The sequence below is a fragment of the Desulfocurvus sp. genome (assembly GCF_023230885.1).
In the GTDB taxonomy this organism is placed as follows: domain Bacteria; phylum Desulfobacterota; class Desulfovibrionia; order Desulfovibrionales; family Desulfovibrionaceae; genus Desulfocurvus.
On sequence record NZ_JALNWM010000002.1, the window covers coordinates 1 to 45,375 of the forward strand.

Here is a 45,375-nt window from a genome sequence, read left to right on the forward strand (position 1 = left end):
GCAGCCCCGGGCGCCCCCGCGCGCCTTCAGCGCACCAGGGCCCGCACCTGGGCCAGCAGGCGCAACACGGCGGCCTGGCCCTCGCGGCCCGGGTCGAAGCGCCGCGCGGCGGCCTCCAGCAGGCCCACTGCCTTGCGCGGTTCGCCCAGGGCCAGGGCCGCGCCGGCGGCGTGCAGGGCGTCGACGGGCGCGGCCCCGGGCAGGGCCAGGCATTTGCCAAAGGCCCGCAGGGCCGCCTCGGGGGCGCCCCCGGCCGCAGCCAGCCGCCCCAGCTTGCGCCAGGGCAGCACATGGTCGGGGGCGGCCTCGCGCCCGGCCTCGTAATGCTCCCGCGCGGCGGCGGCGTCCCCGGCGGCCTCGGCGGCCTCGCCCAGGGCCACGGCGAGCTGCATCCGGCCCCTGGCCCGGGCCCCGGCCAGGGCCGCGTCCAGGCTGCCGTCCGCAGGCAGGGGCAGGGGCTTGTCCAGGATGCGCAGGCGGTTGCGCACATAGCGCACCGGGTCGCGCCGGGCCAGGTCCGTAAGGTGCCCGGCGGCCTCCCGGTCCGGGTCCTGGCGCATGAAGTGCTGCGCCGTGACGCGGGGCACATGCACCGGGGCGCTCAGGGCCGCCATGCGCCGCCACAGGTCCCAGTCCAGCAGCACATCTAGGGACTCGTCCATGCCCCCGGCCTCCTCGAACAGGGCCCGGTCGCTGAGCACGGAAATGCCGTTGATGCAGTTGTATTCGATCAGGTCCGCCAGGGTCGCCGGGCCGCTGTAGAGCAGGGTCCGGCCGACCTCGCGCCAGCCGCCGAGCCCGTCGGGGGCCAGCTCCACATAGTCGGCGTTGGAAAAGGCCATGCGCGCCCCGGGCGCCCCGGCCAGGGCCCCCAGCAGGACGCGGAGATGGTCCGCAAGCCAGACATCGTCGTCGTCCAGATGGGCGATGAAGGCGCCCCGGCTGCGGGCGAAGGCATGGTTCACGGCGTGGCCCTTGCCGCGCGCCTCGCGCTGCTCCACCAGCCGGATGCGCCCGTCGCCCAGCCCGGCCACCACCCCGGCGGGCGACGGCCCGCCGTCGTTGACCAGCACCAGCTCCCAGCGCGGCTCGTCCTGGGCGATCACCGAGGCCAGGGCCCCGGGCAACAGGTCCAGCCTGTCGCGGGTGGCCATGAGCACCGAGACCAGGGGTGCCCGGCCTTCCCCGGGCGCTGAAGCCTTCGGCATGGGAACCTCCCTGCGTTCGCGCGGCTTGGGCCCGACGGTATCCGGCTTGCCCGCCTTCGGCAAGCCGCCGCGCCCTGGACGCCCCGGCCGGGCATGGGCTACAACACGACACCCAGGGGGACTCCGCCCATGCAACCATGCCGCCGCGCGCCCCGGCCCTGTGTCGTGGCGCTCATTCCCGCCCGGGGAGGCTCCAAGGGCCTGCCCGGGAAAAATCTCGCCCCCCTCGGGGGGCGGCCCCTCGTGGCCTGGAGCGTCGAGGCGGCCCTGGCCTGCCCCCTGGTGGACCGCGTGGTGGTCTCCACCGACAGCCCGGAAATCGCCGCCCAGGCGGAGCGCTTCGGGGCCGAGGTGCCCTTCCTGCGGCCCGCCGCCCTGGGCGGCGACACCGTGACCACCGGCGCCGTGGTCCGCCACGCCCTGGACGAGCTGCAACGCGACGGCTACCGGCCCGAGGTGCTGGCCGTGCTGTACCCGACCTCGCCCTTCCGCCCGCCGGGGCTGCTGGACCGGCTGGTCGGCCTGAACCTCGGCGGCCACGCCAGCGTGGTCACGGCCCGGCGCATGGAGCCCTCCCCCGTGGCCTTCCTGCCCGGGCCCGGGGCCGCCCGCCCCGTGGGCACGCCCCCCGGCACGCCCCTGTTCCGCTGCTACGGCCTCTACGAGGGCACAAGCCTCGACCCGGGCCAGCACACCAGCCTCTACCATGAAGTCACCGACCCGGTGCAGCTCATCGACATCGACGGCCAGGCCGACCTGGACCTGGCCCGGGCCGCGCTGGAGGCGGGGCTTGTGCCCTGGGCCGCGCCGGACGCGGGCGGGCCGCGATGATCGCCGTGGTCCCCCTGGCGCCCCGGCCCGGCGAGCCGCTGGCCGCCCGCCCGGAGCTGGCCCTCGGGGCCCTGGGCGCCGTGGGCGCCCTGCGCGGCACCCTGTTCCGCGAGGCCTGGCTGGGCGCCGCCGAGCCACGGCTGCTGGACATGGCCCGGGCCGCCGGGCTGACGCCCCTGCCCCTGCCCCCCGGCACGCCCACGGACCCGCCGCCCCTGCCCCCGGGCAGCGCCGCCTGCGCGCGGGCCCTGCGCGCAGGCGGGGCCCTGGGCCGCGAGGCCCTGGCCCTGGTCGACCCCGCGGCCCTGGGCCTGGGCCCGGAGCTGCTGCGCGCGGCGGCGGACCGCCACCGGGCGGGCGGGCACCCCGCGCTGATGACCGCCGCCCCGCCCCGGGATCACCCCTGCCAGTTCCGCAGGCCCATGCACATCGCCGCCACGGGCGTCCTGGACCCGGCGGGGCGGGCGGCCCCGGCCGCGCCCCAGGCCCTGGCCCCGCGTCTGGCCGGGCGCCCGGGGTCCTGGCGCGTGGCCTTCCCTGCGGGGGGCGCCGTGCCCGCTGGCTGGGAGCTGGAAATCCTGGACCCGGCGGGCGGCGAGCGGGAACTCTGCCCCCGGCTGCCCGGGCCCGGGGCGGCGTCCTTTGCCTGCACCCTGGCCGACCGGGCCCCCGGCCCCCTGGCCTGGACCCTGCTGCGCGACGCCGGAAGCGGCCCGCACGACACGGTCCTGCCCTTCGCCCCGCCGGGGGCCCCCTGGCGCGTCGACCCGCGCTCGGGGGCCGTTTGCGACGCCGGGGGGGCGGCCATCCACGGGCGCCAGGCCTTCCCGCCCGTGCTGGTGCCCGACGGGACGCTGTGCATCCTGGCTCCGGGCCTGGAGCCCGACCACCCCGAGGCCCTGGCCCGGGCCGCGGTGCTGCCCTTCGTCGCCCCGCCGCCGGCCCCGCGCCCCGTACGCGACGCCCTGGGCCTGCTGGCCCACGGCCTGCGCGGCGCGGAGGCGCCATGAGGGCCGCCCTGGCCGCCCGGCTGCGGGCCCTGCTGGACGGCCCGGGCCCGCAGTCCCGGGCCGGGCTCGCGGCCCTTTTGGACGAACTGCGCGACCGGGTGGCCGGGCTGCGCGCCGTGGAGGACGCCCTGGGCACGCGCCCCCTGCGCGAGCTGCCCGGCCCGTTGCATGCGCGGCTGCTGGAGCTGGCCCGCCTGCGCGAGGCTCTCACGGCGCTGTGGCACGAGGGCCGCGAAGCCCTGGACGGCCCCATGCCCCTGCGCCCGGTGTGCGGATTCGGCCACAGCTGCCGGGCCAGGCCGTCCTCGATATGTTTCCACCCCGGGCGCGACAGCCTGCTGGTCACGGATTTCGGCAGGCCGGAGCTGCTGGAGTTCTCCCCGCGCGGCGCGCCCCTGGCCGCCCACGTCCTGGGCCTGCGCGACCCCACGCGCGTGCTGCTCCTGGAAGACGGCCGCCTGGCCCTGTGCGACCGGGGCAACGCCCGGCTGCTGCTGCTCGGCGCGGACCTGCGGCCCCTGCGGGCCCTGCCCTTCCCCCCGGAGCTGGAAGGCCCCGGGCGCAGACCCTACGACATCGCCGCCCTGCCCGGCGGTCTGGCCGTGATGACCAAGAACGCGGCCCACGAGGCGCCGCGCTGGTTTTCGTGCGACCCCGACGCGGCCGCGCCCGCCTTCGCGCCCCTGTCCGGCCCGCAGGACTGCACGCCCATCAACTGCGTCGGGCTGGACGGGCTGCTCCACGTCACGGCCTCGGCGCCCAACGCCCTGCTGCGCCACGACCCGCGCTCCGGGCGGACCGAGGTGCTCCACGCCGAGCCCCTGGGCCTGCGCCCGACCAAGGTCGAGCCCTGCCCGGGCGGGCTCTGGTGCGCCAGCGAAGGACGCCTGGCCCGGCTGGACGCGCACGGCGCGGTGCTCCACGCCGCGCGCGTCGCGACCCTGACGGGCACGGCCCGCTGCGATGCGTCCTGCCTGGGCGCCTTCGTGCGCCACGGGCAGGAGTTCCTGGTCGTCGGGGATATGGCGGGACGCCGCCTGCACCTGCTGGCGGCGCCGGAGGAATGAGACTCAGCGCCCGGCCACGGCGCGGTACAGCTCGGCGTAGGCCCCGGTCATGGCCTCCAGGGAATAGCGGGCGCGCATCTTCTCGCGCGCGGCGCGGCCCAGGGCCCGGGCCCGGGAAGGGTCGTCCAGCAGCCCGGCCACGGCCCCGGCCAGGGCGGCGGGGTCCCCGGCGGGAACCAGCAGCCCGTCGCGGCCCGGCTCCACCAGCTCGGCCGCGCCGTCCACCGCCGTGGCCACCACCGGCGCCCCGGCGGCCATGGCCTCCATGACGGCGTTGGGCTGGCCCTCGAAGCGCGCCGCGTGGACGAACACGTCGGCCGCGGCCAGCAGGGCGCCCACATCGTCGCGCCGCCCCAGGAAACGCACCGCCGCCCCCAGGCCAAGCTCCCCGGCCCGGGCCCGGAGCGCGGCCAACAGGGGCCCGGTTCCGGCCACCAGCAGCACGGTGCCGGGCCGCCTCCGGCGCACCAGGGCCAGGGCCTCCAGCAGCGTGGGGTAATCCTTCTGGGGCCACAGCCGACCCACGGCCACCAGCAGCGGCCCCCCGCCCCCGGGCAGCAGGCTCCGGCGCAGCGCAGCCGCCGCCGTCGGATCGGCATCGGCCACGGCCACCCCGTTGGGGATGACCACCACCTGCCCGGGCCGCACCCCCTCGCGGGCCAGGGCAAAGGGCACCACCGCCGCGCTGTTGAAGACCACCCGGTCGGCCAGCCCGGCGGTCAGCCGGTCCAGCAGGAACTGCCAGCGGCGCTTGTCCACGTTGCGGGCGCGGATGGAGGAGACCACCCGGGCCGGGGTGCAGGCGCGGGCGGCCACGCGGCCCAGGATGTCGGCATGGGGCAGCAGGGTCTGGACCACCTGCGGGGAAAAGCCGCGCAGCGCCAGGGCCAGCCGCGCCAGCCCCCAGCCCGAGGCCAGGGCGGCCTTGCCGATGACGCGCACCTCGACCCCGGATGCCTCGATCCCCGCGCGCACGGCGCCGTCCACCTCGTCGCCCAGGGCCACCACCAGCTGGACGAACCCCCGGCCCGCCAGCCCGCGCGTCAGATGGACCAGGAAGGTCTGGGTGCCCCCGCGCCCGAGGCTGTCCACCACATGGGCCACCCGGAGGGCGCTCACGGCGCCCCCCCGGCCCGCTGGCTGGCCCAGGCCACATAGCACAGCACCGGCCACAGGAAATACTGATGGTCCACGCGCCCGGCCCGGTGGGCGGCCAGCACGCGGGCCACCCCGTCGGGGTCCAGCCCCGCCCCCTCCAGCGCCCCCCGGGAGAGCAGCCGCCCGCGCAGGCCCTCGAGGCCGTCGAACAGCCAGGTGTCCAGGGGCACGCCAAAGCCCATCTTGGGCCGCTCCGCCAGCCCCGGGGGCAGGTGGGCCGCCAGGATGTCGCGCAGCACGGCCTTGGTGCGCCCCCGGGAGAACTTGAGGGCCAGGGGCATGGGCAGGCTGGTGCGCAGCACGGCCTCGTCCAGCAGGGGCACCCGCACCTCCAGGGAGTTGTCCATAGACACCCGGTCGGTCTTGGTCAGGCAGTCGTCGGGCAGGTAGTGCATCTGGTCGGCGAGCATCATGCCCGGCCCAAGGCGCCCCCCGGCCAGGTCCATGCCCCGGCGGTTGGCCTCGGCCAGCCCCGTGGCCCACAGCGCCTCGCGCGGGCCCGCCCCGCACAGCTCGGCCAGCAGGGCGAAGTTTTCGAGCACGAAGTGGGTGTACTGGTCGCGAGGGGCGGGGAAGCCGAGCCCGGCGGCCAGGGCGTGGCCCAGGCGCGAGCGCGGCGCACCGCCAGCCAGGGCCAGGGCCAGCCGGCGCAGCCAGGCCGGGGCCAGGCGCACCAGGGGCTGGATGCCCGCGAGCTGGCGGTAGCGCGCGTAGCCGAAAAACTGCTCGTCGCCCCCGTCGCCGCTCAGGGCGACGGTCACGTCGCGGCGCGCCTCGCGGCAGAGCACATGCAGCGCCAGGGCCGAGGCGTCGCCGAAGGGCTCGTCGAAGGCCCGCACCAGGGCCTGGAAGGTCCGCTCCACGTCGCGGGGGGCCAGGATGTACTCGCTGTGGCGCGTGCCCAGGTGCCGGGCCACGGCCCGGGCGTGGGCCGACTCGTCCCAGCGGGCCTCGCGAAAGCCGATGGAGAAGGTGCGCACCCCGGGGGCCCGCCGCGCGGCAAGGGCCGCCACCAGGCTGGAATCCACCCCCCCGGAGAGGAACACGCCCACGGGCACGTCGGCCACGAGCTGACGTTCCACGGCCTGGTCCAGGGCCGCCTCCAGCTCGGCGCGCCAGTCGCGCCGGGGGGCCCCGGAGTCCGGGCCGGGCCCGGTCCAGCTCCGCTGGGTCCACCAGCGGCGCCGGCTCACGGCCCCGGAGAAGTCCACCCGCACCAGGGCCCCCGGCTCCAGCTTGGCCACGCCCTCATAGATGCTGCGCGGGGCGCAGACGTACTTGGACACCAGCATCTCGAACCGGGCCACGGGATCCACGCGCCCCGGGAAGCCCGGCAGCAGGGTCAGCGGCGCCAGGGTCGAGGAAAAGCAGGTCAGCCCGTCCCGGCTGGTCCAATACAGGGGCTTGATGCCCATCCGGTCGCGCGCGGCCAGGAGCCAGCCCGCGTCCAGGTCGGCGTAGACGAAGGCGAACATGCCCTCCAGGCGCTCCAGGGCGTCCTGCCCCCAGCGCATGAGGGCGCGCAGCAGCACCTCGGTGTCCGAGCGCGTGCGGAAGCGCTCGCCCAGGGCTTCGAGCCGGGCGCGCAGCTCCCGGTGGTTGTATATCTCGCCGTTGAAGACCAGCCAGTGCCGCCCGCCCTCGTCGGTCATGGGCTGGTCGGCCTCGCGGGAGAGGTCGATCACCGCCAGCCGGGTGTGGGCCAACCCCAGCCGCCCGCCGTCGCACTCCACCACGGCCCGGCTGTCCGGACCGCGCCGGGCGTGCAGGGCGTTCATGCGCGCAAGCAGTTCGCGCCCGGGGGCGGGCCCTCCGTGGGCCAGGCAGGCGATTATGCCGCACATGGCCGCCCCCCGCGCGCCAGATTCTGGAAATGGGCCGTGAACGCCTCCGCCATGCGCGCCACGCCGTAGCGCTCCTCCACGCGCTCCCGGCAGCGCGCCCCGCGCGCCGCCAGGGCCTCGGGGCCCTCGTCCAGCAGCCCGGCCAGGGCCGCCCCCAGGGCCCGGAAATCCCCCGGCGGCACCACGGGCCCCAGCCCGCCCAGCATCAGCGCCGCGTCGCCCACGTCCGTGGCCGCGCAGGGCCGCGCGCAGGCCATGCCCTCGCCCAGCACGTTGGGGAACCCCTCGCCGTAGGCCGAAGACAGGCACAGCACGTCCAGGGCGTTGTAGGCGGCGGGCATGTCGTCCTCGTGGCCGGGCCAGAGCACGGCCCCGGCCAGCCCCAGGCTCCCGGCCAGGGCGGCCAGGGCCCGCCGCGCGGGCTCCGGCCCGCGCCCCAGGCAGACGAAGCGCGCCTCGGGCCACCGGCGGCGCACCAGGGCCGCCGCGCGCAGAAAGGTCGGGTGGCCCTTCATGGGGTCCAGGCGGCCGAACTGGCCGACCAGCGGCACCCCGGGGGCCACGCCCCAGGCCGCGCGCAGCCGGGCCCCGGCGGCCGGGTCGGGCGCGAACCGCGCGGCGTCGATGCCGTTGGGCACCACGCGGATCCTGTGCTCCGGGCAGCCCAGGCGCACGGCCCGGGCCTGCCCGGCCCGGGAGTTGGAAATCACCAGATCCGAGGCGCGGCACAGCAGGGCCCCGGCCCGCCGCCCCAGGGCCGAGGCCGCGCCGCCGTCGCCCCAGGCGCCCATGGTGCAGCGGATGCCCGTGACCACCCGCGCCCCGGACAGCCTTCCGGCCAGCAGGGCGGCCTCGTTGGCCCCGGGCAGCATGGCGCAGACCACGTCCGGACGCAGGGCGCGCGCCAGGCGGACCAGCCGGACCAGGGCCCCGGGCAGGGCCGCGCGCGTCCAGCTCCCGCGCCCGGTCAGGTGGTGGATGCTCACGCCGCGCAGGGCCGCGAAGGCGTCGGCAAAGCCGCCCCCCGAGAACAGCAGGGCCAGGTGCGCCCGCACCAGGGCCGGGTCCAGCCCGGCCAGCAGCGCCCGCATCTGGCGCTCGGTGCCCCCGGCGTCGGGGGCGTGCAGCAGGAAAAGCACCTTCATGGCGGCCTCACGAAAAACTGACGGGGTCCCCGTCCTGCCAGTAGCCCCGCACGCCCAGGCGCTTGAAGAGCCTGATGCGCTCCCCGGAGCCGCCGTTGAGGGCGTCCAGGTTGTCCGCCGCCCGGCGATGGGCGGGCATGAAGCGCAGGGCGTGCTCGAAGCCGTCGCGGGCCTCGCGCGCGCGCCCGGCGGCCAAGTGGCACTCCCCGATGCCGTTCAGGGCCCCGGGGCTGAAGGGTTGCAACTCCAGGGCGCCCTCGAAGGCCCGCATGGCCGCGCCCGTGCGACCCTGGGCCAGCAGCAGCGTGCCCGACAGCACCATAGCCCGGGCCCGGCAGGGCGCGTCCGCGGGCACGAGGTCCAGCTCACGCGCGGCCAGGGCCGGGTCGCCCCCCTCCCAGGCCACCCGCGCCAGGGCCAGGCGCAGGGCCGCAGCCTCGGCCGGGGCCGGAGCGGCGCCCAGCAGGGCCGCAGCCCGCTTGCGCACGGCCCGGGCGTCGGCCGCCCCGCCGTCCCCGGGGGGCGCGTCCTGCCAGAAGCGGCCCTCGAAGGAGTCGGGCAGCTCGTCCAGCAGCTGCGCCAGCAGCGCCCGGGCCCGGGGGCCGTCGGCGCACGACTGCATGCGTTCGAGCAGGGTCTGCTCGTAGCGCGCGTCGTCGCGGCGCCACAGCGGGAAGGCGCACGGCCTGCCATGCGGCCCGGGCAGCACGGCCCCGTCCGCGCCCCGCAGTTCGAAGACCGCCGCCGGGGCGTAAACGTGGCCGATGCGTCCGGCCACGGCGGCCATGTCCCAACCGTCGGCGACCTTCCAGTTGAAAAACAGGATATGCTCCGGGGGCCGCTCGCGCAGGGCCTCGATGATCCACAGCTCGCGGGTGAGGCGCCCGTGGTGGCCGTAGAAGAACATCTCCTTGGCCCGGAAGGAGCGCAGCCGGGCGTAGAGGTAGACGCTGGGCTGGTCGCCCCAGACGCACAGCCGGTCGTCCGGGCGGGCGGCGGCACGGATGGCCTCCCCCGCCGTGCGCGCCAGGTCGAAGACGCGCCCGACCACGGGATGCAGGAACCCGAACCGCAACTCGGCCCCCGGGGCCCACTCCCGACGCAGGACAAGCCCCAGGCGCAGCGCCTCCCAGCCCAGCAGCGCCCCCAGGGCCCAGCCGGCGGGCCCGGAGCCCGGCACCAGGGCCGCCAGCCCCGGCAGGGCCGCCCCGGCAAGGATGGCCACCGGCGCCCAGATGGGGTTGAAATGCGGGGTGTAGTAGTTCTTCTGCATCTGCTGCGCCAGCAGGTGGACCCCGGCCAGGGCCAGGAGCAGCAGCTCGGGCCGGGACAGCCCGGCCACGCCCCAGGCCGCCCGGCCCAGGGCCAGGACCGCCAGCAGGCGCAGGTCCTTCAGGCAGGGCAGCACGTTGGCGCGCAGCAGGTCCAGGTCCCTGCCCCGGGCGTGGTCGTGACGGTTGCCCACATAGTCGGACAGGCCCGCGCCGCCCAGGGCCCCGGGCAGGCGCAGCCCCAGCAGGCGCGCGGCGGCGGCGGACCCGTCGCGCAGGGTCGCGCGCAGGGTGTCGCGGACATAGGCCTGCGTACGCAGGCCCTGGGCGGGCAGCAGCGCCAGGGGCAGCAGTTGCAGGCCCGCGAAGGCCAGCGCATAGACGCCCACGGCCCCCGCCGGAGCGGCGTGGGCCAGCAGCGCCAGGGGCAGCGCCCCGGCGAACAGCAGCCCCGAGGGCTTGAACTGGACCGCGAGCCCGGCGAACAGCCCGGCCCCGGCGCAGGGCGCCAGGGAGCCCTGGTCCAGCCCGGCCAGGGCGCACACAAGGGCCAGGTTGGTCCACAGGATGCTGTAGTGCTCGGCGTAGGAAAGCATGAACAGCGTGTTGCCGCAGCCAAGGGCCACGGCGAAGCAGGCACCCGCCGCCAGGGCCTGGGCCCGGTCGCCCAGGAGCGCGAAGGCCAGGGCGTAGACGCTGGCGGCGGTGAGGGCGTACCAGCAGATCTTGAAGCCCTGCAGGAAGCGGGCGTCGGCCCGGCCCGCAAGGCGCGCGGCAAGGCGCGCGGCCAGGGGCAGGTTGAAATAGCCGAAGGCGCTGTAGGTGCCGTGCATGCGCTCGCCCTGGTCGGCAAGCACCGCCAGGTAGAACCAGTTGCCCTCGTCCTCGGACAGGGGCTTGCGCAGCATGGGCAGGCACAGCCCCAGGGCCAGGGCGGCCACCGCCGCCGCGCATGCGGCGTGCAACGCGAATTCAACCGTCAGGACGGACACATGGACTCCCTGGCCTGCTGCAACGGACGTTCAAGCATTAGCCGCACGCCGCGAGCGCCGTCAACAGCCGCCCCGGGCGGCGGCGCGCGGACGCGGGGCCGGCCCGCGAACCATGCAAACCCCGGGCCGGAACACGGCCCGCTTATTGCATTATCTAAAAAGCCCGGCAGGGATTGCCCCGCCGGATGGACAGGGCAGCGGCGCGGACGTACAATCGCGCGACGATCACCGCACCCGCGCAGGACGCGCGGGCACAGACACCACGGAGGGTGGCGCATGGACAAGGGCGCGCGGGCATGGACGGAGACCGTCCGCGCCGACTCGGGCTGGTTCGACCTCAGGCTGCGCGAGCTGTGGGCCTACCGCGACCTGGTCCTGCTCTTCGTGCGTCGGGATTTCGTCTCCCTGTACAAGCAGACCATCCTCGGCCCGCTGTGGCTCGTGCTCCAGCCCGTGCTGACCACCCTGGCCTTCACCGTGGTCTTCGGCAACTTCGCCGGGCTGTCCACCGACGGCCTGCCGCACATGGCCTTCTACCTCTGCGGGCTGGTGGCCTGGCGCTATTTCGCCGACTGCCTGACCCGCACGGCGGATACCTTCGTCTCCAGCGCGGGGCTGTTCGGCAAGGTCTACTTCCCCCGGCTGGCGGTGCCCGTGTCGCGGGTCGTCTCGGGGCTGTTCACCCTGGGCATCCAGTTCGCCCTTTTCCTGGCGGTGTGCGCCTGGTTCATGGCCAGCGGGGCGCCCATCCGGCCCCGGCCCGAGGCGCTGCTGGCCCCGCTGCTGGTGCTGCTCATGGCCGTGCAGGGCCTGGGCCTGGGCATCATCGTCTCCTCCATGACGACCAAGTACCGCGACCTGCGCTTCCTGATCAGCTTCGGGGTCCAGCTGCTCATGTACCTGACCCCGGTGATCTACCCCGTGTCGCTGGTGCCCGCGCAGTACCGCGAACTGGCCATGCTGAACCCCGTGGCCCCGGTCATCGAGGCCCTGCGCTACGGGTTCCTCGGGCAGGGGGCGTTCTCCCCGGCGCACCTGGGCCTTTCCGCCGCCGTGTCCCTGGCGCTGCTGCTCCTGGGGCTTGTGCTCTTCAACCGGGTCGAGAAAACCTTCATGGACACGGTCTAGGGCCATGACCGCAGCGCATCCCGTCCTCCAGGCCGAGCGGCTGGGCAAGCTCTACCGGCTGGGCTACATCGGCAGCGGCAGCCTGGCCCAGGACCTGTCGCGCTGGTGGGCCCGCCTGCGCGGCCGCCCGGACCCCCTGGCCAAGATCGTCGAGGGCCGGGCCGGGCGCCAGGCCGCCGGGCACCTGTGGGCCCTGCGCGACGTGAGCTTCTCCGTGGACCGCGGCGAAATCCTGGGCATCGTCGGCCAGAACGGGGCGGGCAAGTCCACGCTGCTCAAAATTCTGACGAAGATCACCCGCCCCACCAGCGGGCTCTTCCGCGTGCGGGGCCGGGTGGCCAGCCTGCTGGAGGTCGGCACCGGCTTCCACCCCGAGCTGTCCGGGCGCGAGAACGTGTTCCTCAACGGCGCCATCCTGGGCATGACCCGCGCGGAGGTCGCCCGCAAGTTCGACGAGATCGTGGCCTTCGCCGAGGTCGGCCCCTTCATCGACACCCCGGTCAAGCGCTATTCCAGCGGCATGTACGTCCGGCTGGCCTTCGCCGTGGCCGCGCACCTGGAGCCCGACATCCTCCTGGTGGACGAGGTGCTGGCCGTGGGCGACGCCGCCTTCCAGCGCAAGTGCCTGGGCAAGATGGGCGACGCCGCCGGGCAGGGCCGCACGGTGCTCTTCGTCAGCCACAACATGGCCGCCATGGAGCGCCTGTGCCCGCGCGCCCTGCTCATCGACGAGGGGCGGCTGGTCATGGACGGACCCTGCGCCGAGGTCATCGCGGCCCACCTGCGCACCCTGCGCGACGAGCCCGGCCCGGAGCTGGCCTACGCCGTGAACCTGGCCCTGCTGGACGAACGCGCCCACCCCGACATGCGCATCCGCTCCCTGGAGCTGGCCACCCCGGACGGCGCGCCCCTGCGCGCCCTGGCCACCGGCCAGGGCCTGGAGCTGCGCATCGGCTACGAGGCCCGGCGCCAGTTCGTCTCCCCGGCCTTCGCCGTACACCTGAACGACCACCTCGGGCGCAGGCTGGTGCAGCTCAACACCTCGCCCATCAGCGGCCAGCCCGTGGAGCGCCTGGGCGCCCGGGGCACCATGCGCCTGCGCATCGACGCCCTGCCGCTGACGGCGGGCACCTACACCCTGGACGTGGGCTTCGTGCGCGAACAGAGCGAGTGGGTGGTCAAGCTGGAGCGCGCCGTGACCCTGCGCGTGACCCCGCGCGACGTGTACGGCAGCGGCATGGCCCTGGACCAGTCGCGCGGGGCCATCGTCGTCGGCCACCGCTGGGAGCACGAACCCGGAGGGCCCACGCCGTGAGAGCCCTGCTGGCCCGGCTGGCCGCACGGCTGCGGCCCGGCCCGCCGCCCCTGGGCGGCGACTCCCTGCACCCGTGGTTCCACGGCTTTCGCGACCAGGGGCCGCCCCTGCCCGCGCACCTGCCCGGCACGCCCCTGGCCCAGACCGCAGACAGCGGCGACCAGGACCGGCCCGTATTCTTCCTGGCCCGGGGCCACTCCGGTACCCGCGCCCTGGCCCGCCTGCTGGACCACGCGGGCGTGTTCATGGGCCGGGGGCCGCAAAGCCTGAACGACACCTGGGACGCCCTGCACTGGGCCTACGGCTTCGAGCGCACCCTGGTGCCCCGGCTGTTCCGCCCGGGCCGGGGCTGCCTGGTCCACCGCGAGGCCGTGCTGCGCGTGGGCCGCGAGTGCGCCCGGCGCCACCTGCGCGGGCACCGGGGCGGCCCCTGGGGCGCCAAGACCTGCGCGGCCATGTTCGCCCACCCGCTGTACCGCACCCTCTACCCCCGGGCGCGCTACATCCACATGCTGCGCGACGGGCGCGACGTGACCCTGTCCCACGACGGGCTGCTGAACCTCACCGGGGCCGACCCCGGGCACCCCAACTGGGAGTTCTTCCGGATCATCACCTACGGCATTTCCGACGACATGGCCCTGTCGCCCTTCCCCTTCCCCCGGACGGCGGGACAGTGCGGCCCCCTGCGCGCGCACCGCTACTGGGTGCAGGCCAAGTCGTGGATCGAACATGTCAGGATGATGGAACGCCTGCGCCAGGACGGTGAACTGGCACCGCAGGTGCATACGATCCGCTACGAGGCGCTGTGCGCCGATCCGGTGCCCGTCCTGGAGGGCCTGTTCGCCTTCCTGGAGCTGGAGCTGCCCGCCGCCACCAGGGACTTTGCGCGCGGCCTGTTCCACACGCGCGGCGTGGGCCGCTGGCGCGCGGCCGCCGCGCTGCCCGCCGACGCCGCCGACAGCCCCGGGGCGCTGTGGGCCTTCATGGCCCCGGAACTGCAACTGTGCGGCTACGGCACGAACCCCAACAGCAAGGAGCAGCCATGACCCCGTGTCCCGGCGAGGCCAAGGTCACCCTGATGTCCTTCGGCTTCAAGTACGGCCTGCCCAACGCCAACTACTACTTCGACGTGGGCTTTCTCAAGAATCCCGCCCGCGAGAAGCAGTGGAACTTCTTCGCCAACCCCTCGGACGAGATGCGCGACTTCGTCCTGGCCCAGGGGCAGACCCTGGAGTTCCTCGACAAGGTCGTGCCCCTGCTGGAATACCTGTCCGGCATCGACCAGCACCAGGTCTTCGCCTTCGGGTGCAGCGCGGGGCGCCACAGAAGCTCCATCGTCGTCGACGAGCTTTCACGCATCCTGAACAACAAGGGAATCGCCACCCATGTCGTCCATCGAGATCTGTAGGCCGCTGCCCGGCGACCGCGACGCCGTGTGGGACCGCTGGGGCGACCTCACGCCCCTGAGCCCCCACCCGCAAACCGACCGCCAGCGCGACGTGGCCGCCATCATCGTCAGCCGCAACCGCCCCGACCTGGTGCGCGACACCATCGCCCAGCTCATGGGCATGGGCCGGGGGCTGACCATGGACATCTACACCGTGGAGATGGGCTCCGACCCGGACCAGACCACGGAGCACTGCACCCTGCGCTACGAGGACCCGCGCTTCCTGGGCAAGGCCTACGGCCACAACGTGGGCCTGCGCCTGGCCCGCTCGCGGGGGCGCTACCGCTACTACTGGGTGCTCATGAACGACCTGGTCTTCGAGCCGGGCTGCGACGCCGTGGCCGCCCTGGTGGAGCGGATGCAGGCCCACCCGCGCCTGGCCGTCCTGAGCCCCGGCGAGGGCGAGGGCGCCCACCCCGAGGGCCGCCCCCGGCCCGGGGGCGGCCACCACATCGTGCCCTCCTGCGACTACCTGGCCTGGATGGTCCGCGCCCAGGCGGTGGAGGAGGCCGGTTTCCTGAACCCGGCCTTCAAGTACTGCTGGGGCGCGCCCCAGGAGCTGGGCTTCCGGCTCTACAGCCTGGGCTGGCAGATGGCCTACAGCGACGATGTGAGCATGGTCCATCTGGGCGGCTCGACCTACGGCAAGGCCAGGAACACGCCCTCGCGCGAGGAATACCAGCAAAAGGCCCAGGAGTTCGCGGCCCGCTATTTCGTGGAGACCTACGGCCGCGACTGGGACGACGTGTTCACCCGGGCGCTGCCCGGGGACATCGCCGCGCGCGACCAGTTCCACGCCACCCGGCGCAACTGGGAGCGCGTGCTGGACGAGCGCGAGCGCGAGCTCTACCGCCCGCGCCGCCCGTCGCTTCGCGCGCGCGTGGCGCGGCGCCTGGGCCTCGGGGCCCTGGCCCGGCCCACCCTGCGCGAGCAGATCGAGGCCCTGCACCCCTGGTACTACGACCTGAAGATCGGGCCCGAGCGGGTCACCCCCGGCGTGGGCGCGCGCGAGGGCGCCCAGGAGCTGGCCGGGCGGGTGCGCTACATCCGCCGCCTGCTGGTGAACGAAGCCTCGCACCACTATGATTTCCGGGGGCGGCGCCTGCTCGACCTGGGCGCCAACTGCGGCTACTACAGCGCGCGCTACGCCGAGATGGGCGCCGCGAGCCTGCTGGCCGTGGAGGGCCGCCTGGACCACGTCCGCCAGGGCCGGCTCTACTGGGGCCGGGGCGGCTTCCTGCCCGAGGGGGCCTGGGAGTTCCTGCACGGCAACGTCCTGGACCCCGACATCTGGCGGGCCATCGAGGCCCGGGGGCCCTTCGACTTCACCCTGTGCGCGGGCATCCTCTACCACATCGACGACTACCCCAAGCTGCTGCGGCGCGTGGCCGCCGTGACGCGCCAGGCCGTGCTGGTGGACACCCGCCTGGCCCGGGACCGCCCCGCGGCGGACGAACCCGGGGGCTGGAGCTTCGACGCCATCGCCCAAAGCCGGACCAAGCGCGACCCCGACCCGGAGGTGCTGCGGGCGGTGATGCGCGAGGCGGGCTTCACGGGCCGCGAGCTGGGCTCGCGGGAGCCGGTGCCCCCCGGGCTGCTCGGGGCCGACGACTTCTCCCTGGGCCGCCGGGCGGCCATCCTCTTCCTGCGCGAGGGCGCGGCATGAGCCCGGCCTGCGCGCCCCGGAGGGCCCGGTGACGGCGCTGGGCGCAAGGCTGGGCCGCCTGCTGCGGCGGCCCCGGGCCCGGGCGCTGCCCGTGGCCTCGGTGCAGGTGGAGCTGACCAACCACTGCAACTACGCCTGCCGCCTGTGCCCGCAGTCGCGCCGGGGGCGCGACAACGCCCCCCTGGCGCCCTACGACCGGCCCCGGGGGTTCATGGAGCCCGGGCTGTTCCGCGAGGTGGTGGCCCAGGCGGCGCGCTGCGCCAACGAGATCAACCTGAGCTTCTTCGGCGAGCAGACCCTGCACCCCCGGTTCGAGGAGTACATGCGCGTCCTGGCCGGGCGCCCGGCCAGCCTGCGCGTGGTGCTCAACACCAACCTCTCGCGCCTGACGCGCCACACCTTCGCCCTGTTCCGCGAGATGCGCCTGGACGACCTGCGCCTGTCCATCGACGCGGCCACCTCCCGCACCTACGACCTGGTGCGCCCGGGCGCCCAGGTGCTCGACCTGGACGGCGCCCCGGCCACGGGCGACAGGTTCCGGGCCATCCGCGCCAAGGCCGAATACTGGTTCGCCCTGCCCGGGCACACGCCCACGCGCCACGTCTTCCCCGTGAGCAGCGCCAACCGCCACGAGATGCGCGACTTCGCCGACTTCTGGCTGCCCCGGCTCGGCCCGGGCGACCTGATCCTGTTCAAGAACGTGCTGACCTACGGAGGCAAGGTGGACGACCCCATGATCCAGGACGCACCCTGCAACGCCTGGGACCAGGACATGCTCACCGTGGCCTGGGACGGCCGGGTCACGCCCTGCAATCTGGACACCAACCTCGACCTGGCCATAGGCTCGGTCCTGGAGCGGCCGCTGGAGGAGCTTTTCCGCGGCCCGGAGCGCGCCGCGGCCAGGGCCAGGGCCAGGGACCGCGACGCCCCGCCCTGCTCCACCTGCCGCGACAGCAACAACTGGAGCCGCAACATCGCCCTGCGCCAGGGCGACGCCTGGCGCGAGGAGATCGCCCTGGTCTTCCGCGACCCGCGCTGCGGCGGGCCCGCGCGCCCGGGGGAGGCACCGTGCCCGGGCTGAGGCTGCCCGGCAGGGGCCTTGCGCGGCGCGCGGCCAGGGGCCTGCGGGCCGCCCTGGGCCTGGAGCGCCCCGCCCACGGCTGCATGGCCGTGCGCGACCGCATGGCCGACATCCGCGACCGCGTCCGGACCCCACACCCGCTGATCATAGACGGCGGCGCGCACCGGGGAGCCATGACCAGCGCGTTCCGCCACCTGTTCCCGGGCTCGCGCGTCCAGGCCTTCGAGCCCAACCCCCTGCTCGCCGGGGAGCTGCGCCGGGCCTTCGCCGCCGAGCCGGGCGTCACGGTCCACGAGCTGGCCCTGGGCGCCGAGGAGGGCGGCATCGAGTTCCACATCCTGCGCAACAGCCTGTCCTCCAGCGTGCTGGCGCCCTCGCGGCACATGGCCGCCTTCCACGGGGAGCGGGCCGGGGTGGAAAGGACAGTCACCGTGCGCCAGGCGCGCCTGGACGCCCTGTTCGACGAGGACATCGACATCCTCAAGCTCGACCTCCAGGGCTACGAACTCCAGGCCCTGAAAGGCTGCGGGCGGCTGCTCGAACGCACCGGACTGATCCTGACCGAGGTCGAGTTCATGCCGCTGTACGACGGCCAGGCCCTGTTCGGCGACATCGACGTGTTCCTGCGCGGGCGCGGGTTCGAACTGCTGAATCTCTACGACCTGTTCACGCATCCGGACGGGCGGTTGACCGCAGGCGACGCCATATACATCAACGCCAACCGCCGCTGACCGGCGGCGCACGGACCATACGAAACGACCATGCTGCACCAGCTCAAACGACTCATGCGCGCCGCCCTGCACGGCGACTCCGACCCCGGGGGCGGCTCCGTCGCCGTCACCGACCCCGCCGTCATCGAGGCCTTTGCCCGCGACCAGGACAACCCCTTCCTGGTCAGCTTCCCGCGCACGGGCAGCCACTGGCTGCGCATGCTCATGGAGCTGTACTTCGGGCGGCCCTCCCTGGTGCGCGTGTTCTACCACCCCGAGCGCACCGACTACCTGACCCTGCACACCCACGACCTGGACCTGGATGTCCGGCGGCGCAACGTCGTCTACCTGCACCGCGACCCGGTGGACACGGTGTTCTCCCAGCTCGCCTACCACGGCCAGGCGCCGGACGACGCCGGGCACGTCCGCCACTGGGCCGGGCTCTACGGGCGCCACCTGGACAAATGGCTGCGCACCGAGGACTGCACCACGCACAAGACCGTCCTGACCTACGAGGGCATGCGCGCCGACCTGGAGGGCGAATTCGCCCGGCTCGCGGCGCATTTCGGCCAGGAGCCGGACCCCGGGCGCCTGGAGGCCGCCCGGGAGCGGGTGACCAAGGAGGAGGTCCGGGCGCGCACGGGCCACGACCAGCGGGTGGTCCGCCTGCGCGGCGACTACGCCCGGGAGCGGGCGGCCTTCCGCGCCACCATGGGCGCCCTGGTCCTGGAGGAGGTGCTCTCCGGCAGGCCGGAGCTGGAGCCCCTGCTCTCGCGGCCGGGGGGCGCGGCGTGACCCTGGTACGCATCCTGCGCGACTACGACTTCCCCGACCTGCTGCGCCAGACGCCGGGCGGGCGCGGGGAGTGGGGCGGCATCCGCTTCACCGAGGAGCCCGTGGCCGCCTGCGACGCGGCCGTGGTGCTCAACGCGCCCGGCGCCGCCGTGCGGCTGCGCTGCCCGCCGGGACGGGTCTGGGCCATGATGCAGGAGCCGCCCAACGAGCATTTCGGCCGCTTCCACCACGGGGAGCCCGTCCACGACCGGGTCTACACCACTCGCGCCGACCTCGTCGGGCCGCGCTACCGCCATGTCCAGCCCGCCCTGCCCTGGCACGTCGGGCGCAGCTACGACGAGCTTTCGGCCTGCCCCCCGCCAGCCAAGAGCCGCGGCCTGTCGTGGATCACCAGCAACGCCACGGCCTTTGCCGGACACCGCCGCCGGATGCGCTTCCTGGAAACGGTCCGGGGGCGCCTGGACTTCGACCTGTTCGGGCGCGGGTTCACGCCCGTGGCCGACAAATGGGACGCCCTGGCGCCCTACCGCTTCTCCCTGGCCGTGGAGAACCACGCCGCCGACCACTATTTCACCGAAAAGCTCACCGACTGCCTGCTGGCCTGGACGGTGCCGGTCTACGCGGGCTGCCCCAACGTCGGGGACTATTTCCCCCCCGAGGCCGTCATCGTGTTCGACCCGGACGACCCGCGCGCCCCCGAGGCCATCGCCCAGGCCATGCACGCCGAGCCCTGGGCCCGGCGGCTGGAGGCCCTGGCCGAGGCCCGGCGACTGGTCCTCGACCGGCTCCAGCTCTTCCCGTTCCTGGCCGGAGAGCTCGCGGCCTGCCCGCCCGGGGGCGCCCCCCGCCGGGTGCGCCTGGCCCCGCCCCGGACCGGCCCCGGCCCCCTGCGCCGGGCCGCGCGCGCCGTGGGCGCGCGCCTGCGGGCCCTGGCCGGAGGCAGGCCATGACCGCCCCCCGCCCCCCGCTGTTCACCGTGGCGGTCTGCACCTACAACCGGGCGGCCCTCCTGCGCGACGTGCTCGGGGACCTCTGTGCCCAGACCCTGCCCCGCGAGCACTACGAGATCCTCGTGGTCGACAACAACTCCACCGACGACACCGCCGCCGTGGCCCGCGAATTCGCCGCACGCGGCGTGCGCCGCGTGGCCGAACCGGCCCAGGGGCTGTCCCACGCGCGCAACCGCGCCTGGCGCGAGGCGCGCGGCGAGTATGTGGCCTACTGCGACGACGACTGCCGGATCCCCCCCGGCTGGCTCGAGGCGGCCCGGACCCTGGCCCTGGCCCACCGGCCCGAGGGCATGGGCGGGCCGTATTTCGCCTGCTACGCCTCGCCCCGGCCCGCATGGTTCAAGGACGCCTACGGCTCCCACGACCAGGGCCCGGAGCGCGTCCTGGGGCCGGGAGAGTTCCTGGACGGCGGCAACATGATCCTGCAACGGGCCGTGCTGGAGGCCCTGGGCGGCTTCGACGGGCGGCTGGGCATGCGTGGCCGGGCCCTGGGCTACGGCGAGGAGACCGACCTGCAACTGCGCCTGCGCGCGGCCCGGCCCGGGGCAGCCCTGCGCTATTCGCCGACCCTGTGGGTCCGCCACCTGGTCTCGCCCGGGCGGATGCGCCTGGGCGACATCCTGCGCCAGCGCCTGGCCGACGGCATGAGCATCGAGCGCATCCGCCTGGCCGACGGCCCGCCGCCCCCGGCCCTGCGGGCCGCCGGAGCCCTGGGCAAGGCCGCCGGGCGGGTGGCCCTGGCTCTGGCGGCCCTGCCCCTGCGCGACCGCGAGGCCATGCCCCGGGTGCACAACGGGCTGTGCGAGCTGGTGGGCCCGCGCGTCCTGGGCCTGGGCATGGCCTGGGCCCGCCTGCGGGCCGCCCTGGAGGGGCGGCGCTGATGTGCGGCATCGCCGGAATCCTCGCCCCCGGGCCGGACGGCGCCCTGGCCGTGCGCCGGGCCATGACCGCCATGGCCCACCGGGGGCCCGACGGCTCGGGCCTGCACGATGCCGGGCCCTGCGTGCTCGGCCATGTGCGCCTGGCCATCCTGGACCTCTCGGACCGGGCCGCCCAGCCCATGCCCGGCCCGGGCGCCCGCCACTGGATCGCCTTCAACGGCGAAATCTACAATTACATCGAGCTGCGCCGCGAGCTGGAGGCCGCCGGGGAGCGCTTCCGCAGTTCCTCGGACACGGAGGTCCTGCTGGCGGCCTACGTCCGCTGGGGCCGGGGCTGCCTGCCCCGGCTGCGCGGCATGTTCGCCTTCGCCGTCTGGGACTCCCGCGACAGGACCCTGTTCCTGGCCCGGGACAGGACCGGGGAAAAGCCCCTGTGCTACGCCAGCTCCGGGGGCAGCTTCCTCTTCGCCTCGGAGCTCAAGGGGCTGCTGGCCATGCTCCCCGGTGCGCCGGACCTGGATCCCGCCGCCGTGGACGCCTATCTGCACTACCAGTATGTACCCGAACCGGCCACGCCCCTGCGCGGCGTCCTCAAGCTGCCGGCCGGGCACTGCATGACCCTGGCCCCGGGGCGGCCCCCCGAGCCCGAGCCCTACTGGCGCCCCGAAGACGAACCCCCGGTTCACGGCGACCCGGCCGCCCTGGTCCGCGCCGAACTGGAGCACGCCGTGGAGCTGACCCTGCGCTCGGACGTGCCCGTGGGCCTGGCCCTTTCCGGGGGCGTGGACTCCGGCTCCCTGGCCGCCCTGGCCGCCGCCCGGGCCCCGGGCACCCTGCACGCCTTCAGCGTGGGCTACCCCGGGCGCCCCCACCACGACGAGCGCGACCGCGCCCGGGCCCTGGCCGCGCGCCTGGGCCTGAAATACCACAGCGCGGAGCTGGACACCCGGGACATGCGGGCCTTCTTCCCCCGGCTGGTGCGGATCATGGACGACCCCATCGCCGACATCGCCGCCTTCGGCCACTACAGCGTCATGCGCCTGGCGGCGGACCACGGGGTCAAGGTCCTGTTCACCGGCCTGGGCGGGGACGAGCTGTTCTGGGGCTACCCGTGGGTCGGCCGGGCGGCCCGCCTGACCCGGCGCAAGGGGCGCTGGCTGCGCGGCCCGGCCTGGCTGCGCGGGCTGTGGCCCGCCCTGCGGGCGGCCACCGGCGGCACGCTGCTGCTGCGCGCCGGGCGCAGCGCGCGGGTTCCCGCCCTGCCGCGCGCCCTGGCCGGCTGGCTGCGCGATGTCTCCCTGCTGACCCTGGACCGGCCCGGCCACGCCGTATTCTACGACCTGGCGCCGGATTTCATCGCCGCCCGGGCCGCGCTGCCCGGGCTCTACAGCCCGGACTTCGCGCGCGCCGTGCCGCCCGCCAACGCCTTCGAGCCCTTCCGCATGGCCGGGGACGACTGGGACAACCCGGCCCGGGCCGTGTTCTCCGCCCTGCTGCACACCTGGCTGACCTCCAACTGCCTGGCCCTGGGCGACCGGGTCAGCATGGCCTGTTCCGTGGAGGCGCGCACCCCGCTGCTGGACCACGGCCTGCTCCGCCTGGCCCTGGGCCTGCTCCAGGCCCGCCCCGCCGCGCCCCCCGAGGGCAAGCCCTGGCTCAAGGCGGCCATGCGCGGGCTCCTGCCCGACGAGGTCGCGCGCCAGCCCAAGCTGGGCTTCCAGCCGCCCCCCCAGGCCTGGATCCAGGCCGTGCTCGACGACCGGCTGGACCGGCTGCGCGCCGGGCAGCTCGTGGAACGGGGGGTGCTGGCCCCGGCGGGGCTGGAGGCCCTGGCCGCGCGCTGGAGGGCCTCGGGCCGCGACGGGTTCCTGCTCTTCAAGCTGGTGCTGCTGGAAACCTGGCTGGACACCGTGGCCCGCGTCGGGCAGGGGGCGGCGGAATGACCGGCCCCTGCGCGCCCGTGGCCCTGTTCGCCTACAACCGGCCCCGGCACCTGGCCCGGACCCTCCGGGCCCTGGCCGCCAACCCCCTGGCCGCGCGGACCCCGGTGGTGGCCTATGCCGACGGGCCGCGCGGCCCGGCCGACGAGGCCGCCGTGGGCGAGGTCCGCGCCGTGCTGGCCCGCGCGCGGGGCTTCGCCTCCCTGCGCGTGGTCCCGTGCGAGGCGAACCTCGGCCTGGCGCGCAACATCATCGCCGGAGTAGGCGAAACCCTGGCCGCCCACGGCCGGGTCATCGTCCTGGAAGACGACCTGCTGACCACGCCGGGCTTCCTGGAATTCATGAACCGCGCCCTGGACGCCTACCAGGACGAGGAGCGCGTGGCGGCGGTGCATGGCTACGTCTTGCCCGTGCCCGGGCTGCCCGAGACCTTCATGCTGCGCATGACCGACTGCTGGGGCTGGGGCACCTGGAGCCGGGCCTGGAAACTTTTCGAGCCCGACGGCGCCGGGCTGCTGGCCCGGCTGCGCGCGGCCGGGCTGACCCGGACCTTCGATCTGGACGGCGCCCAGCACTACACGGCCATGCTCGAAGACCAGATCGCCGGGCGCAACGATTCCTGGGCCGTGCGCTGGTACGCCTCCACCTTCCTGGCGGGCAGGCTCGGCCTGTATCCGGGGCGCTCGCTGGTCCGCAATATCGGCCTGGACGGCTCCGGCACCCACGGGGCGGACACGCGCCTGGACGCGGGCCCCTGCGTCGCCCCCGCGCGCTTCGTCATGGCGCAGCCCCGGGAGGACGCCGCCGCCCGCAAGGCCATCGTCCGCCACCTCGGGCGCTCGCGCCCCGGCCTGCTGCGCCGCCTGCGCGCGGCCGCTCGCAGGCTCCTGGCCCCGGAGGCCCGGCCGTGAACGCCCCGCCCGCCAACCCCAACCCCCGCCGGACGCCCCGGCCCGGAGGCCCCAGGCCATGACCCTACGCTCCCTGTTGCGCCAGCTGCTGCCCCCGGCCCTGGCCCGGCTTGCGCCCCGGCGGCGGCGGCGCTACGGCTTCTTCGGCGACTATCCCGACTGGGCCGGGGCCCGGGCGGCGTCCGCCGGATACGACCAGGAGGCCATCCTGGAGCGCGTGCTCGCGGCCATGCGCGAGGTGCGCGACGGCCGCGCCGCCTGCGAGCGCGACTCGTGCCTGTTCGACTCCGTGCAGTACGCCTGGCCCCTGCTGACGGGGCTGCTGTGGGCTGCGGCGCGCAACGGCGGCGCCCTGCGGGTCATGGACTACGGCGGCTCCCTGGGCAGCCTCTACTTCCAGGGCCGGGCCTTCCTGGCCGGTCTGCCCCTGGTGCGCTGGGGCGTGGTGGAGCAGCCCGCCTTCGTGCGCGCCGGGCGCCGCGAGTTCGAAGACGGCACCCTGGCCTTCTTCGAAAACGCGGCCGACTGCGCGGCGGCCCTGGCCCCGAACACGGCGGTCTTCTCCAGCGTGCTGCAATACCTGGAAGATCCGCGCGCGGCCCTGGAACAGGCCCTGGCCCACGGCTGCACGACCCTGCTGCTGGACCGGCTGCCCGTCATCGACGGCCCGCAGGACCGGCTGTGCGTACAGCGGGTGGACCCCGCGCTGATGGCGGCCAGCTACCCCTGCCGCCTGTTCTCCGAGCAGCGCCTGCGCCGGTCCCTGGACGGGCTGCGCATCGTGGCCGAATTCCCGGGGGCGGACCCCAGCCTGGGCCTGGGCAGCCGCTACATGGGCTTCATCATCGACTGCGCCCCGGGCGGCTGAGGCGGCCATGCGCCATTACTGCACCTATTTCGACAGCAACTACCTGGTCCAGGGCGAGCTGCTCATCGCCTCCCTGCGGCGCCACGCCGGGCCGTTCGTCCTGCACGTCCTGGGGCTGGACGAGGCCGTCCGCGCCCATCTGCGCGCCCGGCACCCGGACACGGTGCGCGTAATCGCCCCCGCCGACCTGGAGGACTTCGAGCCCCGCCTGGCCCGGGCCCGGGCCGGGCGCTCGCGCGTCGAATACTACTTCACCTGCTCGCCGCTCCTGCCGCTGTTCGTCCTGGAGCGGACCCCCGGCGCGGCGGACGTGACCTACCTCGACGCGGACACGCTGCTGTTCGCCGCGCCGGACCCGGCCTTCGCCGAGCTGGGCGACGCCTCGGTGGGCATCGTGGAGCACCGCTTCTCCCCGGGGCTGGAATACAAGCTGCGCTTCGGGCGGTTCAACGTCGGCTGGATCAGCCTGCGCAACGACGCGCGCGCAAGGGAGGTGCTGCGCTGGTGGGCCGGGCGCTGCCTGGACTGGTGCCGCGACGTGCCCGAGAACGGCCTGTTCGCGGACCAGAAATACCTGGACCGCTGGCCGGAGCTGTTCGAGGGGGTGCGTGTGCTGACCCACCCGGGGCTGAACGCCGCGCCGTGGAACGCCGCCGGGGCTCCGCCCCAGGCCGGGCCAGACGGGGTGCGCGTCGGCGGTGAGCCGCTGCTGCTGTACCATTTCCACGGCTTCAGGCGGCTGGCCCCGGGGCTATACCGCTCGGGCCTGGCGGGCTACGGGGCCGGGCTGCGGGGCGCCCTGCGGGCGGGGGTCTACGCGCCCTACGCCAGGGCCTTCGAGGGCCTGGCCGCGAACCTGCCGGGCGCGGCGCCGGGCGCCCGCCGGGGGCCGGGGGGCCGGGGGCCCCGGGCCTGGCTTCGCGGCCTTGCCGACGACTGGTGCCTGCTGCTGCTGGGGCCCCTGGCCGTGCCCCTGCGCCTGGGGCCCCTGGCGGCGCCCCTGCGGGCCCTGCGCGGGGCCTGGCGCAGGCTGCGCGGCGGCTAGGCTAGGTCCGGCACTGCCCGGGCCAGTCGGGGCCGAAGGGCAGGACCCCGTCCGAGGCCCAGAAATAGATGTTGTGCCGCTCGGGATACTCGGTCTCGAACACCGTGACATGGGCGAAATGCGGGGCCACCTCCGCCAGCAGCTCCTCCTTGCTGCGGAACTCGCGCTCGTGCAGCGGGAGGCTGGTCGTCTCCCCGCGCTGGACGATGGTGTAGCCGCTGACCACGCCCGACGGCGCCAGCCGCTGGCGGATGGCCTGGAAGACGACCGCGGTCTCCTGCGGGCTGAAATGCTCGATGGCCGCGTCCCAGACGATGTTGTCGAAGCTGCCCCCGGGCAGGGCGGACCGGATGTCGCCCACGAGGAACTCGACGTTGGGCGCCGCGTGCTTGCGCCGGGCGGTGGCGATGATGTGCGGGTCGAAATCCACGCCCACCACGCGCCGACTGCGCAGGCTGAAGAAATTGCGCACGTAGAACCCGTCGCCGCAGCACAGGTCGAGCACGTCCCCGCCCTTGAGGGCCAGCCCGGAGAACACCCCGCGCTCCACCCACATGGCGCTGCGCCGGGCGGGCCACAGGTGGTAGAGGTCGATGTCGTGCTCGAAATTTTCCGCCACCGGGGGGATGCCCCACTGCACGGAAAGCAGGCGGCCGTGGGCCGCGCCCGCCCAGCGGGCGGCCACGGCGCACTCGGCCTGGACCAGCCCCTCCAGCAACGGCTTGGCCGGGCTCAAGGCCCGCCGGGCAAGGCGTTTTCCCCGACGCAACAACTCACGGCATGATGCCCGCATGACTGCCCCCTGGCGATGGTTTCGGCGTTGGTGTGCTCCGGCGTCACGGCGCCGGTGGCCGGGCCGCCCCGCCCGGGCCCATGAGAAAGTCCATATGCCGGTGGAAGCCTTCCACCGTATGCCGCTCCGTGGCGCGGGCGCGGGCGGCGCGGCCCAGGGCGCCGCACCGCTGCGGGTCCGCCAGCAGGCCGCCCAGGGCCTCGGCCAGGGCCGGGGCCTCGCCGGGAACGAGCACCCCGCAGCTCTGGTCCACATAGTCCCGGGTCTGGCCCACGTCGGTGGCCACCACGGCGTTCTCGCTGGCCATGGCCTCCAGCAGGGCCTGGCTGTGGGCGTTGTCCGTGCGCTGCAACGCGGCATACACCGCCGAGCGCCCCAGGACCGCAGGCGGATCCTGGCTGAAACCGATCTCCACCCGGCCCTCCAGGCCCAGGGCCCGCACCCGCTCGCGCAGTCCGGCCTCCAGGGGCCCCCGGCCCAGCATCAGGAACCGGGCCCGCGCGTCGCGCGCCGCCACCAGGGCCGCCGCGTCGAGAAACAGCCCGGGCTGCTTCTCCGGGCTCAGGCGCGCGCAGAACACCGCCAGCGGCTCCTTGGGCCGGACGGCGATCCTGGAATAATCGATGAAGCTGCACGGGTCGGCCAGGATGCGCCAGCCGCGGCCCCGGGCCCGCTCGCGCAGAACCCCGGCCAGCCGTTCGGTGGACGCGGCCACGGTCACCCCCGGGGGCAGGGCGCGCCAGGCCGGGGTGTCCAGGGCGGCGCATTCCGGATCCACGAAGGCCGCGACCTTGCGCCGACAGGGCAGCAGGGGCAGGAACTCCACCCCGCCCACGATGGCATAGGCCGCCGCGTCGCGCGCGCCGGAGAACAGGCGCAGCAGCCCCCGGCGCACCGCCAGCCGCTCCAGCGCGGACCACGCCCGGGCCCCCGGCCCGAAGGCGAAAGGCAGCCTGTCGCGCAGGCCCAGGGGCACCAGGTGCGGCCCCGGACGCAGCAGCCCGGCCCCCACGCAGTGCGCATACACGCCCCGGTTGAGCACGCAAGCCGTCCGCCCGTCCCACCTGCTGCCGATATAATTGAAATAATTTGCGAAACGGCGCTCGGAGCCGCCGATCCCGAAATAGTTCATCACCAGGAAGATGCGCTCCACGTCCTGCCAGGGGCGCCGCGCGCCGGGGGGGGTCACCAGGGCCTCCCGCGGTTGAACAGGAACTCCTCCATGAAGAAGTTGTACGACCGGCGCCAGCGCGGGGTGTCCTCCACGCGGTAGGCGTCCGTGGGCCACGCCGGGCAGGCGCGGCAGATGTCGAACTCGCGGACGGCCCCGTCGAACAGCTCCCCGCGCATGGCGGCGAAGCGCTCCCCGGCCCAGATGGCCTCGAAATCCTCCCGGCGCAGGTCGCCCATGCTCAAGACACCGCGCCAGCCCACCGAGGCCAGCGTCCGGCAGCACACCGAAACCTGGCCCTCGGGAAACACGGCCGCCTGGATCCAGGGCTGGGAGCAGGGGTAGCGCCGGCCGGGGTCGCACAGGCGCCCGTCCACCAGCGGCTCGCCGGTGCGCAGGTCGTAGCGCGTCAGGCCGTAGACCACCACGCCGTCCACGCCCATGCCGCGCCATTTCTCCAGAAAGGCATGGCGCTCCCCGATGGCCTCGGGCTGGAGGATGAAGGCCACGGAGGTCGCGATGCCGCGCGGCCGGGCCAGGCGCAGGAAGGCCGCCACGTTGCGCTCCACCTCCCGCAGGTCCCGGCCGCGGATGGCCCGGTAGGTCTGCGGGGTCGCGGCGTCGAGGCTGAAGCGCACGGAGGTGACCCCGGACGCGGCCAGGGCCCGCGCCTTTGCCGCGTCCAGCAGGGTGGCGTTGGTGGACAGATGGATTTCGCGCACCCCGCGCGCGCGCGCCTGGCGGAAGAAGGCAAAGATGTCCCGGTGCAGCAGGGGCTCCTCGATCTGCCCGAAGAACAGGCCGATGCGGTGCCTGCCCGCGTATTCGGCGATGCGGGCGAAGACCTCGGGGGTCATGCTCCTGGCGCGGGTCAGGTAGTCCGAGGCGTGGTGCGGCGTGTAGTGCGGGGAGTGGTAGGGGCACATGACGCATTGCAGGTTGCACTTGTTGAGCAGGCAGATCTGCAAGGTGCGCGGCGCGGGGTAAAAGCGCGGCGCGCGCCCGACCACGTCGCGGCGCAGGGTCTCGCGGCCCGGGTTCCAGGAGTGCCAGGGGCCGCCCAGCTGGGCCAGCCAGCCGGGGGCCACCTCGGCGGGCGCCGCCCCGGGGGCCGGGCCGGGGCCCGGGGCCAGCGGAAGCAGGCGCGCCCGCGCGGCGCGCACGGCGCCCTCGATGCGCATGCGCAGGCCCAGGCGCAGGCGCAGGAACGGGACGCGCGCCGCGCCCAGAACCGCCCGCAGAACCAGCGCCTGCAAGGGCACGGGCCGGGCGGCGGGCAAAAGGGCCAGGGCCACGGGGGCGGCCCCGAGGCGCCCATTGGGCCTGGGGGCGTAATACAGCCCCTGCCCCCGGGCCAGGGCCTCGGCCACGAAACGGTCCAGCAGGGCCTCGTCGGCGGCATCGTCCTGGGGATAGTCGACGTACAGCAGCGGCCCGCCGCCACGGGCCAGGGCGGACCAGCGGGCCAAAAACCCGACGGACCCCGGCTCGCCCACGGCGCGGCAGGGATAGCCCCGCCGCCGGGCCCAGTCGCGCAGGGCGTCCGCCCCGCGCGGGGTCAGGACGCGCACTGCGCCGGGCGCCGCGCCGTCGGCCCCGGCCATGATCCTCTCTCGTCTCGGTGCCATCCTCTGCTCCAGAAGAGGGGAAAACCTGTTTGCCGCCCAGCGGAATGCATCATCGGTGCCAACGCTCAGGACCAGATGTCCTCCAGGGGCACCAGGGGTACGGACACGGAGGCCGCGCCGGTCTCGTCGGCCGGGTTGCGGACCGTGGCCAGCTCGCGCCCGGCGCACCACAGCCGCAGCCCGCGCCCGGAGCGGTCGTAGACCGTCAGGCCCTGGAAGCGCTCCCGGGGCGCCAGGGCGGGATCGCCGCCGCAAAGCTCCACCTCGCCCGGCCCCAGGCGGCGCAGGCGGACAGAGGCCAGCAGCTCGCCGTAAAGCAGCAGCCGCGCCAGGCCGCAGACCCACAGCCGCCCGGCCTCCCGCTCCCGGGCCAGGAAACGCAGCGGCGCGAGCAGCTCCCGGGCCCGGGCGGCCACGGCCTGCACCCCGCAGGGAACCACGCGCCCCGCCGTCTTCTCCAGCACCCCGGGATGCTGGTAGACCACCACGCAGCCCCGGCGGGCGTAGAGCGCGTCCCAGGGCACCTGGGCCAGCTGCCGCCCCAGGTTGCCCAGGGCCGGGGGCGGCTCCCCGGTGGAGCGGAAGCGGAAGAACCCCCGCACGCGGGTGCCGTCGGCCAGGGCGCAGGGGAAGGACAGCCGCCGGGCGCGGAGCTGGCGCGGCCCCAGGGCGTGGCGCCCCTGGCGGGCCAGGGCCCGCAGCCGCGCCAGGGCTCCGGGCGGCGCCAGCTCGTTGATCATGGAGTCGGCCCACACGAAGCGCACCCCGGCCCCGGGGAACAGGTCCGCGTGGTAGGCGGGATGCCCGGGCGCGTCGCCGCGCTGCCAGGTCCGCCAGGGGGCCTCGGGAGCCACGTTCTGCACGTTGTTGGCCGGGCCGTGGTTGGTGAACACCGGCAGGGTCGCGCCCAGGGCGGCCAGGGTCTCGTAGGCGCGCAGGGCGTGGGCGCGCACGAAGCCCCCCCGGGGGCTGAAGTCCCCGAAGGCGTGGTTGGCGTCGATCCAGCCCGCGCGCAGGTAGTCGTCCAGGCGGTCGGCCTCGGCGCAGCGCGGCGCGTCCGGCCCAAGGCCGCTGAAATAGGAAAAATGTTCCCGCCGCTGGCTGTAGAAGAACAGGCTGGAGGTCGTTTCCAGCCCCAGCCCGGGCCCCAGGGGCGTGGGCCCGCGCGTGTTGAGCAGGCGCATCAGGGCCTCGAAGAAGGCGAACCCCAGGCAATCCGCATCGAAGGACAGGGACAGCGCCCCCCGGAAGGGAAAGGGCAGGGGCCGCACGCCGGCGCGGGCGCGGGCAGGCGCTGGATCACCGCCACAAGGCCCCCGCGCGCCGGGCGCGCGCCGCCCCCGGCGCGCGGCGCGGCGGCGCGGGGGCCCAAAGGGCGGCATGCGGCGTAAGCAGGACCATCGGGGATTCCTCCGGGGGCATGGCGGCCGGGGCAGACGCTGCAAGGCGCGTTCCACGCCGCCGCGCCGGGACTTTCGGTTGCCCTTTGGCCGACTCTTTGCATACCATATCCTGCCACGCGGGGGCAAACCGGCATCGTGCCGCACCCCGCCAGGAACGCCATGCCCGTAATCGATTCGCTGGTCCACGTCACCCCGGACGGATCCTGGTTCGGCACGCGCCACGACGCGAGCCTGGGCCGCCTGTTGGCCGAGATGGACGCCGGCGGGGTGGACAGGGCCGTGGTCGTGGCCCTGGCCGGGCACATCGACAACGGCTTCGTGGCCCGGACCTGCGCCGCCCACGGCGACCGCCTGATTCCCGGCGCGTCCCTGGACCCGTCGCGGGCGCCCAGCCCGGCCCGGGCGGCGGCCATGCGCCGCGAGCTGGACGCCGAGGCCGATTTCGCCGTGCTCAAGCTGCACCCCCGGCTCAACGGCTACGACCCGCTGGACCCGCGCTGCCTTGCGCTGCTGGAAGCCAACGCCCTGTGCGCGCGGCCGCTGCCCGTGTGGCTGGACACCATCTGGCGCGGCCCGGGCGCCGCCCTGTCCAGGGCCCCCGCCGACACCGTCCACGAGCTGGCCGCCCGCTTCCCCGACACGCCCCTGGTGCTGCTGCACGGCGGCGGGCCGGACCTGCTGGCCCTGGCGGACATGGCGGGCAAATTCCCCAACCTGACCCTGGACCTGTCCCTGACCGCCCTCTACTACGCCGGGTCGTCCCTGGACGCCGACATCCGCTTCGCCCTCGGGCGGCGCGACCGGGTCTGCGTGGCGGGCTCGGACTTTCCCGAATACACGCCCCGCGAGTACATCGCCCGGCTGCGGACCCTGGGGCGCGACCTTGAGCCGGACAAGCTGGACAACGTCCTGGGCCGGACCCTGGCCCGGCTGCTCGGCCTGGAGCCCGCATGACCCCGCGCAGCGTGGAAATACTCGAATGCACCCTGCGCGACGGCAGCTACGCGGTGGACTTCCAGTTCACCCCGCGCGACACGGCGACCATCGCCCTGGCCCTGGAGCGCGCGGGGGTCCGGCTGATCGAGGTCGGCCACGGCCTGGGCCTTGGCGCCGCAGCCCGGGGCAAGGGCGAGGCCGCGTCCTCCGACGAGCAGTATCTCGCGGCCGTCGCCGGGGCGCTGACCCGGGCGGCCTGGGGCATGTTCCACATCCCCGGCATCGGCCGCCTCCAGGACCTGGACCTCGCCCGGGCCCACGGGATGCACTTCGTGCGCATCGGCACCAACCCCCCGGACGTGGACCTGGCCGCGCCGCACATCGAGCACGCCAGGAAGCTCGGCCTCGATGTCTGCGCGAACCTGATGAAATCCTACACCCTGGCGCCGCGCGAGCTGGCCGCGCAGGCCCGGCGGCTCGAAGCCTTCGGCGCGGGCATGGTCTGCCTGGTGGACAGCGCGGGGCACATGCTGCCCGAGGACATCCGCGAATACATGGGGCGGCTGACCGACGCCCTGTCCATCCCCGTCGGCCTGCACGGCCACGACAACCTCGCCCTGGGCACGGCCAATATTCTGACGGCGGTGGCCTGCGGCGCCGCCCGGGTGGACACGACCCTCCAGGGCCTGGGGCGCGGCGGCGGCAACGCGGCCACGGAGACCGTGGTCGCCGCCCTGGAGCGCATGGGCGTACGCACCGGGGTGGACCTGCGGCGGATCATGGACGTGGGCCAGGGGCTCATCCGGCCCATGCTGCGCGCCGGAGGCGTCGACCCGCTGCACGTCACCGGCGGCCTGGCCGGTTTCCACTCCGGGTTCACGCCCCTGCTGCGGGCGGCGGCCGAGCGCCACGGGGTGGACCTGCGCGAGCTCATCCTGGCGGTGTGCGAGCGCGACCGGGTCGCCCCGGCCCCGGAGCTGGTGGAGGAGCTGGCCGCGCGGCTGGCCGCACGCCGCCCCCGGCCCGGGCCCCCCGACGACGCCCCGCCCCCCGGCGTGCCCGGCGCCTCGGGGTTCGCCAGCGCCAGCGGCCCCCTGGGCCGGGCCGTGGCGGAAAAATCCCGCGAGATCCGCGCCCAGGCGCGCAAGGCAGGCAAGACGGCGGTGCTCAACGTCGTGGGCCGCCTGGACTCCGGCCCCGGGGCCCGGGTGTCCCATTTCGTCCAGGAGGGCTTCGGGGCGGTCATCGGCAGCGTCGAGGTGGACGGGCTCGCGGCCCTGGACGCCGTGGTGGCCGCCGCAGACGGCATCGTGGACCTGCTGCTGGTGGACGCGGACCAGAAGCCCGGGGCCGGGGCGTCCCTGGCCCACCGGGCGGCGCTGCGCACCCGGCACAGCGAGGTCGCGCCCTATTCCGACCTGCGCACCTGGGCGCACAGCGTGGTCCGCCAGCTGGGCGAGCTGCTGGGCGGCTATCAGGGCCGGACCATCGCCGTGGCCGGGCTGGATGTCCTGTCGCGGCGCTTCATCCTGGCGGCCCTGGAGCGCGGGGCGCGGGTGCGCGTCTGGGGCGCGCCGCCGGAATCCTTCGCCGCCGAGGCCGGGGCCTTCGCGGCCTGGAGCGTCAACGCGGCCCGGCCCGAGGCGGCGCCCACGGCGGCCCGGGCGGCCGGGGGCGCCGACGCCCTGGTGGGCTTCGCGCGCGGCGACGGCGCGGCGGCCATCGGCCCCGAGGCCGTGGAGGCCCTGGGCGCCGGCTTCGTCGTGGACGCGGGCATCGGCGCCGTGTCGCGCCCGGCCCTGGAGGCCGCCGCGCGGCTGGGCATCGCCGTGGTGCGCCCCGACATGCGCGCGGCCCTGGCCGCGGAGCTGGACGCCCTGCTCGGCGCCCGGCGCATCGCCGCCCGCTCCATGGGCCGCGCCGAGCTGGCCGGGGTGCCCGTTGTGGCCGGGGGGCTGGTGGGCCGCCCGGGCGAGGTGGTGGTGGACTGCGTGGCCCGGCCCACGCGGGCCCTCGGGGTCTGCGACGGGGCGGGCCGCGTCGTGCCCGCCGACGCCCCCGAGGACCGGCGGCGGCTCGACGCCGTGGAACGCGAACTGCTGCGGCGCAGCATCATGGGCCAGTAGCATGACCGCCCGGACCCCTGGGGTGATGATCCTCGGCGCGTCGCGCTACTACATCCGCTGCATCCGGGCCGCCCGGCGCCTGGGGCTGCGCGCCGTGGTCCTCGACCGCGACCCCGCGGCCCCCGGGCTGGCCCTGGCCGACACGCCCCTGGCCGTGGACATCACCGACATCCCCGCCGCCGTGGACGCGGCGCGGCGGCTGCGGGTGGACGCGGTGGTGGCCCTCAACGATTTCGGCGTGCCCACGGCGGCGGCCGTGGCCCAGGCCCTGGGGCTGCCGGGGCTGCGGCCCGGCGCGGCGGCCAACGCCACGGACAAGGCCCGCATGCGCACCCTGTGGGCCGCCGCGGGCGTGCCCTCGGCGGAGTTCGAGGTGGTGCGCACCCTGGACGGGCTGGAGGCGGCGGCCCGGCGCCTGGGGCTGCCCCTGGTGGTCAAGCCCGCCGACAGCCGGGGCGGCGGCAGCCGGGGCGTGCGCATGGTGCGCGCCATGCGGGAGCTGCCCGAGGCCTTCGCCTTCGCGGGCAGCTTCTACGACGACCCCCGCATCGTGGCCGAGCAATGCCTGCGCGGCAGCGAGCACAGCCTGGAGACCTTCACCTTCGAAGGCCGGACCCACGTCCTGGCCATCGGCGACAAGGAGAAGACGCCCGAGCCCTACCGGGTGGACCGCAGCGTGATCTACCCCACGGCCCTGGCCCCCGGCCCGCGCGAGGCGGCCTGCGCCGCGGCGCGCGACGCCGTGCGGGCCCTGGGCATCGACCACGGCCCGGCCCATGTGGAGCTGTGCGTCACCGCCCGGGGCCCCCGGCTGTTCGAGGTCGGCGCGCGCTGCGGCGGCGGGGGCACCCCGGACCCCATCGTGCCCTACGTCACGGGGGTCGACGTGTTCGCCGCCGTGCTGGACCTGGCCCTGGGTCGGGCGCCCCGGAGCCTGGAGCCCACGCGCTCGCGCGGCTGCGTCTACCGCTTCCTGACCCCGGCCCCGGGGGTGGTCCGCCGCGTCGCGGGGCTGGAGGAGGTCCGCGCCTGGGAGGGCGTGCTGGACTGCGAGGTCTTTCCCGGCCCGGGCGACACCGTGCGCCCCGTGCGCGTGGGCGCGGACAGGGCCGGATTCGTCATCGCGGGCGGGGCCGACCGCCAGGCCGCCCTGGACCTGGCCGCCCGGGCCGAGGCCCACATCCGCGTGGAAACCGCGCCGCCCGGAAAACAACGTCTGCCCCGGCCCAAGGGCCGGGAGGGGAGCCACCCGTGCTGAGCCGAAACGACTGGATGGAGCTGGAGCTGACCAAGCAGCGCCACCGCCTGCGCTATATCGACACCGTTCTGTCCGGCGGCGTCCATTGCCCGTTCCCCCCGCGCCGGGTGTTCATCGAGCCGACCAACGTCTGCAACCTGAACTGCGTGCATTGCGTACACGACGGCAAGATGACCCGCCCCAAGGGCTTCATGGACATGGCCCTGTTCCGTAAAATCATGGACGACATCAAGGGCTGGAACCGCAGCACGGAGCTGTGCCTGTTCCAGCAGGGCGAGCCCCTGCTGCATCGGGAGATCGCCGAAATGGCCCGGCTGGCGGGCACGCACTACGACTTTTTCACCAAGCTGAACACCAACGGCGTGGCCCTGACCCGCGAGCTTTCGGCCCAGCTCATCGCCAACGGGCTGGACTACCTCGTCTTCTCCCTGGACGCCATCACCCCCCAGACCTACCTGCGCGTCAAGCGGCGCGACCATTTCCACAAGGTTATGGACAACATCCTGGACTACATGGAGATATGGGGCGACCTGGACATCGGCCGCGAGCGCAACTACTTCGCCTGCGACATCAACATCCTGGAAGAGGAAGCCAACCGCCACGAGATCCCCGTCTTCCGCGAGATGCTCGAACGCCTGCCCGTGGGCCACGTTTCCGTCTACCAGCTGCACAACTACATGGGCGCCGTGGAGGAGGCCAACGCCAAGGTCGACACCGGCGGCAGGCCCCACGCCCACTGGCCCTGCTGCAACAGCCCGTGGGACGTGGTCGGCATCCGCTGGAACGGCGACGTTGTGGCCTGCATCTACGACTACGACTCGCGCTACGTCATCGGCAACGTGGGCGATGCGCCCCTGGAAGCAATCTGGAACGGCGAACGGATGACGGCCTTCCGCCGGGCCCTGCTGGAGCGCCGCTTCGACGTTGTGGAGGCCCGGGGGCCCATGTGCTCGGAGTGCAGCATCCTGTGGATGCCCGAGTACCAGCTGCCCACGGACTACTACGCCGAAATCCGGCGCATGGAGCGCTACCTGTGCGACGCGGTGGACCGCGTGGGCAACCGCTGGCCGCGCACCGAAAAGCTCCTGGAGCGCCACCGCTACCTCAAGGAGCACCGCGCGGCCTGGCGCGCCGAACTCGACGCCCTGGGCAGCGCCCCGGGCCCGGAGTCCGGCCGTGGCTGAGCGCCCCCCGCAGGACGGCGGCTGCCGCTGCGTCAGGGGCTGCGCCCTGTTCGAAGGCCGCCCGGACCAGGCGCCCCCCGACTGCCCCACCCGCCTGCATGCCGACGTGCTGGCCCGCGCCGGGGAGCTGTGCCGCACCGAGGGCACCGACGCCCACCGGCTGTGGCAGGCCTTCGGCAGGCTCATCGGCACCGGGGGCGCGGCCAAGAGCCGCGTGGAGCATGTGGTGGACTTCGCCCGCGCCCTGGGCGAGGGGCGCATCGGCATCGCGAGCTGCCTGCGCTACATCGAGGACGCGCGCTTCCTGCGCGGGCTGTTGCGCGCCGAGGGCTTCGACGCCCCGGTGGTGCTGTGCAAGGTCGGCGGCTGGACAGTGCGCGACGTGGGCGTGGACCGCGACACGGACTGGATCGTCTGCAACCCGGCCGGGCAGGCCCTGATTCTCAACAAATTGGGCTGCGGCGTGCAGTTGACCCTGGGCCTGTGCATGGGCCACGAAATGATTTTCAACAAATATTCGACGGGATACGTCACGAACCTGTATGTGAAGGAAAAGATATCCGAAGAGCGCCCGCGCGACACCGTGCGGGCGATGATGCGCGGCGAGTATGTCTGCCGCTTCCACAGGTTCGGGGAGGAGTGAGGCGGGACGCCCTCAGGCCAGCGCCCCGCCCTCGGCAGCTCGCTCACCGGCGGTTTAGAACGGCTGGCCGCCGTTAAGCACAAACGTGCCCATCGGGTCCAGGTTGCTGTTGGGATCCTCGAAGAACGTCCTCACCCGTCCCAGGAGGGCGGGCCCCTCAACGTTCTCGGCGGCCCACACAACCTCCCCGTAGCCCACGTTGACATACGTTCCTGCGGCGTTCGGTTTCAGTTGCAGCACGGCTGTCGTCTTCGTGGCCAAGTTGAACGTCACCGTTCCTGCGGCGACATTGTGTGATATATTGATCGCCGCGCCTTGATAAAAGGTGCCGTCAATCGTTTCAATCTGCGTCAGCGGCGCGCCGCTATCATTATACAGCTTTACAGTGACAGACACTGTTCCAGAGGAAACATTGCTCAGATAGATATTGTTCCTCCTGGCACCATTTGTCGATGTGTAGTAATGAAGAGGTGCGATATACGCCTTCCCCCCATAGTTCAGACATGTCGTGCCCATCGCCGGGATGGCCCACAGGACAGAGAAAAGAAGCAATGAAAGCACAAAAGATTTCTTTCTGGTGGACATTTCATCCTCCTCAGGAAAAGCAGAAGATTGTTTTCAGCACCACAACAGCGATCTGCCGAATATTTGAAATCATATAAAAAACCACACTGAAACACAAGGGCGGCGCAAGGAAGCGACAGGGAACGATGACTCACGACGACATGCAAGACATCCGCAAGGCGGGCTGGGAACTGCCCCGGGAGGTTCTGGATACCCTGGGCGGCTACCAGCGCGAGTTCCTCATGGCCCAGTTCACGGGCACGCGCACGCCCGGATACTACGCCGCGCGGCTCGCGGCCCTGGGGCTTGCGGGGCTGGGGCGCGTGGTGGACGCCGCCTGCGGCACCGGGCAATGGACCGTGGCCCTGGCCGGGCTGAACGGGCAGGCCGAGGGCGTGGACATCGACGCCGGAAGGCTGCTGGTGGCCCGCGAGCTGGCCGGGGCCATGGGCGCGGCCAACTGCGCCTTCCGCCACGGGCGCCTGGAGGCGCTGCCCTTCGCCGACGCCAGCGTGGACGGCCTGTTCTGCCGGGGGGCGTTCATGTTCAGCGACACCGCGCGGACCCTGGCCGAGTTCCGCCGCGTGCTGCGCCCGGGCGGGCGGGCCTACCTGGACGCCAACGGCCCGGGCTGGACGGCGCACATGTTCTGGACCCGGGGCCTGCGCGCCCGCGACTGGAACCAGGCCGCCAGCGCCGTGATGACCACCCTGCGCACCGCCCTGGGCCGGCCCGCCAGGATATTCCTGACCGCCGGACGGCTGCGGGCCCTGGCCCGGGCAAACGGGCTGACCGTGCTCGGCTGCGGGCCCGAGGGCTCCCTGTCCTGCCCGCCCGGGCGCCGCGACAGCGTGCCGCCCATCTACCCCGAACGGATGTTCGGCCTGCCCGCCGTCCACGAGCTGCTGCTCCGCAAGGACGGGCCCTGATGCGCCTGGCCTTCTACGGCGGCATGGTCAACAACCTCTATGTGGCCGCCCGGGCCTTCGCGGACCTGGGCGCCCGGCCCCTGTTCATCCGCGACCGCGACAACGCCACCGTCTTCAGCCAGCCCTGCTGGCAGGACATGCGCCTCAGCCTGAGCTTCGAGCAATGGTCCGCCGCCAACGCCTGGGACTGGGCCGCCTGGAGCCGCTGGGAACGCACCCTGGGCTGGAACGCCCCGCCCTGGCTGGCCGACCCCCTGGACGACCCGCAACCCATGCCCGCCCTGGACGCCCGCCCCCACCACGCGGCCCTGGTGCGCTGGCTGTACCGCAACAGCCCCCACGCGGGGGCCGTGCTGCGGCTGATGCGCCGCTGCGACGCCGTGGTGGCCTGCGGCGTGCACGCCACCATCCTGGCCCTGGTTTCGGGGCGGCCCTTCTGCATCTGGCCCCACGGATCGGACATCCGCATGGCCGCAGGCCTGGGCCCGCAGGCGGGCGGCACCTCCCCGCGCGACCGCGCCGCCGCCGCCCTCACCCGCCTGCTGCTGCGCGCGGCCTACCGCAAGGCCCGCTTCGCGACCTACGCCAACCCCACGGCGGGCGGCGGGCACACCGGCAACGTCCGCGAGGCGGGCCTGGGCTGCCCCTTCCGGCTGGTGCTGTTTCCCGCGCCCCTGGCCCCCGGGCCCGCAGGGCCCCGGCCCGAAGCCCTGCGCCGGACCCTGGAGGGCCTGGGCCTGCCCGCGCCCGGCGGGGCCGTGGTCGGCCTGGTGCCCTCGCGGGTAGATTTCTTCTGGAAAGGCCAGGATATGGCCCTGCACGCCCTGGCCCAGGCCCCGCGAACCGAGGGCCTGCGGCTGCTGTTCACCGGCTGGGGGGCCGACCTGCCCCGGGCGCGCGACATGGCCGCGAGCCTGGGCCTGGAAGACCGGGTGGCCTTCATCCCCCGGGTCTTTTCCCGCCCGCTGCTGGCCGAGCTGTTCCACGGGGCGGACTTCGCCCTGGACCAGTTCCGCATCGGGCATCCCGGCACCTCGGCCCTGGAGGCGATGGGCTGCGGCACGCCGGTGGTCATGCGCCTGGACGCGGCGGCCTACGCCCGGGAGGGCATCCCCGCCCCGCCGGTGATCAACGTCGCCACGCCCCGGGAGCTGGCCGGGGCCTTCACCGCCCTGGCCCAGGGCGACCCGGACCCCGCGGCCCTGGGCCGGGGCGCGCAAGCCTGGCTGGCCGGACACCACGGGGCGGCGGCGGCCCTGCGGGCCATCACCGACGGCCTGGAGCCGGGCGGGGGCTGAAAAAACGGGCAGACAGGGACGGATCAGCGCGGACAGGATCAGCGCAGGAAGGTTCGCAACCACCACTCGAAGCACAGCAGCGACCAGATGAACAGCCGCCGGTTCTCGCGCCCGCACAGGTGGTCCTCCACCAGGGCATGGACCGTCGGGCGGTCCATGTACTCGTAGAGCAGGGCGCGGGAGTCGAGAATCTCCCGGCGCACATAGTTGATGCTCTCGCCCTTGAACCACGAGGCGTCGGGCCCGCAAAAGCCCTGCTTCACGCCCCCGGCGATCTCGGCGGGCATGTGGGCGGCCATGATCCGGCGCAGCAGCAGCTTGCCGTCGCGGGTGCGCTGGTAATACTTGTGCAGCTTGCCCGGCTCGTTCTCGTTGATCTTGGCCACCTCGCCCAGGTTGCCGAGCTTCATGCGCACCGGCAGGCGCATGGCGAAATCCACCAGGTCGTTGTCCAGGAAGGGCACGCGCATCTCCAGGCCGTGGGCCATGGACAGCTTGTCCTCCACCACCAGCAGCCCGTGCAGGAAGGTCTTGGCCTCGAAGTACAGGGAGTGGTTCACATAGTCCTCGGGCCGGTCCAGGCGCTCGGGCCGGGTGCGGAACACGTCGCGGAAGATGTCGCGGGTCCAGACGTGGCCGAGCCTGCCCGCCACGGGGCGGAACAGCGTACGCAGCGCGCTGTTGGGGATCAGCCGCTTCCAGAACATGTAGTACTTGTCCACATAGTTCTCGAAGTCGTCGTTGACCACGGCGCGGTAGTAGCGCCAGGGGTAGCCCCCGAACAGCTCGTCGCCCCCCGTGCCCGAAAGCACGACCTTCACGAACTTCCCGGCCAGCCGCGCCACGCAGTAGTTGGGGTAGCACTGGCCCACCCGGGGCTCCTCCATGTGCCGCAGCACGCTGGGCAGCACGCGCTCCATGTCCCCGGCCTTGAGCACCACCTCGTAATGCTCGGTCTTGAACAGGTAGGAGAGGTGCTCGGCGGTCTTGCGCTCGTCGAAGCCCAGCTCCAGGCCCGAGGCCGAATGCAGGTCGAAGCCGCAGGTGAAGGTCTTGATCAGCGGCAGCTCCGCGGCGGCCACGGCGGCCACCCCTCCGGAATCGATGCCCCCCGAGAGGTAGGCCCCGATCTCCACGTCGCTGACCAGTTGGCGCTGCACGGCCTGGCGGAAGAGCCGGGTCAGCTCCTCCTCGCACCCGCGCTCGTCCACGGGGCCCTCGGGCTCGCGGAAGTCGAAGTCCCAGTAGCGCTCCACGGGCAGGGCCGCGGGCACCCCACCCTCCCACGGCACCACCGCCCGGCACCCGGCGGGAAACATGCGCACGCCCTCCAGCAGGGTGCGGTCGGTGAAGAAGTTCTGGAAGGTGAAGTATTCCAGCAGGCCCTCGTGATCCACGCGCCGCTCCAGGCCGGGGTGCTCCAGCAGGGCCTTGGCCTCGGAGGCGAACAGCAGCGCCTGGCCGACCACGGCCCAGTACAGCGGCTTGATGCCGTAGCGGTCGCGGGCCAGGAACAGGGTGCGCGCCCTGCGGTCCCACACGGCGAAGGCGAACATGCCGTTCAGGCGCTCCACGCAGCGCGGCCCCCACTGGCGCCAGGCCGCAAGGACGACCTCGGTGTCCGTGCGGGTGTGGAAGGCGTGGCCCTGGGCCTGCAACTCGGCGCGCAGCTGCTGGAAGTTGTAGACCTCGCCGTTGTAGACCAGCACATAGCGGCCCTCGGGGCACAGGAAGGGCTGGTTGCCCGCCGGGGAGGGGTCGAGAATGGCCAGGCGGCGGTGGGCGAACCCCGCGCTCCGGTCGGTGAACACGCCCTCGCCGTCGGGCCCGCGATGGGCCAGGGCCTGGGCCATGCGGCGCATGAGCACCGGGGAGACCGGCGCGCCGCCATAGTCCACCACCCCGGCGATGCCGCACACGGTCAGCCCCTCCCGGCCGCGCGCAGGCAGGCCACGACGTAATCCAGGTCCTGCATGGTCATGCGGTTGTGCAGGGGGATGGCCATGCTCGTGCGGTGGCACTCCAGGGCCCCGGGGAAGTCCTCGGGGGCGAAGCCGAAGCGCTCGCGGTAGCAGTCCAGGACGTGCACGGCGTGGGTGCCGGGCCGGGTGGACACGCCCAGGGCCTGCAAGCGCTCCATGAGCGTATCGCGCGGGACCGGGGCGCGGTCCTCCAGCACGCGGCAGACGAAGGACTGCCAGCCGTGGCCGGGCACAAGGGGCGGCAGGGCCAGCCAGTCCAGGTCGGCCAGGGCCTCGCCGTAGGCGCGGGCCAGGGCCAGGCGTCCGGCCACCAGCCCGGGCAGCCGCCCCGCCTGCACCACGCCCATTGCGCCCTGCATGTCGGTCATGCGGTAGTTGAAGCCCGGGGCGGTGAAGGCCGGCAGCAGGTACGGGCGCGGGCCCAGGTGGCGCTGCTCCTCGCTGACCTGCGCGCCGTGGTTGACCAGCATGCGCACCCGCTCGGCCAGGGCCGCGTCGTTGGTGGTCACCATGCCGCCCTCGCCGGTGGTCACCACCTTGCGCGGGTGGAAGGAGAAGGCCGCGGCCAGCCCCAGGCTCCCGGCCGGGGCCGGACCACCCAGGCCCGTGCCCGCCGCGCAGGCCGCGTCGCAAAGCATGGGCAGCCCCGGGGCCGCGCGGCCCAGGGCGTCCATGTCCGCCGCCAGGCCGAAAAGATGGACGGGCATCACCGCCCGGGTGCGCGGGCCCACGCAGGCCGCCAGCCGCGCGGGGTCGATGTTGAAGGTCGCGGGGTCCACGTCGCACAGCACCGGGGTCGCCCCGGTGTGCAGGACGACGTTGGCCGTGGCCACCCAGGTGAAGGCCGGCACCACGACCTCGTCGCCCGGGCCGACGCCCAGGGCGGCCAGCAGCACGGCCAGGGCCGTGGTGCAGCTGGTGGTGGCCACGGCGTGCTCCACGCCGTGCAGGGCCGCGAAGGCGCGCTCGAACTCGGCCACGCGCGGCCCCTGGGTCACCCAGCCGGACAGCACCGGCCCGCGCATGGCCTGCCACTCCTCCTCGCCCAGGGCGGGCAGGGCGATGGGCACCTCGCGCCGCTCCCAGCCTTCGGGCGCCGCGCCGGTCGCGGCCAGGGCGTCAGTCTTCATCGGGCAACCCCGCTTCCCGGCGCCGCTCGCGCACAAGGCGCATGTGCGCCCGGCGCCAGGCGATGAGCTCGGCCAGGCCCTCGCGCAGGCCTCTGTCCGCCCGGAAGCCGATCTCGGCCTCGGCGCGCGCGGGGTCGCCGATGCGGTTCTTGACGAAGGTCAGCCCGGCGGGCTCGTAGTGGATCTCCCGGTCCGAGCCCGTCAGCTCGATGACCAGCCCGGCCAGCTCCCTGATCGTGGTCTTGATCCCGGTACCCACGTTGTAGCAGGCGTCGGTGGCCCCGGACTCCATGGCCCGCACGTTGGCCAGGGCGCAGTCGCCCACATAGACGAAATCGTAGGCCTGGCTGCCGTCGCCGTAGACCACCGGCGCCAGCCCCCGGTCCAGGCGGTCGAGCATCTTCATGATCACGGCGATGTAGGCGCCCCGGTAGTCCTGGCGCGGGCCGTAGACGTTCATGTAGCGCAGCCCGCAGTAGTCGAAGTGTCTGTCCGTGCCCTTGTAGCGGTGGTGCAGGGCGCGGCACATATGCTCCCCGGCGATCTTGGTGGCCCCGTAGAAGTTGGTGTTGTTGCAGGGGTGGTCCTCGTTCATGGGTTCGCGCACGGCGTCGCCGTAGACCGAGGCCGAGGAGGAGTAGACCAGTCGGCGCACCCCGGCGTCGAGCATGGCTTCAAGCACGTTGAAGGTGCCCCCGACGTTGACCTCGAAGGCCGAGCGCGGATAGTCCCAGCAGTGCAGCAGCCACAGGGCCGCCAGGTGGAACACGCCGTCCACCCCCTGCATGGCCGCGCGCAGGATGTCGCGGTGCAGGATGTCCCCGCCGTGGGGGAAGATGTTCACGCGCGGGTCGGCCAGGGCCTGGGCCAGGTTCTCCTCGCGGCCCCGGCTGAAGTTGTCGAAGACGCGGATCTCGGCCACGTCCCTGCGGCACAGCTCGTCCACCAGGTGCGAGCCGATGAAGCCCGCCCCGCCGATGACCAGAAAACGTTTTCCCTGCAAATCCATGTGCCCTGACCCTCCGGAAGCTGTGGCCGTCCTTGGCCCTGCCGCCGCGCAAAGGCGCGGGGGCATTGCGGATGTATCACCGCCGCCGCGGCTTATCAACGCGGCGGACCGGCGGCCGGACGCGCCCGCGCCGCCCGCCGAAACATGTCTGGCGCGCCGGCCTCAGCGCCCGGCCGCCGCCCCGAGCAGCCCGGCGTAGCGCCCGGCCGCGCAGGCCCAGGAGCCGTGGGCCCGGGCCAGTTCCCGGCCCCGGCGGCCCATGCGCGCGGCAAGCCCGGGCCGCCCCAGCAGCCCGCCCAGGGCCCCGGCCAGGGCCGGGGCGTCGCCGGGCGGCACGAGCAGCCCGTTCTCCCCGGGGCGCACCAGCTCGGCGCAGCCCGGAATCCGCGAGGCCACCACCGCCAGCCCCGAGGCCATAGCCTCCAGCACGGCGTTGGACTGGCCCTCGAAATGCGAGGGATGCACCAGCACGTCGGCCTCGCGGTAGACCCCGGGCATGGCCTCGCGGGGCACAAAGCCCAGCAGGCGCACCCGGCCCGCCAGCCCTGCGGCGTCCAGGGCCGCGCGCAGCCAGCCCATGCGCGGCCCGTCCCCGGCCACGGTCAGGGTCCAGGGCGCCGCCGGGTCCAGGGCCCCCAGGGCGGGCACAAGGGCCCGGAGCCCCTTGCCCGGGGCCAGCCGCCCGCACAGCAGCAGGCGCAGCGGCCCGGCGGCCCGGTCCGGCGCGGGGGAAAACAGCTCCAGGTCCACCCCGTTGGGCACCAGCTCCACGGCCAGGCCGGGTTCGAAGGCCCGCGCCCGGGCCGCCAGCCCGGGGCCGTTGGCCGTCACGGCGGCCGCCCCGCGCCAGACCGCGCGCAGGGCCGGGCCCGCCAGGGCGTGCCACAGGGCCAGCTCCCCGGGCTGCTGCCCGGGCACGTCGCCCCCGCGCAGGGCCAGCACATAGGGCAGCCCGCAGCGGCGGCGCAGCCACAGGGCCGCAGCGCCCCCCGGCAGGCCGAAAAAGGCCAGGGCCGCCTGGACGCCCCGGGCCCTGGCCAGGGCCGGGGCGCGCAGGGCGGCCGCCAGGGCGAAGGCCGCGAAATGGCCGGGACCGCCCCGGTCGGCCCGCCGCCGCGCGGCGGGCACGCGCACCACCAGGGCCCCGCCCACCTGCGTCCGCGCGGGCAGCCCGGCCAGGGCCGAGGTCAGCACCGTGACCTCGTGGCCCAGGGCCGCCAGCTCGCGGGCCAGGTTGGCCGCCGCCCCCGAGCCGCCCCCGGCCAGGGGCGGGAACTCGTGGCTCACCAGCAGCAGCCGCAGGCCGCCGGGCATCAGCGCCCCCCCGCCCGCGTCCGCAGGCGTCCCGGGACGGCCAGGGCCCCCCAGGCCAGGAAAATCCGCGTAGCGACGCACACAACACCCCCCTCTCAGGCCAGGCCCTGCCCGTCCAGCCAGTGTTGCAGGCACAACAGCGTCCACAGCTCCTTGCGGTTGTCGCGCTCGCCGCGCAGGTGCGCCGCGAGCAGCCCGCGCACGGCCCGGGGCTCCAGCAGCCCGCCCCGGCGCAGCCGGTCCTCGGACAGCAGCTCCTCGGCCATGCCGCGCAGCCCGCCCTTGAGCCACCTGGCCAGGGGGATGCCGAAGCCCTTCTTGCCCCGGGCCAGCACCGGCGCGGGCAGCCGGTGGCGCAGCATGCGCCGCAGCAGCCACTTGCGCGTAAGCCCGCGCAGCTTCATGTGCGAGGGCAGGGAGCAGGCGAACTCGGCCAGGGCCGTGTCCAGGAACGGGGCGCGCACCTCCAGGGAATGGGCCATGCCCGCCGCGTCGACCTTGGGCAGGATGTGCCCGGCCATGTAGTAGCGCAGGTAGAAGGCAATGGTGCGCCGCACCTCGTCGCCCCGGGGCCCCCGGGCCCCGGCCGCGGCCACCTCGTCCAGGGGGTCGAAACCGCCCAGGGCGGCGGCCACGTCGGGATGCAGCACGGCGCGCTGCCCGGGCAGGTCGAAGGCCCCCAGC

General features: G+C 74.4%; 39 protein-coding genes. 24 read left to right on the top strand and 15 right to left on the bottom strand.

Annotated elements, in window-relative coordinates; translation table 11 throughout:
• Positions 1-26 precede the first annotated feature (26 nt).
• Entirely contained in the window at positions 27-1,208 is a 1,182-nt protein-coding gene (locus tag M0P34_RS00185) for a glycosyltransferase (protein ID WP_291495079.1), read from the bottom strand.
• Positions 1,209-1,337: 129 nt separating this feature from the next.
• On the opposite strand from M0P34_RS00185, the gene M0P34_RS00190 reads away from it, so the two are divergent.
• The 3 genes from M0P34_RS00190 to M0P34_RS00200 are packed head-to-tail and all read left to right on the top strand — an operon-like array spanning position 1,338 to position 4,116.
• The gene (locus tag M0P34_RS00190; RefSeq protein WP_291495081.1) at positions 1,338-2,039 is read left to right on the top strand and encodes an acylneuraminate cytidylyltransferase family protein; all 702 of its coding nucleotides are present in this window, start codon (positions 1,338-1,340) and stop codon (positions 2,037-2,039) included.
• Positions 2,036-3,049 carry a hypothetical protein gene (locus M0P34_RS00195; RefSeq protein ID WP_291495083.1) on the top strand — a complete coding sequence of 338 codons (1,014 nt, stop codon included), beginning with the start codon at positions 2,036-2,038 and terminating at the stop codon, positions 3,047-3,049. Before M0P34_RS00190 ends, M0P34_RS00195 begins: the two co-directional genes overlap by 4 nt.
• Complete coding sequence (locus M0P34_RS00200) at positions 3,046-4,116, top strand: hypothetical protein (RefSeq protein WP_291495085.1); 1,071 nt, start codon at positions 3,046-3,048, stop codon at positions 4,114-4,116. Before M0P34_RS00195 ends, M0P34_RS00200 begins: the two co-directional genes overlap by 4 nt.
• 3 nt (positions 4,117-4,119) lie before the next feature.
• On the opposite strand, the gene M0P34_RS00205 is transcribed toward M0P34_RS00200, so the two are convergent.
• The 4 genes from M0P34_RS00205 to M0P34_RS00220 are packed head-to-tail and all read right to left on the bottom strand — an operon-like array spanning position 4,120 to position 10,526.
• Positions 4,120-5,235, bottom strand: a complete 1,116-nt coding sequence (locus M0P34_RS00205; RefSeq protein ID WP_291495087.1) for a glycosyltransferase — start codon at positions 5,233-5,235, stop codon at positions 4,120-4,122.
• A complete protein-coding gene (asnB, locus tag M0P34_RS00210) occupies positions 5,232-7,118 on the bottom strand; it encodes an asparagine synthase (glutamine-hydrolyzing) (protein WP_291495089.1) in 1,887 nt (628 codons plus the stop codon). The genes M0P34_RS00205 and asnB (M0P34_RS00210) overlap by 4 nt, the downstream gene beginning before the upstream one ends.
• Positions 7,106-8,263, bottom strand: coding sequence for a glycosyltransferase (locus M0P34_RS00215; RefSeq protein ID WP_291495091.1), 1,158 nt, complete (start codon positions 8,261-8,263; stop codon positions 7,106-7,108). The genes asnB (M0P34_RS00210) and M0P34_RS00215 overlap by 13 nt, the downstream gene beginning before the upstream one ends.
• A gap of 7 nt (positions 8,264-8,270) precedes the next feature.
• Positions 8,271-10,526: a tetratricopeptide repeat protein gene (locus tag M0P34_RS00220; RefSeq protein WP_291495093.1), complete on the bottom strand. Its 2,256-nt coding sequence runs from the start codon at positions 10,524-10,526 to the stop codon at positions 8,271-8,273.
• Positions 10,527-10,802: 276 nt separating this feature from the next.
• Here M0P34_RS00220 and M0P34_RS00225 point away from each other — a divergent pair, with 276 nt between their 5' ends.
• Genes M0P34_RS00225 through M0P34_RS00290 form a run of 14 tightly spaced genes read left to right on the top strand, consistent with a single transcriptional unit; the run spans position 10,803 to position 25,323 of the window.
• Entirely contained in the window at positions 10,803-11,654 is an 852-nt protein-coding gene (locus M0P34_RS00225) for an ABC transporter permease (protein ID WP_291495095.1), read from the top strand.
• A gap of 4 nt (positions 11,655-11,658) precedes the next feature.
• Positions 11,659-12,969, top strand: a complete 1,311-nt coding sequence (locus M0P34_RS00230) for an ABC transporter ATP-binding protein (RefSeq protein ID WP_291495097.1) — start codon at positions 11,659-11,661, stop codon at positions 12,967-12,969.
• Positions 12,966-14,015, top strand: a complete 1,050-nt coding sequence (locus tag M0P34_RS00235; RefSeq protein ID WP_291495099.1) for a sulfotransferase domain-containing protein — start codon at positions 12,966-12,968, stop codon at positions 14,013-14,015. Before M0P34_RS00230 ends, M0P34_RS00235 begins: the two co-directional genes overlap by 4 nt.
• Entirely contained in the window at positions 14,012-14,377 is a 366-nt protein-coding gene (locus M0P34_RS00240; RefSeq protein WP_291495101.1) for an RNase adapter RapZ, read from the top strand. Before M0P34_RS00235 ends, M0P34_RS00240 begins: the two co-directional genes overlap by 4 nt.
• Complete coding sequence (locus tag M0P34_RS00245; protein ID WP_291495102.1) at positions 14,355-16,082, top strand: methyltransferase domain-containing protein; 1,728 nt, start codon at positions 14,355-14,357, stop codon at positions 16,080-16,082. The genes M0P34_RS00240 and M0P34_RS00245 overlap by 23 nt, the downstream gene beginning before the upstream one ends.
• Positions 16,083-16,110: 28 nt before the next feature.
• Positions 16,111-17,163, top strand: coding sequence for a radical SAM/SPASM domain-containing protein (locus M0P34_RS00250; RefSeq protein ID WP_291495104.1), 1,053 nt, complete (start codon positions 16,111-16,113; stop codon positions 17,161-17,163).
• Positions 17,151-17,894, top strand: a complete 744-nt coding sequence (locus tag M0P34_RS00255; RefSeq protein ID WP_291495106.1) for an FkbM family methyltransferase — start codon at positions 17,151-17,153, stop codon at positions 17,892-17,894. Before M0P34_RS00250 ends, M0P34_RS00255 begins: the two co-directional genes overlap by 13 nt.
• Before the next feature lie 30 nt (positions 17,895-17,924).
• Entirely contained in the window at positions 17,925-18,668 is a 744-nt protein-coding gene (locus M0P34_RS00260; RefSeq protein ID WP_291495108.1) for a sulfotransferase domain-containing protein, read from the top strand.
• On the top strand, positions 18,665-19,618 hold the full coding sequence (locus M0P34_RS00265) for a glycosyltransferase family 10 (protein WP_291495110.1): 954 nt from the start codon (positions 18,665-18,667) through the stop codon (positions 19,616-19,618). Before M0P34_RS00260 ends, M0P34_RS00265 begins: the two co-directional genes overlap by 4 nt.
• Positions 19,615-20,559, top strand: a complete 945-nt coding sequence (locus M0P34_RS00270) for a glycosyltransferase family 2 protein (RefSeq protein WP_291495112.1) — start codon at positions 19,615-19,617, stop codon at positions 20,557-20,559. The genes M0P34_RS00265 and M0P34_RS00270 overlap by 4 nt, the downstream gene beginning before the upstream one ends.
• Positions 20,559-22,502: an asparagine synthase (glutamine-hydrolyzing) gene (gene asnB, locus M0P34_RS00275; protein ID WP_291495114.1), complete on the top strand. Its 1,944-nt coding sequence runs from the start codon at positions 20,559-20,561 to the stop codon at positions 22,500-22,502. The genes M0P34_RS00270 and asnB (M0P34_RS00275) overlap by 1 nt, the downstream gene beginning before the upstream one ends.
• A complete protein-coding gene (locus M0P34_RS00280; protein ID WP_291495116.1) occupies positions 22,499-23,410 on the top strand; it encodes a sugar transferase in 912 nt (303 codons plus the stop codon). The genes asnB (M0P34_RS00275) and M0P34_RS00280 overlap by 4 nt, the downstream gene beginning before the upstream one ends.
• Before the next feature lie 58 nt (positions 23,411-23,468).
• On the top strand, positions 23,469-24,278 hold the full coding sequence (locus tag M0P34_RS00285) for a methyltransferase, TIGR04325 family (RefSeq protein ID WP_291495118.1): 810 nt from the start codon (positions 23,469-23,471) through the stop codon (positions 24,276-24,278).
• A gap of 7 nt (positions 24,279-24,285) precedes the next feature.
• Positions 24,286-25,323 (top strand): glycosyl transferase, encoded by a 1,038-nt coding sequence (locus M0P34_RS00290; protein WP_291495120.1) that lies wholly within the window; start codon positions 24,286-24,288, stop codon positions 25,321-25,323.
• A 1-nt stretch (position 25,324) separates the two neighbouring features.
• On the opposite strand, the gene M0P34_RS00295 is transcribed toward M0P34_RS00290, so the two are convergent.
• The 4 genes from M0P34_RS00295 to M0P34_RS00310 form a co-directional block, all read right to left on the bottom strand.
• Positions 25,325-26,059, bottom strand: coding sequence for a class I SAM-dependent methyltransferase (locus M0P34_RS00295; RefSeq protein WP_291495122.1), 735 nt, complete (start codon positions 26,057-26,059; stop codon positions 25,325-25,327).
• A gap of 100 nt (positions 26,060-26,159) precedes the next feature.
• The gene (locus tag M0P34_RS00300) at positions 26,160-27,305 is read right to left on the bottom strand and encodes a glycosyltransferase (RefSeq protein WP_291495124.1); all 1,146 of its coding nucleotides are present in this window, start codon (positions 27,303-27,305) and stop codon (positions 26,160-26,162) included.
• Positions 27,302-28,915, bottom strand: coding sequence for a radical SAM protein (locus tag M0P34_RS00305; protein WP_291495127.1), 1,614 nt, complete (start codon positions 28,913-28,915; stop codon positions 27,302-27,304). Before M0P34_RS00305 ends, M0P34_RS00300 begins: the two co-directional genes overlap by 4 nt.
• Positions 28,916-28,980: 65 nt before the next feature.
• A complete protein-coding gene (locus M0P34_RS00310; RefSeq protein ID WP_291495129.1) occupies positions 28,981-30,186 on the bottom strand; it encodes a hypothetical protein in 1,206 nt (401 codons plus the stop codon).
• Between the two features lie 291 nt (positions 30,187-30,477).
• Here M0P34_RS00310 and M0P34_RS00315 point away from each other — a divergent pair, with 291 nt between their 5' ends.
• Genes M0P34_RS00315 through M0P34_RS00335 form a run of 5 tightly spaced genes read left to right on the top strand, consistent with a single transcriptional unit; the run spans position 30,478 to position 36,465 of the window.
• A complete protein-coding gene (locus tag M0P34_RS00315; RefSeq protein WP_291495130.1) occupies positions 30,478-31,272 on the top strand; it encodes an amidohydrolase family protein in 795 nt (264 codons plus the stop codon).
• A complete protein-coding gene (locus M0P34_RS00320; protein ID WP_291495132.1) occupies positions 31,269-33,380 on the top strand; it encodes a 4-hydroxy-2-oxovalerate aldolase in 2,112 nt (703 codons plus the stop codon). Before M0P34_RS00315 ends, M0P34_RS00320 begins: the two co-directional genes overlap by 4 nt.
• A gap of 1 nt (position 33,381) precedes the next feature.
• Positions 33,382-34,638 (top strand): ATP-grasp domain-containing protein, encoded by a 1,257-nt coding sequence (locus M0P34_RS00325; protein WP_291495134.1) that lies wholly within the window; start codon positions 33,382-33,384, stop codon positions 34,636-34,638.
• On the top strand, positions 34,632-35,822 hold the full coding sequence (locus M0P34_RS00330) for a radical SAM/SPASM domain-containing protein (RefSeq protein WP_291495136.1): 1,191 nt from the start codon (positions 34,632-34,634) through the stop codon (positions 35,820-35,822). Before M0P34_RS00325 ends, M0P34_RS00330 begins: the two co-directional genes overlap by 7 nt.
• On the top strand, positions 35,815-36,465 hold the full coding sequence (locus M0P34_RS00335) for a DUF1847 domain-containing protein (RefSeq protein WP_291495138.1): 651 nt from the start codon (positions 35,815-35,817) through the stop codon (positions 36,463-36,465). The genes M0P34_RS00330 and M0P34_RS00335 overlap by 8 nt, the downstream gene beginning before the upstream one ends.
• 54 nt (positions 36,466-36,519) lie before the next feature.
• Here M0P34_RS00335 and M0P34_RS00340 read toward each other — a convergent pair whose 3' ends face one another.
• Positions 36,520-37,050, bottom strand: coding sequence for a hypothetical protein (locus M0P34_RS00340; protein ID WP_291495141.1), 531 nt, complete (start codon positions 37,048-37,050; stop codon positions 36,520-36,522).
• A gap of 125 nt (positions 37,051-37,175) precedes the next feature.
• On the opposite strand from M0P34_RS00340, the gene M0P34_RS00345 reads away from it, so the two are divergent.
• Together M0P34_RS00345 and M0P34_RS00350 are read left to right on the top strand one after the other, a co-directional pair.
• Positions 37,176-37,958 carry a class I SAM-dependent methyltransferase gene (locus tag M0P34_RS00345; protein ID WP_291495149.1) on the top strand — a complete coding sequence of 261 codons (783 nt, stop codon included), beginning with the start codon at positions 37,176-37,178 and terminating at the stop codon, positions 37,956-37,958.
• On the top strand, positions 37,958-39,256 hold the full coding sequence (locus M0P34_RS00350) for a glycosyltransferase (RefSeq protein ID WP_291495151.1): 1,299 nt from the start codon (positions 37,958-37,960) through the stop codon (positions 39,254-39,256). The genes M0P34_RS00345 and M0P34_RS00350 overlap by 1 nt, the downstream gene beginning before the upstream one ends.
• A 38-nt stretch (positions 39,257-39,294) precedes the next feature.
• Here M0P34_RS00350 and asnB (M0P34_RS00355) read toward each other — a convergent pair whose 3' ends face one another.
• The 5 genes from asnB (M0P34_RS00355) to M0P34_RS00375 all read right to left on the bottom strand — a co-directional run.
• On the bottom strand, positions 39,295-41,175 hold the full coding sequence (asnB, locus tag M0P34_RS00355) for an asparagine synthase (glutamine-hydrolyzing) (protein ID WP_291495153.1): 1,881 nt from the start codon (positions 41,173-41,175) through the stop codon (positions 39,295-39,297).
• Between the two features lie 2 nt (positions 41,176-41,177).
• Entirely contained in the window at positions 41,178-42,368 is a 1,191-nt protein-coding gene (locus tag M0P34_RS00360) for a DegT/DnrJ/EryC1/StrS family aminotransferase (protein WP_291495156.1), read from the bottom strand.
• A complete protein-coding gene (locus M0P34_RS00365; RefSeq protein ID WP_291495158.1) occupies positions 42,358-43,377 on the bottom strand; it encodes an NAD-dependent epimerase/dehydratase family protein in 1,020 nt (339 codons plus the stop codon). Before M0P34_RS00365 ends, M0P34_RS00360 begins: the two co-directional genes overlap by 11 nt.
• Positions 43,378-43,539: 162 nt before the next feature.
• Positions 43,540-44,691 carry a glycosyltransferase family 4 protein gene (locus tag M0P34_RS00370; protein WP_291495160.1) on the bottom strand — a complete coding sequence of 384 codons (1,152 nt, stop codon included), beginning with the start codon at positions 44,689-44,691 and terminating at the stop codon, positions 43,540-43,542.
• 95 nt (positions 44,692-44,786) lie between these two features.
• Positions 44,787-45,375: asparagine synthase-related protein (locus M0P34_RS00375; RefSeq protein ID WP_291495163.1), on the bottom strand; the 589-nt coding region annotated here is incomplete at its 5' end.

Excerpts from the sequence above, each read along its gene's own strand:
- M0P34_RS00370 (WP_291495160.1), bottom strand. The coding sequence starts at position 44,691 with ATGCCCGGCGGCCTGCGGCTGCTGCTGGTGAGCCACGAGTTCCCGCCC.
- M0P34_RS00325 (WP_291495134.1), top strand. The coding sequence starts at position 33,382 with ATGACCGCCCGGACCCCTGGGGTGATGATCCTCGGCGCGTCGCGCTAC.
- M0P34_RS00305 (WP_291495127.1), bottom strand. The coding sequence starts at position 28,915 with ATGGCACCGAGACGAGAGAGGATCATGGCCGGGGCCGACGGCGCGGCG.
- M0P34_RS00280 (WP_291495116.1), top strand. The coding sequence starts at position 22,499 with ATGACCGGCCCCTGCGCGCCCGTGGCCCTGTTCGCCTACAACCGGCCC.
- M0P34_RS00350 (WP_291495151.1), top strand. The coding sequence starts at position 37,958 with ATGCGCCTGGCCTTCTACGGCGGCATGGTCAACAACCTCTATGTGGCC.
- M0P34_RS00190 (WP_291495081.1), top strand. The coding sequence starts at position 1,338 with ATGCAACCATGCCGCCGCGCGCCCCGGCCCTGTGTCGTGGCGCTCATT.
- M0P34_RS00320 (WP_291495132.1), top strand. The coding sequence starts at position 31,269 with ATGACCCCGCGCAGCGTGGAAATACTCGAATGCACCCTGCGCGACGGC.
- M0P34_RS00200 (WP_291495085.1), top strand. The coding sequence starts at position 3,046 with ATGAGGGCCGCCCTGGCCGCCCGGCTGCGGGCCCTGCTGGACGGCCCG.
- M0P34_RS00240 (WP_291495101.1), top strand. The coding sequence starts at position 14,012 with ATGACCCCGTGTCCCGGCGAGGCCAAGGTCACCCTGATGTCCTTCGGC.
- M0P34_RS00270 (WP_291495112.1), top strand. The coding sequence starts at position 19,615 with ATGACCGCCCCCCGCCCCCCGCTGTTCACCGTGGCGGTCTGCACCTAC.
- M0P34_RS00230 (WP_291495097.1), top strand. The coding sequence starts at position 11,659 with ATGACCGCAGCGCATCCCGTCCTCCAGGCCGAGCGGCTGGGCAAGCTC.
- M0P34_RS00185 (WP_291495079.1), bottom strand. The coding sequence starts at position 1,208 with ATGCCGAAGGCTTCAGCGCCCGGGGAAGGCCGGGCACCCCTGGTCTCG.
- M0P34_RS00360 (WP_291495156.1), bottom strand. The coding sequence starts at position 42,368 with ATGAAGACTGACGCCCTGGCCGCGACCGGCGCGGCGCCCGAAGGCTGG.
- M0P34_RS00225 (WP_291495095.1), top strand. The coding sequence starts at position 10,803 with ATGGACAAGGGCGCGCGGGCATGGACGGAGACCGTCCGCGCCGACTCG.
- M0P34_RS00340 (WP_291495141.1), bottom strand. The coding sequence starts at position 37,050 with ATGTCCACCAGAAAGAAATCTTTTGTGCTTTCATTGCTTCTTTTCTCT.
- M0P34_RS00215 (WP_291495091.1), bottom strand. The coding sequence starts at position 8,263 with ATGAAGGTGCTTTTCCTGCTGCACGCCCCCGACGCCGGGGGCACCGAG.
- asnB (WP_291495089.1), bottom strand. The coding sequence starts at position 7,118 with ATGTGCGGCATAATCGCCTGCCTGGCCCACGGAGGGCCCGCCCCCGGG.
- M0P34_RS00245 (WP_291495102.1), top strand. The coding sequence starts at position 14,355 with ATGTCGTCCATCGAGATCTGTAGGCCGCTGCCCGGCGACCGCGACGCC.
- asnB (WP_291495114.1), top strand. The coding sequence starts at position 20,559 with ATGTGCGGCATCGCCGGAATCCTCGCCCCCGGGCCGGACGGCGCCCTG.
- M0P34_RS00365 (WP_291495158.1), bottom strand. The coding sequence starts at position 43,377 with ATGGATTTGCAGGGAAAACGTTTTCTGGTCATCGGCGGGGCGGGCTTC.
- M0P34_RS00315 (WP_291495130.1), top strand. The coding sequence starts at position 30,478 with ATGCCCGTAATCGATTCGCTGGTCCACGTCACCCCGGACGGATCCTGG.
- M0P34_RS00290 (WP_291495120.1), top strand. The coding sequence starts at position 24,286 with ATGCGCCATTACTGCACCTATTTCGACAGCAACTACCTGGTCCAGGGC.
- M0P34_RS00345 (WP_291495149.1), top strand. The coding sequence starts at position 37,176 with ATGACTCACGACGACATGCAAGACATCCGCAAGGCGGGCTGGGAACTG.
- M0P34_RS00195 (WP_291495083.1), top strand. The coding sequence starts at position 2,036 with ATGATCGCCGTGGTCCCCCTGGCGCCCCGGCCCGGCGAGCCGCTGGCC.
- M0P34_RS00260 (WP_291495108.1), top strand. The coding sequence starts at position 17,925 with ATGCTGCACCAGCTCAAACGACTCATGCGCGCCGCCCTGCACGGCGAC.
- M0P34_RS00285 (WP_291495118.1), top strand. The coding sequence starts at position 23,469 with ATGACCCTACGCTCCCTGTTGCGCCAGCTGCTGCCCCCGGCCCTGGCC.